This window comes from Vibrio salinus (assembly GCF_021272385.1).
In the GTDB taxonomy this organism is placed as follows: Bacteria; Pseudomonadota; Gammaproteobacteria; order Enterobacterales; family Vibrionaceae; genus Vibrio; species Vibrio salinus.
Genome location: NZ_JAJSDZ010000007.1, coordinates 1 through 57671 on the forward strand (window position 1 = coordinate 1; position 57671 = coordinate 57671).

General features: G+C 43.2%; 48 protein-coding genes, 10 tRNA genes, 5 rRNA genes and 1 pseudogene (1 of these 64 running past the window's edge). 15 read left to right on the forward strand and 49 right to left on the reverse strand.

All coding sequences use genetic code 11. The features are described from left to right. The 15 genes from LRQ06_RS05720 to dusA all read right to left on the reverse strand — a co-directional run. Window positions 1-1057: ribosomal RNA gene (locus tag LRQ06_RS05720) — 23S ribosomal RNA — on the reverse strand; the annotation flags it as partial. Between the two features lie 341 nt (window positions 1058-1398). Further along, window positions 1399-1473 (reverse strand) — tRNA-Val (locus tag LRQ06_RS05725). A gap of 28 nt (window positions 1474-1501) precedes the next feature. Then, a tRNA-Lys gene (locus LRQ06_RS05730) sits at window positions 1502-1576 on the reverse strand. Between the two features lie 2 nt (window positions 1577-1578). Then, a tRNA-Glu gene (locus LRQ06_RS05735) sits at window positions 1579-1654 on the reverse strand. Between the two features lie 67 nt (window positions 1655-1721). After that, window positions 1722-3263, reverse strand: a 16S ribosomal RNA gene (locus LRQ06_RS05740). A gap of 343 nt (window positions 3264-3606) precedes the next feature. Then, a 5S ribosomal RNA gene (rrf, locus tag LRQ06_RS05745) occupies window positions 3607-3722 on the reverse strand. Between the two features lie 86 nt (window positions 3723-3808). Then, window positions 3809-6698 (reverse strand): 23S ribosomal RNA (locus LRQ06_RS05750). A gap of 277 nt (window positions 6699-6975) precedes the next feature. Then, window positions 6976-7051, reverse strand: a tRNA-Ala gene (locus LRQ06_RS05755). Window positions 7052-7115: 64 nt separating this feature from the next. After that, window positions 7116-8657: ribosomal RNA gene (locus tag LRQ06_RS05760) — 16S ribosomal RNA — on the reverse strand. Between the two features lie 564 nt (window positions 8658-9221). Continuing rightward, window positions 9222-9998, reverse strand: coding sequence for a phosphoadenylyl-sulfate reductase (locus LRQ06_RS05765; RefSeq protein ID WP_232765483.1), 777 nt, complete (start codon window positions 9996-9998; stop codon window positions 9222-9224). Next, on the reverse strand, window positions 9991-11724 hold the full coding sequence (cysI, locus tag LRQ06_RS05770) for an assimilatory sulfite reductase (NADPH) hemoprotein subunit (RefSeq protein ID WP_232765484.1): 1734 nt from the start codon (window positions 11722-11724) through the stop codon (window positions 9991-9993). Before cysI ends, LRQ06_RS05765 begins: the two co-directional genes overlap by 8 nt. After that, complete coding sequence (locus LRQ06_RS05775; protein WP_232765485.1) at window positions 11724-13544, reverse strand: assimilatory sulfite reductase (NADPH) flavoprotein subunit; 1821 nt, start codon at window positions 13542-13544, stop codon at window positions 11724-11726. Before LRQ06_RS05775 ends, cysI begins: the two co-directional genes overlap by 1 nt. 104 nt (window positions 13545-13648) lie before the next feature. Further along, on the reverse strand, window positions 13649-13882 hold the full coding sequence (locus tag LRQ06_RS05780) for a hypothetical protein (protein ID WP_232765486.1): 234 nt from the start codon (window positions 13880-13882) through the stop codon (window positions 13649-13651). Between the two features lie 126 nt (window positions 13883-14008). Further along, the gene (pspG, locus tag LRQ06_RS05785) at window positions 14009-14209 is read right to left on the reverse strand and encodes an envelope stress response protein PspG (protein ID WP_232765487.1); all 201 of its coding nucleotides are present in this window, start codon (window positions 14207-14209) and stop codon (window positions 14009-14011) included. Window positions 14210-14376: 167 nt separating this feature from the next. Then, window positions 14377-15402, reverse strand: coding sequence for a tRNA dihydrouridine(20/20a) synthase DusA (gene dusA, locus LRQ06_RS05790; protein ID WP_232765488.1), 1026 nt, complete (start codon window positions 15400-15402; stop codon window positions 14377-14379). Window positions 15403-15504: 102 nt separating this feature from the next. On the opposite strand from dusA, the gene LRQ06_RS05795 reads away from it, so the two are divergent. The 3 genes from LRQ06_RS05795 to LRQ06_RS05805 all read left to right on the forward strand — a co-directional run bounded on the left by LRQ06_RS05795 (window position 15505) and on the right by LRQ06_RS05805 (window position 16952). Beyond that, window positions 15505-15669, forward strand: coding sequence for a hypothetical protein (locus tag LRQ06_RS05795; protein WP_232765489.1), 165 nt, complete (start codon window positions 15505-15507; stop codon window positions 15667-15669). Between the two features lie 347 nt (window positions 15670-16016). Then, window positions 16017-16475, forward strand: coding sequence for a Fur family transcriptional regulator (locus LRQ06_RS05800; RefSeq protein ID WP_232765848.1), 459 nt, complete (start codon window positions 16017-16019; stop codon window positions 16473-16475). A 15-nt stretch (window positions 16476-16490) separates the two neighbouring features. Next, window positions 16491-16952, forward strand: coding sequence for a chemotaxis protein CheX (locus LRQ06_RS05805; RefSeq protein ID WP_232765490.1), 462 nt, complete (start codon window positions 16491-16493; stop codon window positions 16950-16952). An 83-nt stretch (window positions 16953-17035) separates the two neighbouring features. Here LRQ06_RS05805 and pgi read toward each other — a convergent pair whose 3' ends face one another. Beyond that, window positions 17036-18685 (reverse strand): glucose-6-phosphate isomerase, encoded by a 1650-nt coding sequence (gene pgi / locus LRQ06_RS05810; protein WP_232765491.1) that lies wholly within the window; start codon window positions 18683-18685, stop codon window positions 17036-17038. 251 nt (window positions 18686-18936) lie between these two features. Here pgi and LRQ06_RS05815 point away from each other — a divergent pair, with 251 nt between their 5' ends. Beyond that, a complete protein-coding gene (locus LRQ06_RS05815) occupies window positions 18937-19356 on the forward strand; it encodes a secondary thiamine-phosphate synthase enzyme YjbQ (RefSeq protein ID WP_232765492.1) in 420 nt (139 codons plus the stop codon). Window positions 19357-19392: 36 nt separating this feature from the next. Here LRQ06_RS05815 and LRQ06_RS05820 read toward each other — a convergent pair whose 3' ends face one another. Next, a complete protein-coding gene (locus LRQ06_RS05820) occupies window positions 19393-20799 on the reverse strand; it encodes a replicative DNA helicase (protein WP_232765493.1) in 1407 nt (468 codons plus the stop codon). A 265-nt stretch (window positions 20800-21064) separates the two neighbouring features. Here LRQ06_RS05820 and LRQ06_RS05825 point away from each other — a divergent pair, with 265 nt between their 5' ends. Then, entirely contained in the window at window positions 21065-21823 is a 759-nt protein-coding gene (locus tag LRQ06_RS05825; protein ID WP_232765494.1) for a DUF481 domain-containing protein, read from the forward strand. 67 nt (window positions 21824-21890) lie between these two features. Here the strand turns inward: LRQ06_RS05825 and rplI are convergent, their stop codons facing one another. The 13 genes from rplI to fkpA all read right to left on the reverse strand — a co-directional run bounded on the left by rplI (window position 21891) and on the right by fkpA (window position 30879). After that, on the reverse strand, window positions 21891-22340 hold the full coding sequence (rplI, locus tag LRQ06_RS05830; protein ID WP_232765495.1) for a 50S ribosomal protein L9: 450 nt from the start codon (window positions 22338-22340) through the stop codon (window positions 21891-21893). 33 nt (window positions 22341-22373) lie between these two features. Beyond that, entirely contained in the window at window positions 22374-22601 is a 228-nt protein-coding gene (gene rpsR / locus LRQ06_RS05835) for a 30S ribosomal protein S18 (RefSeq protein WP_000090471.1), read from the reverse strand. 16 nt (window positions 22602-22617) lie between these two features. Beyond that, entirely contained in the window at window positions 22618-22920 is a 303-nt protein-coding gene (gene priB, locus LRQ06_RS05840; protein WP_232765496.1) for a primosomal replication protein N, read from the reverse strand. An 8-nt stretch (window positions 22921-22928) separates the two neighbouring features. Continuing rightward, on the reverse strand, window positions 22929-23291 hold the full coding sequence (rpsF, locus tag LRQ06_RS05845) for a 30S ribosomal protein S6 (protein WP_232765497.1): 363 nt from the start codon (window positions 23289-23291) through the stop codon (window positions 22929-22931). A gap of 245 nt (window positions 23292-23536) precedes the next feature. Next, a complete protein-coding gene (gene tuf, locus LRQ06_RS05850) occupies window positions 23537-24721 on the reverse strand; it encodes an elongation factor Tu (RefSeq protein WP_232765498.1) in 1185 nt (394 codons plus the stop codon). A 123-nt stretch (window positions 24722-24844) separates the two neighbouring features. After that, window positions 24845-26941 carry an elongation factor G gene (fusA, locus tag LRQ06_RS05855; protein WP_232765499.1) on the reverse strand — a complete coding sequence of 699 codons (2097 nt, stop codon included), beginning with the start codon at window positions 26939-26941 and terminating at the stop codon, window positions 24845-24847. Between the two features lie 80 nt (window positions 26942-27021). After that, window positions 27022-27492 carry a 30S ribosomal protein S7 gene (gene rpsG / locus LRQ06_RS05860; protein ID WP_232765500.1) on the reverse strand — a complete coding sequence of 157 codons (471 nt, stop codon included), beginning with the start codon at window positions 27490-27492 and terminating at the stop codon, window positions 27022-27024. 96 nt (window positions 27493-27588) lie between these two features. After that, window positions 27589-27963 carry a 30S ribosomal protein S12 gene (gene rpsL / locus LRQ06_RS05865; RefSeq protein ID WP_124939173.1) on the reverse strand — a complete coding sequence of 125 codons (375 nt, stop codon included), beginning with the start codon at window positions 27961-27963 and terminating at the stop codon, window positions 27589-27591. A gap of 181 nt (window positions 27964-28144) precedes the next feature. Further along, complete coding sequence (gene tusB, locus LRQ06_RS05870) at window positions 28145-28384, reverse strand: sulfurtransferase complex subunit TusB (protein WP_232765501.1); 240 nt, start codon at window positions 28382-28384, stop codon at window positions 28145-28147. Between the two features lie 41 nt (window positions 28385-28425). Beyond that, complete coding sequence (gene tusC, locus LRQ06_RS05875) at window positions 28426-28782, reverse strand: sulfurtransferase complex subunit TusC (protein WP_232765502.1); 357 nt, start codon at window positions 28780-28782, stop codon at window positions 28426-28428. Beyond that, entirely contained in the window at window positions 28779-29171 is a 393-nt protein-coding gene (gene tusD, locus LRQ06_RS05880) for a sulfurtransferase complex subunit TusD (protein ID WP_232765503.1), read from the reverse strand. The genes tusC and tusD overlap by 4 nt, the downstream gene beginning before the upstream one ends. After that, window positions 29171-29896 (reverse strand): helix-turn-helix transcriptional regulator, encoded by a 726-nt coding sequence (locus tag LRQ06_RS05885; protein WP_232765504.1) that lies wholly within the window; start codon window positions 29894-29896, stop codon window positions 29171-29173. The genes tusD and LRQ06_RS05885 overlap by 1 nt, the downstream gene beginning before the upstream one ends. A 179-nt stretch (window positions 29897-30075) precedes the next feature. After that, the gene (gene fkpA / locus LRQ06_RS05890; RefSeq protein WP_232765505.1) at window positions 30076-30879 is read right to left on the reverse strand and encodes an FKBP-type peptidyl-prolyl cis-trans isomerase; all 804 of its coding nucleotides are present in this window, start codon (window positions 30877-30879) and stop codon (window positions 30076-30078) included. A gap of 146 nt (window positions 30880-31025) precedes the next feature. Between fkpA and LRQ06_RS05895 the strand changes: the two genes are divergently transcribed. Then, window positions 31026-32009 (forward strand): WD40 repeat domain-containing protein, encoded by a 984-nt coding sequence (locus LRQ06_RS05895; RefSeq protein ID WP_232765506.1) that lies wholly within the window; start codon window positions 31026-31028, stop codon window positions 32007-32009. A gap of 1 nt (window position 32010) precedes the next feature. Further along, window positions 32011-32235, forward strand: a complete 225-nt coding sequence (locus LRQ06_RS05900; RefSeq protein WP_232765507.1) for a SlyX family protein — start codon at window positions 32011-32013, stop codon at window positions 32233-32235. Window positions 32236-32249: 14 nt separating this feature from the next. On the opposite strand, the gene LRQ06_RS05905 is transcribed toward LRQ06_RS05900, so the two are convergent. The 9 genes from LRQ06_RS05905 to tsaE all read right to left on the reverse strand — a co-directional run bounded on the left by LRQ06_RS05905 (window position 32250) and on the right by tsaE (window position 41619). Next, window positions 32250-32438, reverse strand: a complete 189-nt coding sequence (locus tag LRQ06_RS05905; RefSeq protein WP_232765508.1) for a DUF2065 domain-containing protein — start codon at window positions 32436-32438, stop codon at window positions 32250-32252. Window positions 32439-32537: 99 nt separating this feature from the next. Next, window positions 32538-33515, reverse strand: a complete 978-nt coding sequence (gene hflC / locus LRQ06_RS05910; RefSeq protein ID WP_232765509.1) for a protease modulator HflC — start codon at window positions 33513-33515, stop codon at window positions 32538-32540. Window positions 33516-33517: 2 nt separating this feature from the next. Beyond that, complete coding sequence (gene hflK / locus LRQ06_RS05915) at window positions 33518-34708, reverse strand: FtsH protease activity modulator HflK (protein ID WP_232765510.1); 1191 nt, start codon at window positions 34706-34708, stop codon at window positions 33518-33520. A gap of 45 nt (window positions 34709-34753) precedes the next feature. Next, on the reverse strand, window positions 34754-36043 hold the full coding sequence (gene hflX, locus LRQ06_RS05920) for a ribosome rescue GTPase HflX (RefSeq protein ID WP_232765511.1): 1290 nt from the start codon (window positions 36041-36043) through the stop codon (window positions 34754-34756). 36 nt (window positions 36044-36079) lie between these two features. Further along, a complete protein-coding gene (gene hfq, locus LRQ06_RS05925; RefSeq protein ID WP_232765512.1) occupies window positions 36080-36340 on the reverse strand; it encodes an RNA chaperone Hfq in 261 nt (86 codons plus the stop codon). A gap of 198 nt (window positions 36341-36538) precedes the next feature. Next, the gene (miaA, locus tag LRQ06_RS05930) at window positions 36539-37468 is read right to left on the reverse strand and encodes a tRNA (adenosine(37)-N6)-dimethylallyltransferase MiaA (protein WP_232765513.1); all 930 of its coding nucleotides are present in this window, start codon (window positions 37466-37468) and stop codon (window positions 36539-36541) included. Next, window positions 37465-39399: a DNA mismatch repair endonuclease MutL gene (mutL, locus tag LRQ06_RS05935; protein ID WP_232765514.1), complete on the reverse strand. Its 1935-nt coding sequence runs from the start codon at window positions 39397-39399 to the stop codon at window positions 37465-37467. Before mutL ends, miaA begins: the two co-directional genes overlap by 4 nt. A gap of 7 nt (window positions 39400-39406) precedes the next feature. Beyond that, complete coding sequence (locus LRQ06_RS05940; RefSeq protein ID WP_232765515.1) at window positions 39407-41095, reverse strand: N-acetylmuramoyl-L-alanine amidase; 1689 nt, start codon at window positions 41093-41095, stop codon at window positions 39407-39409. Between the two features lie 65 nt (window positions 41096-41160). Then, on the reverse strand, window positions 41161-41619 hold the full coding sequence (gene tsaE, locus LRQ06_RS05945; RefSeq protein ID WP_238483946.1) for a tRNA (adenosine(37)-N6)-threonylcarbamoyltransferase complex ATPase subunit type 1 TsaE: 459 nt from the start codon (window positions 41617-41619) through the stop codon (window positions 41161-41163). A gap of 212 nt (window positions 41620-41831) precedes the next feature. On the opposite strand from tsaE, the gene queG reads away from it, so the two are divergent. After that, window positions 41832-42944: a tRNA epoxyqueuosine(34) reductase QueG gene (queG, locus tag LRQ06_RS05950; RefSeq protein ID WP_232765516.1), complete on the forward strand. Its 1113-nt coding sequence runs from the start codon at window positions 41832-41834 to the stop codon at window positions 42942-42944. 493 nt (window positions 42945-43437) lie between these two features. Here the strand turns inward: queG and LRQ06_RS05955 are convergent. The 7 genes from LRQ06_RS05955 to orn all read right to left on the reverse strand — a co-directional run bounded on the left by LRQ06_RS05955 (window position 43438) and on the right by orn (window position 44803). Then, window positions 43438-43514 (reverse strand) — tRNA-Met (locus LRQ06_RS05955). 41 nt (window positions 43515-43555) lie between these two features. After that, a tRNA-Gly gene (locus LRQ06_RS05960) sits at window positions 43556-43631 on the reverse strand. 34 nt (window positions 43632-43665) lie between these two features. Beyond that, window positions 43666-43742 (reverse strand) — tRNA-Met (locus tag LRQ06_RS05965). 41 nt (window positions 43743-43783) lie between these two features. Further along, window positions 43784-43859, reverse strand: a tRNA-Gly gene (locus LRQ06_RS05970). A 34-nt stretch (window positions 43860-43893) separates the two neighbouring features. Beyond that, a tRNA-Met gene (locus LRQ06_RS05975) sits at window positions 43894-43970 on the reverse strand. A gap of 41 nt (window positions 43971-44011) precedes the next feature. Next, window positions 44012-44087, reverse strand: a tRNA-Gly gene (locus LRQ06_RS05980). Window positions 44088-44257: 170 nt separating this feature from the next. Beyond that, entirely contained in the window at window positions 44258-44803 is a 546-nt protein-coding gene (gene orn, locus LRQ06_RS05985; protein ID WP_232765517.1) for an oligoribonuclease, read from the reverse strand. Between the two features lie 142 nt (window positions 44804-44945). Here orn and rsgA point away from each other — a divergent pair, with 142 nt between their 5' ends. The 6 genes and pseudogenes from rsgA to LRQ06_RS06015 all read left to right on the forward strand — a co-directional run bounded on the left by rsgA (window position 44946) and on the right by LRQ06_RS06015 (window position 52544). Next, the gene (gene rsgA / locus LRQ06_RS05990; RefSeq protein ID WP_232765518.1) at window positions 44946-46007 is read left to right on the forward strand and encodes a small ribosomal subunit biogenesis GTPase RsgA; all 1062 of its coding nucleotides are present in this window, start codon (window positions 44946-44948) and stop codon (window positions 46005-46007) included. Window positions 46008-46129: 122 nt separating this feature from the next. Then, window positions 46130-46990 carry an archaetidylserine decarboxylase gene (gene asd / locus LRQ06_RS05995; RefSeq protein ID WP_232765519.1) on the forward strand — a complete coding sequence of 287 codons (861 nt, stop codon included), beginning with the start codon at window positions 46130-46132 and terminating at the stop codon, window positions 46988-46990. 181 nt (window positions 46991-47171) lie between these two features. Further along, the gene (locus LRQ06_RS06000; protein ID WP_232765520.1) at window positions 47172-48587 is read left to right on the forward strand and encodes an SLC13 family permease; all 1416 of its coding nucleotides are present in this window, start codon (window positions 47172-47174) and stop codon (window positions 48585-48587) included. A gap of 78 nt (window positions 48588-48665) precedes the next feature. Further along, complete coding sequence (locus LRQ06_RS06005; protein WP_232765521.1) at window positions 48666-49550, forward strand: DMT family transporter; 885 nt, start codon at window positions 48666-48668, stop codon at window positions 49548-49550. 152 nt (window positions 49551-49702) lie between these two features. After that, on the forward strand, window positions 49703-51232 hold the full coding sequence (gpmM, locus tag LRQ06_RS06010; protein WP_232765522.1) for a 2,3-bisphosphoglycerate-independent phosphoglycerate mutase: 1530 nt from the start codon (window positions 49703-49705) through the stop codon (window positions 51230-51232). Between the two features lie 189 nt (window positions 51233-51421). Continuing rightward, window positions 51422-52544 (forward strand): annotated as a pseudogene (locus LRQ06_RS06015) (murein hydrolase activator EnvC family protein). A gap of 43 nt (window positions 52545-52587) precedes the next feature. Here LRQ06_RS06015 and hemE read toward each other — a convergent pair. Next, window positions 52588-53655 (reverse strand): uroporphyrinogen decarboxylase, encoded by a 1068-nt coding sequence (hemE, locus tag LRQ06_RS06020; protein ID WP_232765523.1) that lies wholly within the window; start codon window positions 53653-53655, stop codon window positions 52588-52590. A gap of 40 nt (window positions 53656-53695) precedes the next feature. Continuing rightward, on the reverse strand, window positions 53696-54493 hold the full coding sequence (gene nudC, locus LRQ06_RS06025) for an NAD(+) diphosphatase (protein WP_232765524.1): 798 nt from the start codon (window positions 54491-54493) through the stop codon (window positions 53696-53698). A 169-nt stretch (window positions 54494-54662) separates the two neighbouring features. On the opposite strand from nudC, the gene rsd reads away from it, so the two are divergent. Beyond that, window positions 54663-55145, forward strand: coding sequence for a sigma D regulator (gene rsd, locus LRQ06_RS06030; RefSeq protein WP_232765525.1), 483 nt, complete (start codon window positions 54663-54665; stop codon window positions 55143-55145). 78 nt (window positions 55146-55223) lie between these two features. Here the strand turns inward: rsd and rpoC are convergent, their stop codons facing one another. Next, on the reverse strand, window positions 55224-57671 hold the 3' portion of the coding sequence (gene rpoC / locus LRQ06_RS06035; protein ID WP_232765526.1) for a DNA-directed RNA polymerase subunit beta'. The gene runs 1755 nt beyond the window's last position; 2448 of the gene's 4203 nt are visible here — the last part of the coding sequence; the start codon falls outside the window, past its right edge; the stop codon is at window positions 55224-55226.

Sequence of the window (57671 nt, forward strand, 5' to 3'; positions counted from 1 at the left end):
AAGCCAACATCCTAGCTGTCTGAGCCTTCCCACATCGTTTCCCACTTAGCTGTAATTTGGGACATTAGCTGGCGGTTATGGCCTGGGGTTGTTTCCCTCTCCACGACGGACGTTAGCCACCCGCCGTGTGTCTCCCGGATAGTACTTACTGGTATTCGGAGTTTGCAAAGGGTGGTAAGTCGGGATGACCCCCTAGCCTTAACAGTGCTCTACCCAGTAGTATTCGTCCGAGGCGCTACCTAAATAGCTTTCGGGGAGAACCAGCTATCTCCGAGTTTGATTGGCCTTTCACCCCTAGCCACAGGTCATCCGCTAATTTTTCAACATTAGTCGGTTCGGTCCTCCAGTTGATGTTACTCAACCTTCAACCTGCCCATGGCTAGATCACTCGGTTTCGGGTCTATATCCAGAGACTAAACGCGCAGTTAACACTCGCTTTCGCTACGGCTCCCCTAATCGGTTAACCTTGCCACTGAATATAAGTCGCTGACCCATTATACAAAAGGTACGCAGTCACCTAACTAGTAGGCTCCTACTGCTTGTACGTACACGGTTTCAGGTTCTGTTTCACTCCCCTCACAGGGGTTCTTTTCGCCTTTCCCTCACGGTACTGGTTCACTATCGGTCAGTCAGGAGTATTTAGCCTTGGAGGATGGTCCCCCCATTTTCAAACAGGATATCACGTGTCCCGCCTTACTCGATTTCACTCATACAATGCCGTCAGTTACGGGGCTGTCACCCTGTATCGCGTGCCTTTCCAGACACTTCACCTGACACTGTATCAGCTTAAGGGCTACTCCGATTTCGCTCGCCGCTACTTTCGGAATCTCGGTTGATTTCTTTTCCTCGGGGTACTTAGATGTTTCAGTTCTCCCGGTTCGCCTCATTAAGCTATGTATTCACTTAATGATACTTACTGCTGTAAGTGGGTTTCCCCATTCGGAAATCTCAGATTCAGGTGGCTCTTACTGCCTCATCTGAGCTTATCGCAAGTTAGTACGTCCTTCATCGCCTCTGACTGCCAAGGCATCCACCATGTACGCTTAGTCACTTAACCATACAACCCGAAAAAGTTTCGGAATGTGGTCTTGTCACCAAGATTTGTCTGCCATTTTTATACATGCGGCAGACTATGATATTGCCGGACTCAATTTCCAAGAACACTTGATTGTGTTGAGTCTTTCTTATACAAGAAAGTATTGAGAACTTTTACAAACAGTTTTGTTAAAAACAAAACTGCTTTGTCCAGCCTTTCCAAATTGTTAAAGAGCAATGCTACTTTCTACCAAAAGAAAGGCACTTTCTAACGACTCTCGGATGGCTATTCAGCCGTCAAAAATTCCAACCACGTACATGCAATGAAGTGGTTGGAATCCATGTCCAAAAATAGTTAGAGAGTGGTGGGCGATACCGGGTTCGAACCAGTGACCCCTGCTTGTAAGGCAGGTGCTCTCCCAACTGAGCTAATCGCCCACAATATTTGTTTTCCTGTGGCAGGAAATGGTGGGTCGTACAGGATTCGAACCTGTGACCAATTGATTAAAAGTCAACTGCTCTACAACTGAGCTAACGACCCAATGGTATCCCGTAGGGGAGTCGAACCCCTGTTACCGCCGTGAAAGGGCGGTGTCCTAGGCCTCTAGACGAACGGGACACTAAGATACTCTTAAACGACATAAACCTTCAATCTGTGTGAACACTCGACAATAACCATCATCGTGTAAGGAGGTGATCCAGCGCCAGGTTCCCCTAGCGCTACCTTGTTACGACTTCACCCCAGTCATGAACCACAAAGTGGCAAGCGTCCTCCCGAAGGTTAAACTACCTGCTTCTTTTGCAGCCCACTCCCATGGTGTGACGGGCGGTGTGTACAAGGCCCGGGAACGTATTCACCGTGGCATTCTGATCCACGATTACTAGCGATTCCGACTTCATGGAGTCGAGTTGCAGACTCCAATCCGGACTACGACGTACTTTTTGGGATTCGCTCACTTTCGCAAGTTGGCCGCCCTCTGTATACGCCATTGTAGCACGTGTGTAGCCCTACTCGTAAGGGCCATGATGACTTGACGTCGTCCCCACCTTCCTCCGGTTTATCACCGGCAGTCTCCCTGGAGTTCCCACCCGAAGTGCTGGCAAACAAGGATAAGGGTTGCGCTCGTTGCGGGACTTAACCCAACATTTCACAACACGAGCTGACGACAGCCATGCAGCACCTGTCTCAGAATTCCCGAAGGCACTCCTCTATCTCTAAAGGATTTTCTGGATGTCAAGAGTAGGTAAGGTTCTTCGCGTTGCATCGAATTAAACCACATGCTCCACCGCTTGTGCGGGCCCCCGTCAATTCATTTGAGTTTTAATCTTGCGACCGTACTCCCCAGGCGGTCTACTTAACGCGTTAGCTCCGAAAGCCACAGCTCAAGGCCGCAACCTCCAAGTAGACATCGTTTACGGCGTGGACTACCAGGGTATCTAATCCTGTTTGCTCCCCACGCTTTCGCATCTCAGTGTCAGTATCTGTCCAGGGGGCCGCCTTCGCCACCGGTATTCCTTCAGATCTCTACGCATTTCACCGCTACACCTGAAATTCTACCCCCCTCTACAGTACTCTAGCCAACCAGTTTCAAATGCGATTCCGAGGTTAAGCCCCGGGCTTTCACATCTGACTTAATCAACCACCTACATGCGCTTTACGCCCAGTAATTCCGATTAACGCTCGCACCCTCCGTATTACCGCGGCTGCTGGCACGGAGTTAGCCGGTGCTTCTTCTGCAGCTAACGTCAAAATAACAGAGTATTAATCTGTCACCCTTCCTCACTGCTGAAAGTACTTTACAACCCGAAGGCCTTCTTCATACACGCGGCATGGCTGCATCAGGGTTTCCCCCATTGTGCAATATTCCCCACTGCTGCCTCCCGTAGGAGTCTGGACCGTGTCTCAGTTCCAGTGTGGCTGATCATCCTCTCAGACCAGCTAGAGATCGTCGCCTTGGTGAGCTCTTACCTCACCAACCAGCTAATCTCACTTAGGCGTATCCGGTAGCGCAAGGTCCGAAGAGCCCCCGCTTTGACCCATAGGTATTATGCGGTATTAGCCATCGTTTCCAATGGTTATCCCCCTCTACCGGGCAACTTCCTAAGCATTACTCACCCGTCCGCCGCTCGTCAGCAAGAAAGCAAGCTTTCTTCTGTTACCGCCCGACTTGCATGTGTTAGGCCTGCCGCCAGCGTTCAATCTGAGCCATGATCAAACTCTTCAATTAAAGTTTTTTGATGCCTTAGCATCGGCTCAATGAATACTGATAACATGCACTACTTTATCAAAAGTAATGTTATGTTGAATTGACTGTGCCAAACATTCATTCTAAAAAGAAATCCTGTTCGTTTTGGTCACTCGTATCATTGATAAAATTTTTTGGATGTTTATCCGACGAGTGCCCACACAGATTGATAGGTTTATATTGTTAAAGAGCTTTGCTTTCAGTGCGTTAGCACTTAAGCAGGACGCGTATAATACGCTACCCACTTTGAAAGTCAACATAAAACTCTAATCTTTTTTAAAGTCTTATGGTGACTTGCTTAAATCAATAAGCAAGCAAAATAAAAGCCTGGCGATGTCCTACTCTCACATGGGGAAACCCCACACTACCATCGGCGCTAATTCGTTTCACTTCTGAGTTCGGCATGGGATCAGGTGGGTCCAAATCGCTATGGCCGCCAGGCAAATTCGTTAATTCAGAAAGCTGTCTTATTCTCAACCCACAACCAAGATTCTCTCTTGAGTCCGCCAAAACCTTTTCGGTGTTGTATGGTTAAGCCTCACGGGCAATTAGTACAGGTTAGCTCAACGCCTCACAACGCTTACACACCCTGCCTATCAACGTTCTGGTCTCGAACAACCCTTCAGGACACTTAAAGTGCCAGGGAAGACTCATCTCAGGGCTCGCTTCCCGCTTAGATGCTTTCAGCGGTTATCGATTCCGAACTTAGCTACCGGGCAATGCGATTGGCATCACAACCCGAACACCAGAGGTTCGTCCACTCCGGTCCTCTCGTACTAGGAGCAGCCCCCTTCAATCTTCCAACGCCCACGGCAGATAGGGACCGAACTGTCTCACGACGTTCTAAACCCAGCTCGCGTACCACTTTAAATGGCGAACAGCCATACCCTTGGGACCGACTTCAGCCCCAGGATGTGATGAGCCGACATCGAGGTGCCAAACACCGCCGTCGATATGAACTCTTGGGCGGTATCAGCCTGTTATCCCCGGAGTACCTTTTATCCGTTGAGCGATGGCCCTTCCATTCAGAGCCACCGGATCACTATGACCTGCTTTCGCACCTGCTCGAGCCGTCACTCTCGCAGTCAAGCGGGCTTATGCCATTACACTAACCTCACGATGTCCAACCGTGATTAGCCCACCTTCGTGCTCCTCCGTTACTCTTTGGGAGGAGACCGCCCCAGTCAAACTACCCACCAGGCACTGTCCTCATCCCCGATTAGGGGACCAAGTTAGAACATCAAACATACAAGGGTGGTATTTCAAGGATGGCTCCACACAATCTGGCGACTGTGTTTCATAGCCTCCCACCTATCCTACACATGTAGGCTCAATGTTCAGTGCCAAGCTGTAGTAAAGGTTCACGGGGTCTTTCCGTCTAGCCGCGGGTACACTGCATCTTCACAGCGATTTCAATTTCACTGAGTCTCGGGTGGAGACAGCGTGGCCATCATTACGCCATTCGTGCAGGTCGGAACTTACCCGACAAGGAATTTCGCTACCTTAGGACCGTTATAGTTACGGCCGCCGTTTACCGGGGCTTCGATCAACCGCTTCGACCAAAGTCTAACAGCATCAATTAACCTTCCGGCACCGGGCAGGCGTCACACCGTATACGTCATCTTACGATTTTGCACAGTGCTGTGTTTTTAATAAACAGTTGCAGCCACCTGGTATCTGCGACTCCCGTCAGCTCCATCCGCAAGGGACTTCACCATCAGGAGCGTACCTTCTCCCGAAGTTACGGTACCATTTTGCCTAGTTCCTTCACCCGAGTTCTCTCAAGCGCCTTGGTATTCTCTACCCGACCACCTGTGTCGGTTTGGGGTACGATTCCTTACTGTCTGAAGCTTAGAGGCTTTTCCTGGAAGCATGGCATCAATGACTTCACCACCTTAGTGGCTCGACATCGTGTCTCAGCCTTAAAAAGAGCCGGATTTACCTGACTCTTAAGCCTACGCACTTGAACCTGGACAACCATCGCCAGGCTCATCTAGCCTTCTCCGTCCCCCCATCGCAACAGTAAGAAGTACGGGAATATTAACCCGTTTCCCATCGACTACGCTTTTCAGCCTCGCCTTAGGGGTCGACTTACCCTGCCCCGATTAACGTTGGACAGGAACCCTTGGTCTTCCGGCGTGGAGGTTTTTCACCCCCATTATCGTTACTCATGTCAGCATTCGCACTTCTGATACCTCCAGCGTGCGTTACCACACACCTTCAGCGGCTTACAGAACGCTCCCCTACCCAATACGATAAATCGCATTGCCGCAGCTTCGGTTTACAACTTAGCCCCGTTACATCTTCCGCGCAGGCCGACTCGACTAGTGAGCTATTACGCTTTCTTTAAATGATGGCTGCTTCTAAGCCAACATCCTAGCTGTCTGAGCCTTCCCACATCGTTTCCCACTTAGCTGTAATTTGGGACCTTAGCTGGCGGTCTGGGTTGTTTCCCTCTCCACGACGGACGTTAGCACCCGCCGTGTGTCTCCCGGATAGTACTTACTGGTATTCGGAGTTTGCAAAGGGTTGGTAAGTCGGGATGACCCCCTAGCCTTAACAGTGCTCTACCCCCAGTAGTATTCGTCCGAGGCGCTACCTAAATAGCTTTCGGGGAGAACCAGCTATCTCCGAGTTTGATTGGCCTTTCACCCCTAGCCACAGGTCATCCGCTAATTTTTCAACATTAGTCGGTTCGGTCCTCCAGTTGATGTTACTCAACCTTCAACCTGCCCATGGCTAGATCACTCGGTTTCGGGTCTATATCCAGAGACTAAACGCGCAGTTAACACTCGCTTTCGCTACGGCTCCCCTAATCGGTTAACCTTGCCACTGAATATAAGTCGCTGACCCATTATACAAAAGGTACGCAGTCACCTAACTAGTAGGCTCCTACTGCTTGTACGTACACGGTTTCAGGTTCTGTTTCACTCCCCTCACAGGGGTTCTTTTCGCCTTTCCCTCACGGTACTGGTTCACTATCGGTCAGTCAGGAGTATTTAGCCTTGGAGGATGGTCCCCCCATTTTCAAACAGGATATCACGTGTCCCGCCTTACTCGATTTCACTTATACAATGCCGTCAGTTACGGGGCTGTCACCCTGTATCGCGTGCCTTTCCAGACACTTCACCTGACACTGTATCAGCTTAAGGGCTACTCCGATTTCGCTCGCCGCTACTTTCGGAATCTCGGTTGATTTCTTTTCCTCGGGGTACTTAGATGTTTCAGTTCTCCCGGTTCGCCTCATTAAGCTATGTATTCACTTAATGATACTTACTGCTGTAAGTGGGTTTCCCCATTCGGAAATCTCAGATTCAGGTGGCTCTTACTGCCTCATCTGAGCTTATCGCAAGTTAGTACGTCCTTCATCGCCTCTGACTGCCAAGGCATCCACCATGTACGCTTAGTCACTTAACCATACAACCCGAAAAAGTTTCGGAATGTGGTCTTGTCACCAAGATTTGTCTGCCATTTTTATACATGCGGCAGACTATGATATTGCCGGACTCAATTTCCAAGAACACTTGATTGTGTTGGTCTTTCTTATACAAGAAAGTATTGAGAACTTTTACAAACAGTTTTGTTTAAAAACAAAACTGCTTTGTCAGCTTTCCAAATTGTTAAAGAGCGTGATTCATAAAGAACCATGTTTAACCATTCTCTTCCCATTCACAAAGAAAAGAACACTTAAAGATGGTGGAGCTATGCGGGATCGAACCGCAGACCTCTTGCCTGCCAGGCAAGCGCTCTCCCAGCTGAGCTATAGCCCCTGAATCTTTCTAAAACATACAAACCATCAATCTGTGTGAACACTCGACAATAACCATCATCGTGTAAGGAGGTGATCCAGCGCCAGGTTCCCCTAGCGCTACCTTGTTACGACTTCACCCCAGTCATGAACCACAAAGTGGCAAGCGTCCTCCCGAAGGTTAAACTACCTGCTTCTTTTGCAGCCCACTCCCATGGTGTGACGGGCGGTGTGTACAAGGCCCGGGAACGTATTCACCGTGACATTCTGATCCACGATTACTAGCGATTCCGACTTCATGGAGTCGAGTTGCAGACTCCAATCCGGACTACGACGTACTTTTTGGGATTCGCTCACTTTCGCAAGTTGGCCGCCCTCTGTATACGCCATTGTAGCACGTGTGTAGCCCTACTCGTAAGGGCCATGATGACTTGACGTCGTCCCCACCTTCCTCCGGTTTATCACCGGCAGTCTCCCTGGAGTTCCCACCCGAAGTGCTGGCAAACAAGGATAAGGGTTGCGCTCGTTGCGGGACTTAACCCAACATTTCACAACACGAGCTGACGACAGCCATGCAGCACCTGTCTCAGAATTCCCGAAGGCACTCCTCTATCTCTAAAGGATTTTCTGGATGTCAAGAGTAGGTAAGGTTCTTCGCGTTGCATCGAATTAAACCACATGCTCCACCGCTTGTGCGGGCCCCCGTCAATTCATTTGAGTTTTAATCTTGCGACCGTACTCCCCAGGCGGTCTACTTAACGCGTTAGCTCCGAAAGCCACAGCTCAAGGCCGCAACCTCCAAGTAGACATCGTTTACGGCGTGGACTACCAGGGTATCTAATCCTGTTTGCTCCCCACGCTTTCGCATCTCAGTGTCAGTATCTGTCCAGGGGGCCGCCTTCGCCACCGGTATTCCTTCAGATCTCTACGCATTTCACCGCTACACCTGAAATTCTACCCCCCTCTACAGTACTCTAGCCAACCAGTTTCAAATGCGATTCCGAGGTTAAGCCCCGGGCTTTCACATCTGACTTAATCAACCACCTACATGCGCTTTACGCCCAGTAATTCCGATTAACGCTCGCACCCTCCGTATTACCGCGGCTGCTGGCACGGAGTTAGCCGGTGCTTCTTCTGCAGCTAACGTCAAAATAACAGAGTATTAATCTGTCACCCTTCCTCACTGCTGAAAGTACTTTACAACCCGAAGGCCTTCTTCATACACGCGGCATGGCTGCATCAGGGTTTCCCCCATTGTGCAATATTCCCCACTGCTGCCTCCCGTAGGAGTCTGGACCGTGTCTCAGTTCCAGTGTGGCTGATCATCCTCTCAGACCAGCTAGAGATCGTCGCCTTGGTGAGCTCTTACCTCACCAACCAGCTAATCTCACTTAGGCGTATCCGGTAGCGCAAGGTCCGAAGAGCCCCCGCTTTGACCCATAGGTATTATGCGGTATTAGCCATCGTTTCCAATGGTTATCCCCCTCTACCGGGCAACTTCCTAAGCATTACTCACCCGTCCGCCGCTCGTCAGCAAGAAAGCAAGCTTTCTCCTGTTACCGCCCGACTTGCATGTGTTAGGCCTGCCGCCAGCGTTCAATCTGAGCCATGATCAAACTCTTCAATTAAAGTTTTGTGTTTCTCTTAAAAAAGAGAAACGGCTCAATGAATACTGATAACATGCACTACTTTATTAAAAGTAATGTTATGTTGAATTGACTGTGCCAAACATTCATTCTAAAAAGAAATCCTGTTCGTTTTGGTCACCCGTATCATTGATAAAATCTTTTGGATGTTTATCCGACGAGTGCCCACACAGATTGATAGGTTTATATTGTTAAAGAGCTTTCTCTTCGTAATTACTTACTGAAGAGGCGGTCATTCTAGCGAGATAATCTTAAGTGTCAAACACTTTTTTATTATTTCGTCTTACCGTCAGACCTTGCTGTCACTAGCTTTCTGTTCTTTTTGAACCGTTGCCGTGTCAGTGGTTGCGCATTATAGAGAGCATTGTCACATTAGCAAGTACTTTTTCGGAAAAAACTAAAAAATAACGTTTAATTGCCGGATGTTCGTTCAACCCTTTATTTATTCAACTTTAGTCACCAAATAGGAACAGGTTACTCACTGAGTTATCCACAATAAAAAGAAGGAGCCTTTAAAAAGCTCCTTCTATTCTTACAGAAAAAGGATCAGATCCCTGAACCATCAAGCTCACCATCATCTTCATGAAGGCCACATTCCCTCTTTAATCCAAAAAACCGGGTCTCTTCTTCTTTCATTCCGGGTTCCCACTTACGGGTTGTATGGATATCACCAACTGATAAATATCCCTCTTCCCAAAGTGGATGGTATGGCAAACCAAATTCTTCCAAATAATAATGAACGTCTTTATTCGACCAATCAACCACTGGCAAAAATTTGAACACGCCATTTTGAACAGCAAGGATTGGCAGATGAGCTCTTGATTCTGATTGCTCTCTACGTAACCCTGAAAACCAGGTTCCTACATTCAAATCATGTAAAGCCCGCTTCATTGGCTCAACTTTATTAATATGGTTGTACTTGGTAATACCTTCGATTCCCTGCTCCCACAGTTTACCAAAACTCGCCTCCTGCCATGCGGGAGTATGGTCAGCCCGGTAGACTTTCAAATTCAAATCAAGTTTATCCGTTAAATACTCAATAAACTGATATGTTTCAGGAAACAAATATCCGGTGTCGGTAAGAACGATCGGAATGTCTTTCTTTATTTGAGTAACTAAATGAAGCATCAACGCGGCCTGAATACCGAAGCTAGACGAAACAGCAAACGTTCCCTGCAAATTTTCTAACGCCCATTCAATCCTTTTTTGAGTAGTCAGAGTCTCCAGATACCCATTCAACTCAGCAAGGCGCAGCGATTGCTGTCCCTTAGTCATTGAAAGTAACTCTGAAAGATCTGGCTTATAAAGCAAACCTTCAGTCATGAAAATCCCTCTTTGAAACAAAGACTTCTTTAATTATTCCAGCTCTGATAACAAAATCACCAAAGCTTTCCCCATCATCCCTTTCTGACGCCCAGCGCTGAACTAATTGATCGATTTCTTTCAGGATCTGTGCCTCGGTTATGTTTTCTTTGAACATTTTGGGCACTCGGGTCCCGGCTTTATTCCCCCCTAAATGAAGGTTATAACGACCCGGAGCTTTACCCACTAACCCTATCTCAGCCAGCATGGCACGGCCACAACCATTTGGACATCCCGTCACCCGGAGGATGATACTTTCTTTTTCATCAATACCGTGTTTACTCAGAATACCTTCCACATTTGTAACGAAATCCGGAAGAAAACGTTCAGCCTCGGCCATGGCTAGAGGACAAGTAGGGAAAGCAACACAAGCCATTGAATTAATGCGTTGCATGGAGACCGAGTCATCCATCAAACCATGCTCACGAGCTATTTTCTCTATAATGTCTTTTTGGTCTGCAGGTACCCCGGCAACGATCAGATTTTGATTTGCCGTCATACGGAAATCACCCTGATGAATTCTGGCAATTTCGGCGACACCTGTCTTCAGAGGTTTTCCCGGATAATCTAACAAACGACCATTCTCAATGAACAAGGCCAGATGAAATTTTCCATCAATTCCCTCAGCCCAGCCAATCCGATCTCCACGGGTAGTAAACTCATAGGGTTTGGTTTCTGAAAATTGAATGCCTGCTCGTTTTTCAACTTCGGCTTTAAACACATCAATACCAACGCGATCCAACGTATATTTTGTTTTCGCATTTTTACGGTTAGATCGATTCCCCCAATCTCTCTGAGTTGTCACAACTGCAGCAGCAATAGCGAGCGTATGTTCTAATGGAATAAAACCAAATTCATCCGCCCGGCGGGGATAAGTAGATTTATCACCATGAGTCATGGCAAGACCACCACCAACCAAAACATTAAAACCAACTAATTTCCCATCTTCAGCAATCGCAACGAAGTTCAGGTCGTTTGCATGAACATCAATATCATTATGAGGTGGTATTACGACGGTTGTTTTAAATTTTCGCGGAAGGTATGTACTACCTAAAATCGGCTCTTCATCTGTGGTTTCAACTTTCTCACCATCTAACCAGATTTCAGCATAAGCACGCGTCTTAGGTAATAAGTGTTCGCTAATTTTTTTCGCCCATTCGTAAGCCTCCTGATGCAGCTCAGACTCTATCGGATTCGAGGTACAAAGCACATTACGGTTAACATCGCCAGCCGTCGCAATGGAATCAATACCAATCTGATTCAACGTTTTATGCATCAGTTTGATATCCGGCTTAAGCACACCATGGAACTGAAAAGTCTGACGGGTTGTCAGGCGAATACTTCCATACATCGTATGTTCTGTCGCAAATTTGTCGATGGCCAGCCACTGTTCTGGTTTAATAATACCACCAGGCATACGGGCACGAAGCATTACATTATGTAGAGGCTCTAATTTTTGTTTGGTCCGTTCAGCACGAATATCCCTGTCATCCTGCTGATACATGCCGTGGAAACGAATTAGCTGAAAGTTATCGGCAGTAAATCCTCCCGTAATCCGATCTTTAAGATCAAATTCGATCGTGCCACGTAAAAAATCACTTTCTCCTTTCAGACGCTCGTTATCCGAAAGTGGCCCAAGCACTTCACCTAAAACTTCCTGAATATTATTTTCAATTTTAGTGCTCATTAGTATACATCCCTCTGATAACGTTTCGCTTTTCTTAACTCGTTGATAAATGTCTCTGCCTGTTCACGAGTCATTGCGCCATTCTGCTCCGCCACGGTCACCAGCGCATCATTCACATCTTTCGCCATTCGGGTTGCATCACCACAGACGTAAATATATGCACCGTCCTGAATCCAGCTCCATACCTGTTCTGCATTTTCAAGAATGCGATGTTGAACATACACTTTCTCATGCTGATCCCGGCTAAAGGCAACATCCAAACGACTCAAAATGCCTGACTTAAGATACTTTTGCCATTCAACCTGATAGAGAAAATCCTGAGTAAATGTCCGGTCTCCAAAGAACAACCAGTTCTTACCCTGAGCCCCCAGATTCTCTCTTTCCTGAATAAAACTTCGGAAAGGTGCTATCCCCGTTCCCGGCCCAATCATAATGACCGGTGCATTATTATCCTGTGGAAGTTTGAAGTTATTATTGTTCTCAATAAAGACTTTTACTGAATCACCTTCTTCCAGACGTTTACCTAAAAAGCCGGATGCACCACCCTGACGGAGTTCCCCATTCTGCTCATATTCAACAACACCAACGGTAAGATGTACTTCCTGATCAACTTCACTCTGACTTGAAGCAATTGAATATAAACGAGGCGTTAAACGGCGAAGCGTTCCCACCAACTGTTCTGCATTTAATGTAACTTCAGCTTGTTTCAACACATCAATAATCTGATGATTTGCAGAGAAATGTCTTAATTCTTCCTTATTACCAACCAAAGCAGCTAATGCTTCAGACTTTGAAAATTCAGCAATTTTGGAAATGAACTGAGGATTAGATAGCGTAATTTCAAACTTTCCGGTTAATGCATCACGCACGGGTAATTTATCCCCATCAATGTCAACTGTTTCATTTCCATCCAGATTAACTGAACTGAGTATATTTTCGACCAATTCTGAACTGTTTTCATACCAGACCCCGAGAGCGTCACCCGGTTGGTAGGTAATATCAGAACCGTCCAGATCAATCTCGATATGACGGACATCTTTACCTGAATCCCGCCCGGTAATTTTCTGACTGGTCAGAAGCGTTGCTTCAAACGGGTTCTGCTTACTATATACAGATTCAGAAGGTACAGAATTCACATTCTCAAACGGAGAAAGTGGTGACGCTTCACTAAGTGACTCTTTTACTAATTCAAGCGCCTGCTTTCTCCATTGAGCCGCATCTTCTTCATAATCAACATCGCAATCCACTCTTTCGATGAAAGCAGTTGCTCCCTGTTTTGCCAAAAACGAGTCAAAATCTTTGCCTGTCTGACAAAAAAATTCATAACTTGAATCGCCCAGCCCTAGCACGCCATATTTCAGGTTAGGCAATTTAGGCACTTTTTTGGATTGCAAAAACTCATGTAAAGCCAATGCGTTATCAGGGGCTTCACCTTCACCATTCGTAGAAGACACAATAATCACATGTGTTTCTTTGGCTAATTCTTTTCCTTTATAATCAGCAGCATCACATAACCGAACAGGAATACTTAGCGCTTTTGCTTCTTTCTCAAGTGTTTCCGCTACCCCTTTTGCATTACCGGTTTGCGATGCATATATAATGGTAAGTTTTCCCGCGCTTTGACTACTATGGCCAGAAGAAGCCAAAGCAGATGTTGTCGCCCCCTGAGACTGGCTTAATCCCCACAGATACCCACTCACCCAAGCAAGTTGAGATGAAGATAATTGCGAAGCAGTCTGCTGTAACTGATTTATCTGAGAATCATTCAAAGGACTGGCTAAGACTGCCAGTTCATTAGGATTATTATTTGCTGAAGACATCGTCACGACTTCCTTTTTCATTGCGTGACGATAGATTAACCACCCCAACTAATAACAAGAAAGAATATATGAGTATGTTTTATAACTTTTAGGAAGAAGAAGGATTATTTGGATGACTCTATCCGGACCTGTTTAAACCCAACTTCCATTGCCGTACGGGAGGCATGATCAATATTGCTGTAATGGCATTCCCCACCATTTGGATCGGTTATCACAACAAAACCACCATGAGCGTGTCTGAATTCCACTATCCACTTACCCTCTTCAGAAAATGGCTCGATAATCGCTTCTACAAGCATATTTCCCTTATATAAACTTTGTAATTCATCGATAGTCATCTTACACACCTCAATTCTAAAGAAGCATAAATCCACTACTGGCACTACTAATAATAGATTACAATTGAAATGTTAACTAAATGTATCAATATTAAATTTATAGAAATGAGAAATAGAAGCCACGATTCAGGCCTTATCTTTCCTGAACCACCAAATCGCAATTACAATGATGATAATCCATGGGGCTATCTTCAACGCAAATGCAAACATCCCGAACAATATCATGATCAGCACAGACACAATAAAAGCGATGCTCATACCAAGGACGGAAAGACCAAATATAAAGAGTGATGACACGAAGATTAAAAAAATAAATAATTCAAACACTATCGTCTCCTGATTAACGCTCTCTGATATCGAGGAAATAGCAAAACTTATACCAATTAACAGGATATATTTAACCAACTGATTAATAAGAAAAAAGAACATCCAAACTATTATAACAAGACTGTTCTTTTCTAAAAATCGTCAAACTAACCAATTTATGGTTAGTTTTAAACACCCAACTCAGTAGGGATTTTGGCTAAGGCCGCTTCCAGAACATCTACGCCCGCTCCTTTCTTATGAGCATTTTCACTGATGTATCTACGCCACTGACGGGCGCCGGGCATATTCTGAAAAAGACCAATCATATGACGGGAAATATGACCTAAATTTGCCCCATTAGCTAATTGGGTCTCAATGTAGGGGTACATATCCCGGACTACGTCGGAACGTTTCCTGACCGGTAAATCCAAACCAAAGATTCGCTGATCAACCTCGGCAAGAAGATAAGGATTCTGATAAACTTCCCGGCCGACCATGACACCATCCAGATACTGCAAATGATCCAGTGATTCCTTCAAAGATTTTATCCCGCCATTCATTGAAATAAAAAGATGAGGGAAATCTTTCTTCAACTGATAAACTCTCGGGTAATCAAGAGGCGGTATTTCCCGGTTTTCTTTCGGGCTTAATCCATTCAGCCAAGCTTTTCTCGCATGGAGAATAAACTGGTTACAGCAACCTTTTTCAGAAACAACACCGATAAAATCGGTTAAAAATTCATAGCTGTCCAAATCATCGATGCCGATCCTCGTTTTAACTGTCACCGGGACATCAGTCACTTCTCTCATTGATGCGACACATTCAGATACCAACGTTGCCTCGGCCATCAGACAAGCACCAAACCGTCCATTCTGAACCCGATCTGAAGGACAACCAACATTCAGATTGATTTCATCATAGCCACGTTCCGATGCCAGCTTTGCACATTGCGCCAGATCTTCAGGATTAGAACCACCAAGCTGCAAAGCAACCGGATGTTCCTTTTCATCATACTTAAGAAAATCGCCCCGGCCATGAATAATCGCTCCGGTGGTGACCATCTCAGTATAAAGCAACGACTGAGTTGTCAGGAGACGATGGAAATAACGGCAATGACGATCTGTCCAATCGAGCATGGGTGCAACGCTGAAACGGCTAGCACTGTAACTGCCTTTAATCCTTTCTATATCATTGGCTTCAATAGAATTTCTCATCAATTTTCATTTCCTAGGGCTTCTTTCAAATACGCTGAATAAACTGTTATAGCCTCCTCTAAGAGATCCCATGACTGAAAGAGGATCCGAAGAGAGGGATTTATGGCATTCTTTAACATTGAGCATCGAACACTCAGCAATGGTGAACCACGCTACAAAGCGACAGTATTTGTTAAATCAGATGAGCGCATAGTACACGGAGAAAACACAACCTTCAAAAAAAGTATCATCACTATCAATAAACGAATTCATTACGAAAGAAACTAATCGACTTGATGCTACTTAGCTTTAATTTCACCATTCATAAAAAGCACATGAATCAACTACAGCAGAAATATCCAAAGGATACTGTCTGCATGGATAAAATAAAAACATCGGCTATTTCAGTAGAAATTCCTTTCATAAATCATCAGATAGCCGAAACTTTTTATGCTTTCTATGCTACTTTTATAATTATCATTACCTAAAAGCTACCGTTTCTCAGCAAGATAAGGTACCTTAGGCATATTATTTTAGAAAACTGAAATAGAATAACGCTATAAACTACACAATAATGGCGCAAAGATAACGGTATTGAACCTAAAATGATATATTATTATTAAAGTCCAATGGCTATGGTGATAAGTTTGGACCCCAAATTAACCAAAAAAATTGAAAATATTTGTGCGACCAGAGGTGTTCGATTAACAGCACAAAGAAAAAGAGTTTTTGAATTGATATGCTCCAGTAAAAAGGCATTCAGTGCATACGAGCTGCTTGAAGAATTGCAAAAAAGCGAACCACAAGCAAAACCGCCAACTGTATACCGGGCACTGGATTTTTTAATGGAACAAGGATTTATTCACAGAGTTGAATCTTCAAATAGCTTTATTTTATGTTGTTCGTGCAATGCACATAAGCATTTTTTTCATTTACTGATATGTGATAAGTGTCATAATGTAATTGAATTGGAAGACGAACAACTGGTAGATTCATTAGAGAGAAATGCGGAGAAACACGAATTTCAAGTAACAAATCATGTCATAGAGTCTCATGGTATTTGTAAAACGTGCGCCTCCAGAGGAAAGAGTTAAAGATAGAAGAATATTATGCGAGCAGAATTTGTAAATCCATTTTTGGCATCGTTGATGAATGTGCTGAAAACAATGGCCTCTCTAGAGCTAAAGCCTCAAAAACCTCGGATCAAAAAAGATGAAATCGCTCGCGGTGATGTCTCTGGTTTGATAGGTATGGTCGGCGATAAAACTCGCGGTTCCATGTCCATTACTTTTGATGAAAGCCTCGCGCTGGAAATCATGCAAAATATGCTTGGTGAAAGACCGAATGGCCTGAATGAAGAAGTAACTGACATGGTTGGTGAAATCACCAATATGGTCACAGGTGGCGCTAAAAGAATTCTGGCTGAAAGTGGATTCGACTTTGATATGGCCACACCTGTTGTCGTATCAGGAAGAGGACACACTATTCGGCATAAATGCGAAGGCTCAATCATTATCATGCCGTTTTCTTCTCAATGGGGAAATGCCTTTATTGAAATATGCTTTGAATGATATTGACTAAGAAGCACCCATCTCAAATTAAAAAGCTTGGCAAATGCCAAGCTTTTTATTATCACTAATTAAAACTGTCTGTTTTATCTCATCGCTTTATAAGCATTGATCAAACCATTTGTAGAGCTATCATGACTTGCCACTTTTTCACAGCTTTCCAGTTCAGGAAGAATTGCACTGGCAAGTTGTTTACCCAGTTCAACACCCCACTGATCAAAAGTGAAAATATTCCAGATAACACCCTGAGTGAAGATCTTATGCTCATACATTGCAATCAGATTACCCAATGAACGAGGAGTGATTTCCTTCATAAGAATAGAGTTTGTTGGTCTGTTACCTTCAAATACTTTGAAAGGAACCAATTCAGTAACATCTTCAGCTTTCTTACCCGCTTTAACGAACTCAGCCTCAACCTGTTCTTTCGTTTTGCCAAACGCCAGTGCCTCCGTTTGAGCAAAGAAATTAGACAATAATTTCGAATGATGATCCGAAGTCGGATTATGTGAAATCGCTGGTGCAATAAAGTCACATGGAATCATTTTGGTTCCCTGATGAATCAGCTGATAAAAAGCGTGCTGACCATTTGTTCCTGGTTCACCCCAGATGATTGGCCCGGTCTGATAATCAACAGGGTTACCGTTACGATCAACATACTTACCATTTGATTCCATATTACCCTGCTGAAAATAAGCAGCAAAACGGTGCATGTATTGATCATACGGTAAAATAGCTTCTGACTCTGCTCCATAAAAGTTGTTATACCAGATACCGATTAACGCCATAATAACCGGAATATTATCTTCAAATGGTGTCTCTGCAAAATATTGATCCACTTCGTGAGCACCACTAAGCAGCTCAGTAAAGTTATCGAAACCGATGCCCAGAATGATAGACAAGCCGATAGCTGACCATAGGGAATAACGTCCACCAACCCAGCTCCAGAATTCGAACATATTCTCTGTATCAATACCAAAGGCAGAAACCGCTTCGGAATTTGTCGATAAGGCTACAAAGTGTTTAGCGACTTCGGATTCTGATTTTGCAGATGATAAGAACCAGTCCCGCGCAGTATGTGCGTTTGTCATTGTTTCCTGAGTGGTAAATGTCTTGGATGCGACTAAAAACATCGTTGTTTCAGGATCAACTTTTTTCAGCACTTCCGCAATATGAGTTCCGTCGACGTTGGAAACAAAATGCAGGTTCAGGTGATTTTTATAAGGTTTCAGAGCTTCCGTTACCATATAAGGACCAAGATCAGAGCCGCCAATACCGATGTTAACAACATCCGTAATCGATTTGCCGGTATAACCTTTCCAGTTTCCGGAGATCACTTTTTCAGAAAATACTTTCATTTTTTCCAGCACAGCATTAACAGCTGGCATGACATCTTCACCATCGGAATAAATGGGAGTATTGCTGCGATTACGCAAAGCTACATGAAGCACTGAGCGATCTTCTGTTTTATTAATTTTTTCGCCGCTAAACATAGCCTGAATTGCTGATTTCAGATCCGTTTGTTCAGCAAGATCCAACAAAAGTTTTAACGTTTCTTTTGTTACCAGGTTTTTTGAATAATCGACAAGGATGTCATCACCAAAACGTTTTGAGAATTGTTCAAAACGATTCGAATCCTTTGAAAATAAGTCTTTTAATGTGGTTTGTTTTGTTTGTTCGAAGTGCTCAGTAAGAGCGGCCCAAGCAGCGGTTTCTGTTGGGTTAATGTTTTTTAACATGATATCTTTCCCGATATTTATGTGCTTAACTCTGTTACTAAAAGATAGTAGTAACAGGCCCCCTATGCATTTGTAAGAATGAGATAAATGCGAAGATTATACTTAATTTTCGAAGCGAAATTATGTTTTAGCTCAAATCCCATTAATCATAATCAAGAATCTACGACTTCTGTTGCTATTGTATTGCAATCTATTCAAACTCACTATAGAGATAACATTGAAATTTGCTATTAAACTGATAGGCGATCGTTATGTGGATACAAAAAACAATAACGTTACAGGCAAGAAAAAGAGGGTTTCATCTCATTACCTCAGAGATACTAGAGCAGTTACCAGAACTGTCTTCGATCTCTGCAGGTATGCTTCATCTGTTCATACAACATACTTCTGCCAGCTTAACAATCAATGAAAACGCCGATCCCACTGTTCGTTCTGATATGGAACAACACTTTAATCACTTTGTTCCCGAACAGGCAACGTACTACCGGCACACCTATGAAGGCAGTGACGATATGCCTGCACACATTAAAGCATCCATCATAGGCCCGGATATACAGATCCCAATTCGGAATGGTCATCTGGCATTAGGAACCTGGCAGGGTATTTATTTTGGCGAACACAGAGATCATGGAGGAAACCGGGTAGTTGTAGCAACAATACAAGGAGAATAAGTACTTATTTTTCAATATAAATAATGAGTAGCAATGCTACTCATCATCAAAAGCAGGCCCGGCATAATTGTCGAAACGGGAAAAGTGGCCCTGAAATGTCAAACGTACAGAACCAATCGGACCATTACGTTGCTTACCAAGAATAATCTCAGCAGTTCCTTTCATAGGGCTGTCAGGGTGATACACTTCATCGCGATAAATAAACATGATTAAATCCGCATCCTGCTCTATGGATCCGGATTCACGTAAATCCGAGTTAACAGGGCGTTTATCTGCCCGTTGCTCCAATGAACGGTTTAACTGAGAAAGGGCAACAACCGGAACGTTCAATTCTTTCGCCAACGCTTTAAGAGAGCGGGAAATTTCCGCAATCTCCAATGTTCGGTTATCTGAGATGGAAGGCACTCTCATTAACTGCAAATAGTCGACCATAATCATGGATAAACCACCATGCTCACGGGCGAGACGACGCGCTCTGGAACGTAATTCAGTTGGTGTCAGACCTGAACTATCATCAATAAACATGTTTTTCTTCTCCATCAGTATTCCCATGGTCGAAGAAATACGGGCCCAATCTTCATCGTCCAACTGACCGGTCCGAATTTTTGTCTGATCGACCCGGGAAAGAGAAGCAAGAATACGCATCATAATCTGCTCTGAAGGCATCTCTAAAGAAAAGATAAGCACAGGCTTATCTTGCTCCATAGCCGCATTTTCGCACAAATTCATTGCAAATGTGGTTTTACCCATGGATGGACGAGCCGCGACAATAATTAAATCGGAAGGCTGCAACCCGGCCGTTTTCTTATTAAGATCTGTAAAGCCGGTATTCACCCCCGTTACACCATCCTGAGGACTCTTATAAAGCAGTTCAATCCTTTCGAGCGTTTTTTCCAGAATAGAATCTACATTCCTGGGTCCCTCATTTTCATTAGTCCGGGCTTCAGCAATAGCAAATACTTTACTTTCAGCCAGATCAAGAAGATCTTCAGAATTACGCCCCTGAGGGTCATACCCCGCATCAGCAATTTCATTTGCCACACCAATAAGATTACGAACTAATGCCCGTTCCGCCACAATATCTGCATAAGCATTAATATTGGCAGCACTCGGAGTATTTTTTGCCAGATCGGCCAGATAAGCAAAACCGCCAATATCATCTAACTGCTCTCTTTGCTCAAGATGCTCAGATAAGGTGATTAAGTCCAGAGGCTTACTTGCTTCCAAGACGCTTTTAATACCATCAAATATAAGGCGATGAGGCCGACTGTAAAAATCGGTACTGACGACCCGCTCAGCGACAGTATCCCAACGCTCGTTATCTAATAAAAGCCCGCCTAAGACAGATTGCTCCGCTTCCAGTGAATGTGGAGGTGTCTTAATTGCTTCGACCTGAGAGTCCTGATTTTTGCGATACCGGTTATCGGGTTTGGGAGCAGCCATAATATTACTCAGTTGAACTATCCTAAGTCGCTAATTATAACGAACCAAAAACATTTGTAATCAGTAATCTTAACTTTGTATTCCACTTATTGACGTCAGCCCGAAAGAAGAGCTCAACTCAGGCAATATCAGTAACGTAATGATTTCATAGGAAGGAAAGTTTGATTATCGGGAATAAAAATATTAACCCGGCACTGACGCATGCGTGGAATCTCAAGGCTAGTATGTCAAATAATGCACATTAATTAATGAATAAGGGTAAAAAGTGACAAAATATTGGTTATCGATATTCTGCTTACTCTTTCCTGCAATAGTACAAGCAAAAGATGATACCAACGACGATCTGGACATTCCCTCCCCATGGAAGCTTCAAGTCGAGTTAGGCTTTCAAAAACTGACAGGAAATACGGACTCCGAGTCTCTTAATGCGTCCTTACACGGTGAATATACCCGGGGAAGATACCGTACACACGGCGATTATAAATACTATCGATACGAAAAAAACAACGTTGAAAAAAAGAACCGCTCAACCTATGGATTACAGAACGATATAAAATTTACACCTAAAGCCTATTTCTATAGCAGTTACAGAGGGCTTGATACAAAGTATACCGCCTACTATAAAGATCACACTGTATCAGCAGGGCTTGGCTACCAGTTTATTTTCACAAAGATATTCACACTGGAAGGCGAACTCGGACCTGGCTACCGCTACCAGAAACCCAATTTAGATGAAATTGGCAGCACAGACATCGTCTTTGAAGACAAAGTAAAAGAACCCATCATCAGGGGAAGTCTGAAAAGTCATTGGGCAATATTTGATAATCTATCCTTTGACAGTAATATCACCACTGTTTCAGGGGAAAGTAATACACTGGTTACAACTGACTTAGGCATTACGACCAATGTAACTCAGGGTATTGCTATCAAAATTAACTATAACCGACAATATCATTCAAGAGTCCCGGATGGTCTAAGCAAAAAAGACTCTGTTGCTGAATTCAACTTAATGTTTTCTTTCTGAAAAGAGAATGCCCAGAGATAAAAAAACACCAGCCAATGGCTGGTGTTTTTTTGATTGAAAACTGAAATTATTCAGCAACAATTTGTACTTTAACTTCAGCAAATACTTCAGAGTGAAGCTGAACTGAAATGTCAAATTCACCAGTAGTACGTAAAGCACCTTCTGGAAGACGAATTTCACTTTTCTTAACTTCAACGCCAGCAGCTGTAACAGCATCAGCGATGTCACGAGTACCGATGGAACCGAACAGTTTACCTTCGTCACCCGCTTTTGAAGTAATAACAACAGCTTCTAGAGCATTTACTTTGTCAGCACGAGCTTGTGCAGCTGACAATTCTTCAGCAACCTTAGCTTCTAATTCAGCACGGCGGCTTTCAAACATTTCAACGTTAGCTTTAGTTGCCATCACTGCTTTACCCTGAGGGATAAGGAAGTTACGAGCATAACCAGATTTAACGTTTACTGAATCGCCAAGACCACCTAGGTGACCGATTTTATCAAGTAGAATAACTTGCATTGCTTAATCCTCTTTCTTAATAAACGGTGCTAATTACTGATGTTTGTCAGTGTATGGCAATAGAGCTAGGTAGCGAGCACGTTTAATAGCACGAGCAAGCTGACGTTGGTACTTAGCACTTGTACCAGTGATACGGCTAGGTACGATTTTACCAGCTTCAGTAATATAGTTTTTAAGAGTTGCTACATCTTTGTAATCAATCTCTTGTACGCCTTCTGCAGTGAAACGACAGAACTTACGACGACGGAAGAAACGAGCCATGGGCTATCTCCTGATCTTAAATTTGAGTAATGTTGTCAGCATGCAATACCAATTTTCCTACACCATTCCGGCCTTTCTGGTAAGTGACAAAACCACTCACCTTGATATTACTGCCTTGAACTAAGTCTTGAGTTAATTTCTTTGACTTTTGCCCACTAACCACTACTGGCATCCGACAAAAAACTTGTCTGGGCAAATCAGCTTCCATGACAACTGAACGATGCTCTAACCAAAAACGGCAATGTTCAATACCAGAGGGACTCTGACTACGAATGGGAGGTTTTGCGATAGTACCACTCAACTCCATTCGATTAGTCATTGATGCAATTACTCAGCGTCTGCTTTCACTTCTTCACGCTTAGAACGTTCTTCTTTCGCTTTAAGCATAACAGAAGGTTCAGTGATAGCAGCCTTAGTGCGCATGATCATGTTACGTAGAACTGCGTCGTTATAACGGAATGCAGTTTCTAACTCATCGATAACAGACTGGTCCGCTTCAACATTCATCAGAACGTAGTGAGCTTTATGTAGCTTGTTGATTGGATAAGCCAGTTGACGGCGACCCCAATCTTCCAGACGGTGAATAGTACCGCCAGCTTCAGTGATAGAACCAGTGTAACGCTCGATCATGCCAGCAACTTGCTCGCTTTGATCTGGGTGCACCATGAATACGATTTCGTAATGACGCATGTTTGCTCCTTACGGATTATTTCAGCTTCCACACTTGGCCCGGTCATCCAGAGGAAGCAAGGAACGATAGAATTTGACCGAGAAATTAAGGAAACGAATAGTACAGAAATGGAACAGCTTTCGCAAGTGAAATATGATGGAAGCACTAAAACAGCAAACGGTAATGGCTAATTTTAGTTTTTATCTAAAATGAAAAAAGGAGGCATAAGCCTCCTCTTTTTAGGTTTTGTCTATAACCTTTGCAATTAAGCGAAGATTTTAGCAACAACACCAGCACCAACTGTACGACCACCTTCACGGATCGCGAAACGTAGACCTTCGTCCATCGCGATTGGGTGAATTAGTTCAACAGTCATTTTAACGTTGTCACCAGGCATTACCATTTCTACACCTTCTGGAAGCTCGATGTTACCAGTGATGTCAGTTGTACGGAAGTAGAACTGTGGACGGTAGCCTTTGAAGAATGGAGTATGACGGCCACCTTCATCTTTAGACAATACGTATACTTCTGATTCGAACTTGCTGTGTGGAGTGATTGAACCCGGTGCAGCCAGTACCTGACCACGTTCAACTTCATCACGTTTAGTACCACGTAGTAGTGCACCAACGTTTTCACCCGCACGGCCTTCGTCCAGAAGTTTACGGAACATTTCAACACCAGTACAAGTTGTTGCTGTAGTGTCGTGAATACCCACGATTTCTACTTCATCACCAACTTTCAGAATACCACGCTCAATACGGCCAGTTACTACTGTACCACGACCCTGGATTGAGAATACGTCTTCGATAGGCATCAGGAATGGCTGATCGATTGCACGCTCTGGCTCTGGGATGTACTCATCAAGCGCTTTTGCCAACTCAAGGATTTTTTCTTCCCACTGTGCTTCACCGTTTAGTGCGCCTAGTGCAGAACCCTGGATTACTGGTAGGTCATCTCCTGGGAAATCGTATTCAGACAGAAGTTCACGAACTTCCATTTCTACCAATTCAAGTAGCTCTTCATCATCTACCATGTCACATTTGTTCATGAATACGATGATGTATGGGATACCAACCTGACGACCTAGAAGGATGTGCTCACGAGTTTGTGGCATTGGGCCATCAGTCGCAGCTACTACCAGGATACCACCGTCCATCTGCGCAGCACCAGTGATCATGTTTTTAACATAGTCAGCGTGTCCTGGGCAGTCTACGTGTGCGTAGTGACGAGTTTCAGTATCATACTCTACGTGTGAAGTCGCGATTGTGATACCACGTTCACGTTCTTCCGGTGCGTTATCGATTGACGCAAAGTCACGAGCTTCACCGTCACCATGTTTTGCAAGTACAGTACAGATAGCTGCTGTTAGAGTTGTTTTACCGTGGTCAACGTGGCCGATAGTACCAACGTTTACGTGCGGTTTCGTACGTTCAAATTTTTCTTTAGACACGATCGTGTTCCTTCCTAGTTATGATTCGCCCTGAGCTACGTAATACCCAAGGCGCGCCAGAAATTGCTATTTTATGCGTCAACTTTCGTCAACGCAATAGATTCGTTACTAATCCAGTAAGATCTAACCACGTTCTGCGATTATTGAGTCAGCAATATTCTTCGGAATTTCAGCATACTCTGAAAATTCCATAGAATATGATGCACGACCCTGAGTTGCAGAACGTAAATCAGTTGCATAACCAAACATTTCAGCCAGTGGGACTTTTGAATGAACAATTTTCAGACCGGCAGGGCCTTCGTCCATTCCTTCGATGAGACCCCGGCGACGATTTAAGTCACCGACCACATCTCCCATCCAGTCTTCAGGAGTGGTTACTTCTACTTTCATAAGTGGCTCAAGAATAACAGGTTGAGCTTCAAGCGCACCTTTCTTGAATGCCATTGAGCCAGCGATTTTAAACGCCATCTCACTAGAGTCAACATCATGGTATGAACCATCGAAAAGTGTCGCTTTGACATCCAATACAGGATATCCAGCCAACACACCGTTGTTCATTTGCTCTTCGATACCTTTAGATACCGAACTGATGTATTCCTTAGGAACTACACCACCCACGATTTCGTCAACGAAAACAAAGCCTTCACCAGGCTCAGCCGGTTCAATTTTCAGCCATACATGACCGTATTGTCCACGACCACCAGACTGACGAATGAACTTGCCTTCAACTTCCGCCTTACCACGAATGGTTTCACGGTAAGCAACCTGAGGTTTACCCACGTTGCAATCTACGCTGAACTCACGTTTCATGCGATCAACGATAATATCGAGGTGAAGCTCACCCATACCAGAAATTAATGTCTGGCCTGTTTCATCATCCGTTTCAACACGGAATGATGGGTCTTCAGCCGCAAGCTTACCTAAAGCAATGCCCATTTTTTCCTGGTCTGCTTTTGAGCGAGGTTCAACTGCAATCTGAATAACCGGATCCGGGAACTCCATACGTTCAAGAACCACTTTATGGTTTTGATCACATAAAGTATCCCCTGTGGTGACATCTTTCAAACCAATCAAAGCGGCAATGTCACCAGCGAGAACTTCTTTAATTTCTTCACGCTTGTTTGAGTGCATCTGAACAATACGTCCAACGCGCTCTTTTTTCTGCTTAACGGAGTTGTATACCGCATCACCGGAATTCAATACGCCGGAATAAACACGAACAAATGTCAGTGTGCCAACAAATGGGTCAGTTGCAATTTTAAAGGCTAATGCTGAGAACGGCTCTTTGTCGTCTGCATGACGTTCAACTTCTTTTTCGCTCTCATCAATGCCTTTAATGGCCGGTACTTCACTTGGCGCGGGCAAGAAATCAATGACCGCATCGAGAACAACCTGAACCCCTTTATTTTTAAAGGCGCTACCGCATGTTGCGACAACAATTTCGTTATTTAGAGTCCGGGTACGTAAACCGAATTTTATCTCTTCTTCGGTTAACTCACCTTCTTCTAAGTATTTATCCATCAACTCTTCATTTGCTTCAGCAGCCGCTTCCACCATGTGGGTACGCCACTCTTCAGCAAGTTCAAGCATGTCTGCCGGAATGTCTTCATGGGTATAAGTCATCCCTTGATCGGCATCATTCCAGTTGATGGTTTTCATCTTGATAAGGTCAATCACACCTTTAAACTCTTCTTCTGCACCAATATTCAACTGAATAGGTACCGGAGTTGCACCAAGACGATGTTTAATTTGATCTACTACGCGTAAGAAATCAGCACCAGCACGGTCCATTTTATTAACGAACACCATACGAGGTACATGATACTTATCTGCCTGACGCCACACAGTCTCTGACTGAGGCTCAACACCTGAGGCTCCACAGAAAACAACAACAGCACCATCAAGTACGCGCAGAGAACGCTCTACTTCAATGGTAAAATCAACGTGTCCGGGAGTGTCAATAATGTTGATACGGTGAGGTTCAAACTGAGCGTCCATACCACGCCAGAAGGTTGTAGTCGCAGCGGATGTGATAGTAATACCACGTTCCTGCTCCTGCTCCATCCAGTCCATGGTTGCGGCACCATCGTGAACTTCGCCAATTTTATGAGAAAGGCCTGTGTAGAACAGAATACGCTCGGTAGTAGTAGTTTTTCCTGCATCTACGTGAGCACAGATACCGATATTACGGTAGCGCTCAATAGGAGTTTTACGAGCCACGATTGTATCCTCTTACTAAGGTTAACCTTAGAAAAAAATAGCAATGTGCTGCGAGCTTCACACCCGCAGCACGAAAGGTATTACCAGCGGTAATGTGCAAACGCTTTGTTCGCATCTGCCATACGGTGAACGTCTTCACGTTTCTTAACAGCAGAACCTTTGTTTTCAGCTGCGTCTAGCATTTCAGCAGCTAGGCGGGCAGCCATAGATTTTTCACCACGCTTACGCGCAGCTTCAACAATCCAACGCATAGCAAGTGCGTTACGGCGAACCGGACGTACTTCTACAGGTACCTGGTATGTTGAACCACCCACACGACGAGATTTAACCTCTACCGCTGGGCGAACATTTTCAAGAGCTTCTTCAAAAACAGCTAAGTGATCTTTATTCGATTTCTCAGCCATAGTGTCTAGTGCAGTATAAACAATTTTTTCTGCAGTAGATTTTTTTCCGTCAACCATAAGGATGTTAACGAATTTTGCCAGCAGTTCAGATTTGAACTTAGGATCTGGAAGGATCTTACGCTGACCAATAACGCGACGACGTGGCATGGATATTCTCCGTTGTCTTCTTCAGGTTATCCAAAACTTTTCAGTTTTTTCAAAAATTAATAAAATTAGTGTTTGGCCTTACTTAACGGAAATCCATTAAGACTTAGGACGTTTCACACCGTACTTAGAACGACCTTGTTTACGGTCATTAACGCCTGCACAGTCAAGTGCACCACGAACAGTGTGGTAACGAACACCCGGAAGGTCTTTAACACGGCCACCGCGGATAAGAACAACACTGTGCTCCTGAAGGTTATGACCTTCACCGCCGATGTATGAAGTCACTTCAAAACCGTTTGTCAAACGAACACGGCAGACTTTACGAAGTGCTGAGTTAGGTTTTTTAGGTGTAGTAGTATATACACGAGTACATACACCACGTTTTTGTGGGCACGCTTCTAGTGCAGGCACGTTGCTTTTTTCAACTTGCTTAACACGAGGTTTACGTACCAACTGGTTAATAGTTGCCATTAACTAGCTCCTGATTTACTTAAAGTAAGCTTTTGTGAAAAATCTATCCTTAGATGCTGTGAGACAAATAAGGACGCAAAATTTTATGCACCAAAGATATTGGTGTCAAGAAATATACAGATCTTTTTTGCTGATTTAGTAAACATTCTCAAATAGTACTAAGCGGAATGTATATAAATAATCAGCTCCAGGTTATCGATGGAGGATGTTGAGCGGTCAGTTTTACAAATTCCCGATAATTCACCATTTGAATATTATCACCGGTAAACAGAGCTAATCCTCTCGCCTCAATATCTTCAGAAAGGCAATAAACAGAGTGGCTCTTAAGCAGCTTAAAGTATTTGTGTTGAGGGTTGGCACAATACACTGCATCTTCTATCAGTAAAATAATATCGTCATTATGGCTGTAATGACTTGCCATAATAAGTGAATCTTGTGATTTAACGATATGTAACATAGCCTTTAAAATTGTATTACTTTATGACTGTTTCTAAGCATGCCGGTGATTTCTCCGGGTTCCCGTAATTTTACCTCGATACAAAGTTCAGCTGAAGATAATCCCATGTCATCCAGTGACTGTCGGCAAGCATAAACCTCATCGATATCATACAACTCAAAGAGTTTCAGCATAGGTGCGTAATTTTTAGTCCCAATTCCCGTTGTATCCTGCCCATTAAGAAGATGAGCAACACCCTGATTAACAAAAATAACCTGTATGCCGTCACATAAAGCTGATGTTGCTAACACAGCATCAATGCCTTCCCGGCCACGAGCAGTAAAATGCGGCGCAGAAGTAAAAACAAAAGTAAGAGGCTTCAAAACTGTACCACCCTATCTTCCTCTATTAATGCCGATCCAAAACTGCCTAAACCAGACTGTTCATACCCCGCAGCTAAATTATCACTATCAATGCCATGTAGCTCTGCTTCTGTTTCACTTACCACTCCCCGCCTTAAAGAAGCCGCAATGCAAGTTTCCAGAGTCACATTGTTCTCTTTCGCCAAAACCTGCCAGGCAAGAGATAAATTCAGTTCATCATTTGCCGGCACAACCAAACGGTTACCGTTAAGTACCCCATCCTGATAAAAAAAGACTTTTTTTAATATATGGCCTTCTTCTATCAATGCTTTCGCAAAATTAAGGGCACTGAACGATGACTGTGAACCATAAACAGAGCCATTTACCAACAGGGTGTAGGAAAGTGGCATTACTTTTCTTCGTCCTCAGTTTTACGCTGACGAATATAAAGATAAACGGTATGTTTCGAAATATTTAGTCTGTCGGCAACACTGTTGATCGCATCTTTAATATCAAAAATACCTTTATCAAACAGCGCCATCACTATCTGCCGGTTTTTTGTATTATTTGATACTGTTTTATCCGCATTAATTTCTTCGATTGTTCTTTCTACCGTTTTATCGACCAATTCCTCAACATCGCTTGCAAAATTAACAGAAGAAGCAGCATCGTTCGCTTCCTGAGTTGGTAAAAAGGACTGCAATACCTGAGAAAATGGCGCATCGAGATTAACATTAATACACAGAAGCCCGATTACCCTGTTTTCACCATTACGAATTGCTACCGTAATGGACTTCATTAATACTCCACCTTTTGCACGGGTAAAGTAAGAACGGGAAAAATTCCTTTCAGACCCTTCAATATCTCTCAACATTTTCAACGCAAGATCAGTAATCGGAGATCCAACTTGTCGCCCGGTATTCTCCCCATTGGCTATCTTGATTGCTGATGTATTGAGATCCTCTAATGAATGAAGGACGATCTCACAAAAAGGTCCTATCAGACTCGCGATCCCATCTACAACCGCCTCATAAGACTTCAATATGACCTGATCTTGCTCAGTAAATGGCTTCACGTGCACGGATTCCATTTCAAGCAACATTTCTTCTGCATTGAATGCGTCTGCTGTTGTCATAGTTATCCAACCTTAAAATCAAATAATTGATGTAAGTTTATCAGAAAATTTTAATCAAAGAGCACGCTATCTTATTATCTAGTGATTTAGAACAAATAAACTTCTCTTAGACGTCAAAAAGGCCTGGGATATCCTCAGACCTTTTTTCGGTAACACAAATCAACCATCAGAGCGGTTAATTATTTCTTCGCTTTTTTCTCTTCTTTTTTAGGCGCTTTTGCATCATGAACTTTTAAAAGCTCAACCTGAAAAACCAGAGTAGAATTAGCAGGAATCGTTGGAGTATCCTGATCGCCATACGCCAGTTCTGGTGGAATAACAAACTCGTATTTTGCGCCTTCTTTCATTAACTGAACACCTTCAGTCCAGCCAGGGATGACCCTGTTCAAAGGAAAAGTAGCCGGTTTTCCACGATCATAAGAACTATCAAATTTCGTTCCGTCAGTTAAAGTCCCTTTATATTGAACTTCAACGGTATCGGTCGCTTTAGGAGATTTCCCTTTTCCTGGAGTCAATACTTTATAAAGCAAGCCAGACTTGGTTTTCTTAACGCCTTCCTGTTTTTCGAAATTCGCCCGGAATTCATCACCGGCTTTTTTATTCGCCTCAGCTTTTGCTTTTGCTTTTGCCTGTGCTAATGCAGTCAGACGTTTATCAAATCCTTCAAGCGCTTTGTGTGCTTCTTCGTCTGTCAGTTCCTGCTTGTTGGCAAATGCATGTTCAATTCCTTTTAAAACCATCTTTTTATCGAGGTCAATACCCAACTCTTTTGGTTTTTCTAAACTGGAATTTAAATAATTAGCAAATGAAACACCAATTGCATAAGCCACTTTTTCATCGTCTGATTTAAACTCGATGGTTTTTGCAACCTGAGTTGCCGCAGGTGCGTCCGTTTTAGCTGTTTCTGCGGCTTTATCTTTCTGACAACCAGCAGCCAGCATGACTGTTGCAGCTAGTAAAGACACTTTAAACAATGATTTCATTAATTACTCCAATATATTAGGCAAACTTTCTCGTTTCACACACGTGGTATAATTTTAAACATAACGTTCAATGTGTAAAACATTGTTAACCCCGAATGTGTTATAAACTAAGAGTGTCAGATCACTCTAAATGGATATCACTACAGATGCGACCATTTTCTCTTTATATCGTGATTTTTTTTGTCAGCTTGTTGTTAAATGGATGTTTTTTATCCTCAAAACCAGCAAAAAAATGGCTTATCGAACCCAATGGCGCCACAGCATTTGGTCTGAGCCGGGATGCCCGCTTTGCTCTTACTTTCTCAGAAGAAAACCAACTGGTTTTGTGGGACCTCAAAGAGAATAAGCTGCTTGCTCACTTAGGCTCTTTAGATAAACAAAAATCTACCGTATCACTGATAAAAATTTCAGACAATGACCGGTACGCCATTACAGCAAGCCAGACAAACTTTGCAGTCTGGGATCTTGCCTGGTCTCAATCCAAAGGTCTTTGGTCAATCGCTGACGGCATTATCAGAGATATTGACATCTCAAATGACGGAGAACAGGTCCTGTTAGGTTTATCAAACCGAAAAGCAATATACCTTGACTTAGTCACTGGAAGACGACTTGAGTTCCTTGCTCACAGAGAAAAAGTCAATTCCGTTGCTTTATCTCCAAATGGTCGCTTTGCTCTGACTGGTGGAAATGATTACAACGCCTACTTATGGAATACAAAAACCGGACAAATCATCCGAAAATTTTCTCATGAACAAAGAATAGTCAAAGTCGCCTTACAAAGAGATGGTAAATTCGCTTTTACTTCAGATGGTGGTAATTCCGGAACAATATGGGACTTGAAAACTGGACATGAAATTTCTCACCTTCATAGTTTTGTCCGTCAACTGATTTTTTCTGCTGCACGATTTTCTGATGATGGATCCAGACTGGCGACAGGCACACCATCAAGTAAATTGATTATATGGAACTCTCTTTCCGGTGATAAGCTGGCTTCTTTCGAAGTTCAGCCCAAAAAAGACACTCGACCTCCAAGAGCGGTCGTGTATGATGCTGCTTTTGATGGCAAAAGCCGGGTAATTTCGGCATCATCATCAGGTATTGCCGAGGCATGGAATTTAAAAGGGGAATAGTGTGAAGACATTAATCGAAAAACTGGAATCTAAAGTTGACGACCTTGAATATAAAATCACCTATCAGGAGCAAACAATCGGGGCATTAAACGACGCTTTAGCACAGCAACAGCTTCAATTAAGCCGGATGCAAGAACAAATGAAATTTATGACCAGCAAACTAAAATCGATGACAAGCTCCAACCTTGCCGATCCCTCTGAAGAAACACCACCACCACACTACTAATGATCGATAGCGAATCAACGAAGATAGAAATAACTAATAATGATACCGGCAACGACTAAACAACCACCAATTCGTCTTAATTGATTATTTGGCTGCCCCGCAAGCTGAGCCACAGTTTGTCGCCATTTATCAGGCGCAACAAAAGGGCCGAAACCTTCAACAATAAGTAACAAGCCAAACGCCAGCCAAATTGAATGTGCCATGCATTTCCTCCTAAAATAATTTACCTGAGTTCTATATACGAACTTACGAACACAAAAAAGGCTCCTTACCGGAGCCTTACATAATAAACAGATATTGAGTTATTTCCCAGTAGCGCCTTTCATTCCTTTCATATACTGGAAGAATTCGCTATTTGGATCCAACACCAAAACATCACCCTGACCATTAAATGATTTCTCATACGCTTTGAGTGAGCGTAAGAATGAGAAAAATTCAGGATCTTTGTTATATGCTTTTGAATAGATCTTTGCCGCTTTAGCGTCAGCTGTACCACGTGTAACCCTGGCAGTTTTATCCGCTTCAGCCAGAATCGTTGCCACTTCCAGCTCTGCCTGAGCTTTAATGACTTCCGCTTTTTCACGCCCCTGAGAACGGTGTTTACGGGCAACAGAATCACGTTCAGCTCTCATACGGCGATAGATAGATTCACTAATCTCATCAGGAAGGTTTATTTTCTTCATTCTGAAATCAACAACATACACACCTAAGTCTTTCATCGCACTTTTTCTGGTATTCAGCAAAACATTTTCCATAATCTGATCACGCTGACCATCTATCTTCAAGGCTTCTTTTGCTGCTTCAGTCGTGACAACGTCTGAATCCGTACTATCAGGTAACACATCATCATTTCTTGGTCCGGAAACAATCTGTTTAATTTCCCTTGAACCAATTTCAGATCTCAGTACATCCGTTACTTTTCGTTCCAAAAGCGCCTGAGCAGTCAGTGAATTACCGCCACCAGTCGCAAGATAATACTTATCAAAGTCCTTAATACGCCATTTGACATAAGAGTCAATAATAACGTCTTTTTTCTCTGAAGTAACGAAACGGTCAGAACGTCCGTCCATTGTCAGAATTCTGGCTTCTAACGTTTTTACACGATCAAAAATTGGCATTTTAAAATGCAAACCAGGCTCATAAATTTTCGCAACCTGACCATCTTTAAGGATTCGGCCAAAACGGACAACAATACCACGCTCACCTTCAGGGATAACAAACATTGACATCAGTATAACGATCAATCCCAGGACAATAACAGGGATAATTAATTTACGCATTATTAGTATCTCCCTTGACGTGATGTTGATGAATCTGTTGAGCGAGAGTCAGAGCTCCCTTTCGTTTTCTTATCAGATTCCAGGGTGATATGATCATAAAGCGGTGATGATTTTAAATCCTGTTTTGTCGGTTGTTTTCCTTCTTTAACCAATTTATCAATTGGCAAATAAAGAAGATTACCACTGGATTTAGAATCAATCAGAACTTTCGGTGTACTTGCATAAACCTGTTCCATTGCATCAATGTACAAACGCTCACGGGTAACTTTCGGCGCCGCTTTATACTCTGGTAGCAATTTATCGAACTGAGCAACCTGACCAAGAGCTTCGTTGATAGTTCTTTCACTATACCCCTGAGCTTCTTTTTTCAACCGTTCGGCACGACCTGTCGCTTTGGGCAAAATTTCATTTTTATAAGCTTCCGCTTCCCGGATGAAGCGTTCTTCATCCTCCCGGGCTGCAATAGCATCATCAAATGCATCCTTAACCTGTTCCGGCGGACGAGCTGACTGGAAGTTAACATCAACAACCATCAATCCCATATCGTACTTATCAATAATAGAATTTAGTGTTTCCTGAGTACTTTGACGAATTTGCTGACGGCCACTGGTAAGAATACTGTCCATCAGAGAATCACCAATCACAGCACGCAAAGCAGAATCTGTTGCCTGACGAAGACTGTCATCTGCATTGGTTACCCGATAAAGATATTTATAAGGGTCAGCAACCCGATACTGAACATCCATTGCCACAGTGACGACATTCTCATCCTTCGTCAACATCAGACCGGTCGCTCTCAACGAACGAATGGCCTGAACGTTAACCGCGGTGACATCATCGATAAATCTGGCTCGCCAGTTCAAACCGGGATCGACAATACGGTCATATTTTCCTAAACGTAATACAACGCCACGTTCAGCTTCACCAATGGTATAGAAACCGGAGAAAAACCATATGACTATTGCAACGACAATTATGACACCAAAGCCAATAGAACTCCCTCCAGAAAAAGAAGGGATTTTCCCGCCTTTTTTGCCAAATTTCCCCCCCAGCTTCTGACTCAGCTTATTAAAAACTTCGTCTAAATCTGGTGGTCCCTGATCTTGGCCTCCACGCTTACCGTTGCCCCATGGGTCGTTATCGCGGCCATTGTTATCATTGTTACCATTATTACCAGGCTCATTCCACGCCATCAGTAATCTCCATCATTTGATATGACGATATACTGTAGCAGTCCTTTAAGTAACTATAAAGTCACGTAAATCTGCTACGACTCTTTTTTCAAGTCTAGACCAATCCGCATGTTGCATACGAACATTTATTAATAAATTGCCTTGTTGATCATACTCTTCCCGTTGAATTACGCGCATTTCATAAAATAAACTGCGTAATTTTCCCTGAAATTCAGGTGGTAAGCTTAACGTGTACTCAACAATATTACTTGCTAAACGCTCAGTTAATGCCTGAAAAAGCAGGTCTAAACCCACTCCTTTCATCGCAGAAATCCAGACTCGTTGAGGAACTCCTTCATCATCTCTTTCAATGGCAGGAGCTCTGCCCTCCATGTTATCAATCTTATTCATGACGACTAATGAAGGGACTTCATTTGCCTCAATTTCGATTAAAACATCCTGAACAGCATCAATGTTCTCACGAAAACGCTCATCACTGGCATCAACAACATGTAACAAAATGTCAGCATCTTGTGTTTCTTGTAACGTTGCTTTAAATGCAGCAACAAGATCATGAGGTAAATGACGAATAAAACCTACCGTATCGGCCAGGATAGCCGATCCAACTTCATCAAGATCAATTTTTCTTAATGTTGGATCCAAGGTTGCAAACAACTGATCGGCCGCATAAACCTCTGCTTCAGTAATTCGATTAAATAGCGTCGATTTACCTGCGTTTGTATAGCCGACTAAAGACACTGTTGGTATTTCGGCCCGATGTCTTGCTCTTCGTCCCTGCTCACGTTGTTTTGATACTTTTTCCAAACGCCGTAAAATCGTTTTTATTCTTTCACGCAATAACCGTCGGTCGGTTTCAAGCTGAGTTTCCCCAGGCCCCCGAAGACCAATCCCACCTTTTTGTCGCTCCAGGTGCGTCCATCCACGAACAAGACGGGTAGACAAATGACGCAATTGCGCCAGCTCTACCTGTAATTTACCTTCGTGAGTTCTTGCTCGCTGAGCAAAAATATCTAAGATCAATCCGGTCCGATCAATCACTCGACATTGACACAACATTTCTAGGTTGCGTTCCTGGGCAGGAGAAAGGGCATGATTAAAGATCACAACATCGGCCTCTTCACAGTGAACAGCCTGAGCAATCTCCTGAGCTTTACCCTCACCGACATAATACTTAGGATGAGGAGACTGGCGACTGCCAGTGATCACCTGAAGAGTTTCGACACCGGCAGAAGAAACCAGCATCTCACACTCCCGGAGATCTTCCCACTCACCCTCTTGCGTAAAGTTGATATGAACAAGTACGGCTCGCTCGCCGGCTTCGTAACGGTCAAACAAGCAATCAACTCCTTACTTATTGTTATTAATACAGAATTATTCTTCTTTATCTGAAGGACGTTCTGATGCAGGTCTTTCAGCATTGTGATGGCTTACTGCTCTTGCAGGAACCACTGTTGAAATTGCATGCTTGTAAACCATTTGGTTAACTGTATTTTTTAATAGGATCACAAACTGATCAAATGATTCAATCTGGCCTTGTAACTTAATTCCGTTAACAAGATAAATAGATACAGGGATACGCTCGCGACGTAGTGCATTTAAGAATGGATCTTGTAGAGATTGCCCCTTAGCCATTTTTATTTTCCTTATTTTGTATTTGTATAATTATTTAGCTATCGGTGCACTAAGCATGTGCGGCTTTTGCATCTGAGCTAAATTGAGAAAATATACCCGATTAAATCTGTTATGAAGGTTAGCTAACCAAAATTCAAATAACAGATCCATTACAGAGTATTTCACGCAAAAGCGATCACATTATACACAGCGAATGAGTTAAGATGCTATGGTATTTGCAATTATCTCAAACGCTTGATCAATGTTCTCGCTATCCAGCCAAGTCAAATCACTCCAACTTCTTAACCAAGTGATTTGTCTCTTGGCCAATTGACGGGTAGCACACACTCCACGGAAAACCGCTTCATCGAGTGTCCCATTCCCATCTAAATAATCCCACATCTGCCGATACCCGACACAGCGTATTGATGGTAAATCCTGATGGAGATCTCCCCTTGCATACAACTGCCTTACCTCATCTTCAAATCCGGCATCCATCATTTTTGAAAATCTGAGTTCAATACGACGATGTAGTTCTGCCCTATCCTTGGGGGCTATAGCAAACTGCTTCACATTAAATGGAATACGTTCGCCTTTTGTTTCAGTTAACTCTGTTAAAGTTTTACCTGAAATTCGATAAATTTCCAATGCCCTGGACAATCTTTGTGGATCATTAGGGTGAATTCTCTCTGCCGAAACAGGATCAATCTCTTTTAATTGATCGTGCAAAACTTTCCACCCAAGAGTCAATGCTTCTTGCTCAATTTGTTGCCTTATTTTGGGATCTGCCGCTGGTAATGGAGAAAGACCTTCCAATAATGCTTTAAAATACAGCATTGTTCCACCCACAAGCAGTGGTATTTTGCCTTCTTTAGTAATTGCCTTCATTTGATCCAGCGCATCCTGTCTGAAATCGGCCGCGGAGTAAGACTCCTCCGGATCCAAAATATCAATCAAACGGTGAGGAGCAAGAGACAATTCGTCTGCCGTTGGCTTAGCCGTTCCAATATCCATACCCCGGTAAATCAGAGCGGAATCCACACTAATAATTTCAACAGGGAAAGCCTGCCTTAACCGTATGGCTAAATCTGTTTTGCCCGAAGCTGTCGGTCCCATTAAAAATAAGGCTAAAGGGAGTTCTGTTTTCATGAATGCAAAGCTTTAATTGTTAGAGAAAAATCAACCGGCTGAACCAGACTTCTACTATCTAATGGCAACTGATTCTGCCATAAATGTTCCAGTTCAGAAATAAGCTGAATGGCTTCTGATAAAGTATAGCCGGATTTACTATCCGATCGCTGGATATATCCAGCCAGCCAATCAACAACGGTAATCAGGCTTTCCGGATTATCAGGCTCCAGGTACCGGGACGCGTAAGATAACAGATCTGATATTAATTTTTGTAAATTTTGTTTCCGCAAAGGCTGAGGAACACTCATCACAACAAGGTTTTCCTGTTTTCGAACTGAAACCTGAATCCCCAATTCAGCCAAAACAGAAATCCATTGATTTATATCGGAAGACCAATTTTTTTCAAGCTTAATACTTAACGGAACCAACAATGGCTGGGTTTTCAAGCCAACACGCGTTGGGTCCAGTTGTTTTTGTAGTTTCAACAAATTAGCCTGCTCCAGTGACAAAAGAAAACAATGGCTGTCTTCTGTCATCAGCAAATATTGATCCTTAATCACGGCGATTGCTTTACCCAACTTTGTCGGAGCAATAACATCAACACAATTCTCTTTGTCAGGAACCTCTGCCTGGTTATCAGACATAAGTGACGGTTTAACCGGGGTTTCCATTAGTTGTGAATAAGCCGCAACTTCTTTTTTTGACGGAGAAGACGTACCATATTTTCCGGAAGTATTTCTGATCAAATCGTTTGAATGAGAAATAACCGTCTTTTTCTCCTGGCTCTTCTCTCGGGTATGTTCGGAATCATAATCCACACATCCCGGATAAGATGGAATATTATTAAACGATTTCTCTGATTTATTGAGCATGTCAGATAAAACATTCGTTGAATCTGATTGATTTTCATAGTGAAAAGCAGACTCACTAAGCATTGGAGCATCCACATACTGACTCTCAGCCAGTGCGCCGGCAACCGCCTGATAAATGAAATCATGAACCAGCCTTGCCTGATGAAATCGTACTTCATGTTTTGCCGGATGAACGTTCACGTCAACCTGATGAGGATCGATCCCAATAAATAATACAAATGCCGCATATTGCTCAGGAGACAAACTCGCTTCGTAACTTTGTCGGATCGCATGATTGATCAATTTATCTTTCATCATACGGCCATTCACATAACAATACTGAAGATCACTTTGGGATCGGGCTCCTTCCGGTGTCGTTATCCAGCCAGAAATCATTAACCCATTATGTTCCAGCTCGATATGCAGCATGTGCTTTACAAAACTGCTACCACATACTGCGGCTAAACGTTTTTCTTTTTGTGCAACCGATTGTCCGGACCGGTACTGACGAACTATTTTTCCGTTGTGCTTTAAGGTAATCGAAACATCAAACCGGCTTAATGCAATACGCTTCAGTAGCTCATCAATATGGGTAAATTCTGTTTTTTCCGTACGTAAAAATTTCCTGCGGGCCGGGGTATTAAAAAATAAGTCAAGAACTTCTACTGTCGTTCCGACCGGATGAGCCGCCGGTTGCAGTTTTACCGCCATATCCCGCCCTTCACTATATGCCAGCCAGGCTTCTTCCTGAACTGCGGGACGAGAAGTCAAAGATAACCGGGATACCGAACTGATACTGGCCAGAGCTTCTCCGCGAAACCCAAGGCTAACAATGGCTTCTAAATCATCCAGAGTATGGATTTTGGATGTCGCATGACGGCTCAGAGCCAGAGTTAAGTCATCTTTAGGGATACCTTGTCCATTATCTCTGACCCGGATTAACTTTGCGCCTCCTTTCTCTATATCAACATCAATTCGGGTTGCTCCGGAATCAAGACTATTCTCCACTAATTCCTTCACGACAGATGCAGGCCTTTCAACCACCTCACCAGCGGCTATCTGGTTTGCTAACCGTGCCGGAAGTATTTCTATTGCCATCTGAGGCCTACCTATTTGGAATTATTAAAATTTGTCCAACCCGGAGAGAATCCGATTTCAATTGGTTTACGCGGCGCAAGTTATCGATACTCACCCGGTAATAACTGGCGATTTTACCCAGGTATTCTCCACGGTGAACTTTATGCTTTCTCACTGGTTTGTCTTTAAGCGTTACGGTTATTTTTAATCTCTGCCCAACCCTTAAGGTATTTGAAGACAAATGATTTTCCCGTTTAATAGCTGCAACAGATACTTTGTATTTATCCGCAATCCGCCCTAAATACTCACCTCTGGCAACCTTGTGAGTAATGGTCCTGGTTTCAACCGGATTCTGACTTTTTACAGCGGACAAACTAACCGCAGCATTATTACCAGGTATAACCAAAATCTGTCCCACTCGTAAGCTGGTCGATTTCAAATGATTAGCAACCATTAACTGTTTGACGGAAACACCATATTTTTTAGCTATCAGAGAAAGAAATTCTCCGGAATGAACCTTATGTTTCTTCGCCTTTTTCCGACTCGCAAACAATGTTCCTTCCGGAGGATTGTCATTAAAATATTCTACAATGGCTTTGGATAAGGCTTGTGCAATTTTATCCTGATGAGTCCGCTGAAATAATAACTTTTCTTCCGTCGGGTTAGAAATAAACCCGGTTTCCACAAGCACCGATGGAATATCTGGTGACTTCAATACCGCCAGACTGGCATTAACCGGCTTACTACGATGCATGTGAACCACCCGCCGCAGCTGGTGAATAATATCGGTTGCGAGCGTATACCCTTCTTTTTGCGAATGGCTAAATTGTAAATCCAGCAATGTCTGACTGACATTTTTATCATTGCTGTTTTTTGCCAACACCTGACCGGCACCACCAAGCAATTCTGACTGCCGTTCATGATCTTCAACCCACTTTGCAATTTCAGTATTCGCCCGGCGGGTATTCAGAACAAAAACAGAAGCCCCTCTTGGTTGAGGGGTTCTAAATGCATCCGCGTGAATCGAAATCAGTAAGTGGGCCTTATTTTTACGGGCAATTTCTGATCGTCTGTTCAAATTCACAAAATAATCACCACGACGGGTAAGCACGGCTTTCATCCCTGGAATTGCATCAATCAAAGCTTTCACTTTTTTGGCAATACTTATGGTGACATTTTTCTCATAATGCCCACCGGGCCCGATTGAACCGGGATCTTCCCCCCCATGTCCCGCGTCAATAGCAACAACGATATCCTTTGTACCGTAAAACTGAGAGACATCTCTTGCGATTGTTTTCGGTGGTATTAAATGATTTTTACTGGTATTTGCGGAAGAGGCTTTTTGCTTATGTACGGTACTCCCATGAGGTAGGTCAACAACCAAACGATGTCCGTACTCTCCTTTTGGTGTCGGAGCCAGCGTAAACAACTCCGGTGAAATCTTCTTCTTTAATTCAAAAACTAACCGGTACGTGCCTTTTTCCGGAGCCGAACTCCTTCTTATTTTTTTCAACACAGGACTTTTACGAACGAACACCGGCAGCTTAGTCCGGATTGTTGTATCTTTTAAGTCAACCACCAGACGAGCCGGATTCGAAAGGGTAAAATAGGTAAAATGAGCTTCCGAAGAGAGATCCATTACCACTCGGGTTTCATCCGGTGACGGCCATACTCTAAAACTCTTTAATGCATTTGCGTATACGGCAGAACTCACCATAAGCCCTGTCAATAACACCCAACAACATACAACCTGGCATTTTATTCCAAAGCATTTAAAGAAATTCATAACTCTAACTGACTCAATAATTGGTTCCCATATTCAGAATTTCCGGACAACTCGGCAATTCGTTGTTCCCCATCGTAACGGATATCAACGCTAAGGTCACACACTGGTAACAAATCTCGCCCTTTTTCCGGCCATTCAACCAAACAAATCGCGTCAGGAGTAAAATAATCCCGAATTCCCATGAATTCTAATTCTTCAGGATCAGCCAGCCGGTATAAATCAAAATGATAAACGTGCCAATCTTTCAGATCATATGGTTCAACTAAGGTATATGTCGGACTTTTTACATTTCCATCGTGACCTAAAGAACGAATGAATCCTCTGCTGAAGGTTGTCTTTCCGGCGCCTAAATCACCATGAAGATAAATCGTTGTCTGCCTGAAACAAAGTCCAGCAATAATCTGACCTAATTTGATGGTTTCAGTTTCATTTTTTAAACGGAAAGATTTTTTCATAATGAACAATTTCTCTGACAAATAACGACATACACAAATTCAAAAATCAAATAGTAAACTGGGATCGATTTAAGACACAAGCACATAAGCTTATAACCCCCAAATTGTACCATTCGGATCAACATACAAAGGATCATTTTACCTTTTTCATCCTAGATCCTACACTTAAGATCCGTTAAAATCGCGCCCCTGTATACTACCTAAGATCCCTTATGGATTATCAAGAACTCGCAAACAAAATCAAAATTTGGGCAAAAGAGCTCGGTTTCGATAAAGTCGGAATCACCGATGTGGATCTTAGTAAACATGAAAAAGAACTCCAGAGATGGCTGGATGCCGGGTACCATGGTGATATGGACTGGATGGCCCGGCATGGCATGATGAGAGCACGCCCAGACGAACTGCTACCGGGAACAATCCGGGTAATTAGTGCCCGTATGCATTATTTGCCGGTGAATGCCGAATTTGCCTCAACACTAAATAACCCGGAACTTGGTTATATCAGTCGCTATGCTGTAGGAAGGGATTACCATAAAGTTGTCAGAAACCAGCTTAAAAAATTAGGAAATAAAATCCTGGCTGAAGTTAATGAACTTCAATTCAGACCTTTTGTTGACTCAGCGCCGATTCTGGAGCGCCCTCTTGCTGAGAAAGCAGGACTGGGCTGGAGGGGAAAACACTCCCTTCTTCTCGACAAAGATGTAGGCTCCTGGTTTTTTCTGGGGGAACTGCTTGTGGATATACCACTACCTACTGATTCTCCCGGAACCGAACAGTGCGGAAGTTGTAAAGCCTGTATTACCTCATGCCCCACTAATGCCATCCTTTCAGAAGGCATTATAGATTCAAGAAAATGCATCTCCTACCTTACTATCGAATACTCAGGGGTCATACCGGAAGAATACAGAAAAGCAATGGGGAATCGGATTTACGGATGTGATGACTGCCAACTGGTTTGTCCGTGGAATCGAAATGCACCATTAACCCGGCAAAATGACTTTGAACGCCGCCCGGTTTTTAATTATCCCGAATTAATTACCTTATTTTCCTGGGATGAACATACGTTCCTGAAAAATCTGGAGGGATCACCGATAAGAAGAATTGGTTATGAACAATGGTTGAGAAACATTAGTATTGCAATGGGAAATGCACCATTTTCAACTAAGATAGTTAAAGCACTGAAAGCAAAAAAAGGATTTTCTTCCCTTCTCGATGTCCATATTGACTGGGCTTTAAAACAGCATGAAGGAAAAAATCATACTCAGTCAAGGCAACATGCCCGACTGATCAGAATTATTGAAAAAGGAATCCCCAGAGATGCTTAATTATGGGATTTTAGTTTGCAATTTGATTTTTTACTTAAAATAATTGATGTGTGGAAAAGCTTTCAGCATATGACATATTCATGTGAAATAAAGAAAGTTAGTCACATATGATTGCCTTGACTACGATCAATTTATTCATAAGTCAAGATCAAAAAAACGCTCTTTCGATCATCAGCCAAATAAATAAAAAATCAATAAAAACAAAAGGTTAAAATGTAAAAGCATATATCACTATGAACTGCTAATTTTGCAAGATCTTTTACTTTTTTCTTACTCAGATGAGAAAATTACAGATTAACAACAGAGTTATCCACAAAACCAAGTTTGTGGATAACTCTGTGAACTAATTATTTAATATGTGGCTGAAACACAGAAAAAATCACATATCTGGTGTGAATATATGACATCCGGTAAAATAGCAGAGATATTAACTCGAAACCCGTTAATAACAAATGAAATGATGCTTCTCAGCATTACAGAAAGAGCATTGAATTGGTTGCGGGGGCTGGATTTGAACCAACGACCTTCGGGTTATGAGCCCGACGAGCTACCAAGCTGCTCCACCCCGCGTCCATGTAAGTACGGCTAATATAACCTTACTTCTTTTAAACTGGAGCGACACACGAGGTTCGAACTCGTGACCTCAACCTTGGCAAGGTTGCGCTCTACCAACTGAGCTAGTGTCGCATTTGAACGAACATGAATTTTCATGTTGTTAAATTGGTTGCGGGGGCCGGATTTGAACCAACGACCTTCGGGTTATGAGCCCGACGAGCTACCAAGCTGCTCCACCCCGCGTCCATGTAAGTACGGCTAATATAACCTTACTTCTTTTAAACTGGAGCGACACACGAGGTTCGAACTCGTGACCTCAACCTTGGCAAGGTTGCGCTCTACCAACTGAGCTAGTGTCGCATTTGAACGAACATGAATTTTCATGTTGTTAAATTGGTTGCGGGGGCCGGATTTGAACCAACGACCTTCGGGTTATGAGCCCGACGAGCTACCAAGCTGCTCCACCCCGCGTCCATGTAAGTACGGCTAATATAACCTTACTTCTTTTAAACTGGAGCGACACACGAGGTTCGAACTCGTGACCTCAACCTTGGCAAGGTTGCGCTCTACCAACTGAGCTAGTGTCGCATGATACGTTGCATTTGCTTTGTACCGTTTAGGGCTGCGAATTATAAGAGCATTTTTGTGTGATGCAAGTTTTTCTTAAAAAAAAATGCATTTTTTTATTTGTTAGAATAAAAAGTAATCAAAATTAACCATAACGCCCGTAACAGAGAAAAAAGCAGCAATTCTTCTCACTATATTTTAAATATTGTTTTCCGGTAGTAGCGTAATTCAGCGATCGATTCCCGAATATCATCCAGAGCCAAATGGCTTCCCTGTTTAGAAAATCCGGCAAGAATACTCGGATTCCAACGCCGGGTAAGTTCTTTGATAGTACTGACATCCAGATAACGATAGTGAAAATAACTCTCAAGCTCTGGCATATATTTCACCAAAAAACGACGATCCTGACCGATACTATTTCCACAGATAGGTGATTTTCCTTTTGGCACCCAGCGACTTAAAAACGCCAGAGTTTGCTTAACGGCATCATCTTCGTTGATCCGACTTTCCCTGACTCTGGATACCAAACCACTGTTTGTATGAGTAGTTGTACACCATTCATCCATTTTAGTAAGTTCTTCTTCTGGCTGAGAAACGGCTAATACCGGTCCCTCGGCAAGAATGTTTAATTCACTATCTGTGACTATTGTTGCTATCTCAATGATTTTATGAATTTCCGGGTCTAATCCCGTCATTTCTAAATCGATCCAGATAAGATTTTGATCGTTAGAAGACATGAGCTTACCTATACTTTAAAAATAAACACGGTACTATACCGCAAATTTCTATAAACAAGATACCTCTGGTACACTGGCGCATCAAATACACAACAGTGATGTATCGTTTATTTTCGATAATTCATTTTAAAAGATTTTTATAGTGGCAAAGAGAAAAAAACTGACAAAAGGTCAGGCCCGCCGAGTCAGGCATAATCAGAGTAAACGGTTGAAGCAGGATCAGACTCCCGAATGGGACGATGAAATGCTGGGTAATACTCAAACCGGATTAGTCATAACCCGGTTCGGACAACACGCAGATATAGAAGACACCGCGACGGGAACTGTCCACCGTTGTAATTTAAGACGGAGCATTGAAACCCTCGTCTCCGGTGATAAAGTCGTCTGGCGCGCCGGTATTGAAGCAATGGCTGGTATTTCAGGTGTTGTCGAAGCGGTGGAACCACGACGTTCTGTTTTAACCCGCCCGGATTACTATGATGGTCTAAAGCCTGTTGCTGCGAATGTTGATCAAATGCTCATCGTATCCTCAGTTATTCCAGAATTATCACTTAATATTATTGACCGATATTTGATTGTTTCTGAGCTGTTGGACATCAAACCCCTACTTGTGCTTAATAAAATCGATCTACTTGATAGAACAGAAAGAGAACAATTTCAGAAATGGTTTGATATCTATACAAAACTTGGTTACCAAATACTTTTTATCAGCAGAGAAACCAAAGAGGGTATTGAAGAGCTGGAATCGCTTCTGAAAGATAAGGTCAATGTTTTTGTCGGACAATCAGGCGTTGGGAAATCCAGTCTGGTCAATGCCATATTGCCTGATTCAGAGGAAGAAATAGAAGAAGGTGAAATATCTAAAACATCCGGACTTGGTCAACATACAACGACAGCGGCGAAGTTGTATCACCTACCGACCGGTGGGGATCTGATTGATTCGCCGGGGGTTCGGGAATTTGGGCTCTGGCATTTAACACCAGAAGAAATTACCCGTTCATTTATTGAATTCAGACCTTACTTAAACGGATGTAAATTCAGAGACTGCAAACATCTGGATGATCCGGGCTGTATCATCCGGGAAGCCGTCGAAAAAGGGGAAATTAATGAAATTCGTTTTGAAAATTATCATCGCATACTGGACAGTATGACCGAAAACAAAGCGAATAGGCAATACTCCAAAAATAAGAAGCAGGATTTGTAATTTGTACCTTAAACAAGTAAATTCTGCCAAACTTTTGAGTTGATAATCCTACGGGAAGACGAGTCTTTCAATCAAACAAGATTCCGGGTAACAACATTAATGGTAATTTGGACTTAATGACTATGGATAAATTAAAAATTGGCTTGCAATACTGGCTTCCAAAGCATGCTCTGACCCGTTTTGTCGGAAAATTAGCCGCAGCAAAAGCAGGTAAACTGACAACGGCTATTATTAAAATGTTTATTAAACAGTATAAAGTTGATATGCATGAAGCCAGTAATCCGAACCCCGCATCCTATTCGACCTTCAATGATTTTTTCACCCGTGAACTGAAAAATAATGCCAGACCAATAACACAGGGGGAAGACATACTGGTTCATCCGGCTGATGGTGCAGTCAGTCAGTTTGGCCCCATCATCGATGGTTCTCTAATACAGGCTAAAGGGCATACCTACACCGCGCTTGAATTGCTGGGCGGCGACGAAAAACTTGCCTGCTGCTTTAATGATGGCGGATTCGCAACCATTTATCTGTCCCCAAGAGACTATCACCGGGTTCACATGCCCTGCGATGGTACCCTCAGGGAAATGATTTATGTTCCGGGTGATCTGTTTTCCGTTAACCCGCTGACGGCAAAAAACGTACCTAACTTATTTGCCCGAAATGAACGTGTTGTCTGTATCTTTGATACACCATTTGGACCAATGGCTCAGATCCTTGTCGGTGCAACTATTGTTGGCAGTATTGAAGTCACCTGGGCAGGGACAATAACACCACCGACCGGAAACGTCATTCATCGCTGGCACTACCCTCGGGAAGGCCACAAAGCAGTTCATCTTAAAAAAGGGGAAGAAATGGGGCGCTTTAAGTTAGGTTCAACCGTAATTAATTTATTTGCCAAAGAACAAATTCGTTTCGATGACACGATGAATATTGAAAGACCAACAATAATGGGGACACCTTACGCCCATAAAATCTCATAATCGGCCTTTTGGTGGCCTTACTGATTCAAAGGCCACTTTTATTCATCATTCCAATTAGCCAGGAAAATACATAATAAATAAAAATAATCACCGAACTCTCAAAAATAAACGGTACCCCAATACAAATACCAATACTCACGTTAGATTTACATATAATAATTTCAGAATGAGAGTGTAGGTAATGCCAAAAATATCAGCACAACAGCTTATCAAGCTTATCCTTTGTTTTCTCCCTCCCCTCATCCTTTTATCAATGCCGATGGATAGTATTCCTATCCCTGAACTAACATTAATACAACATCGGTTACTGGCTATTTTTTTGTTAGCTGCATTACTTTGGGTGTTAGAACCGGTACCGGTATTTGCTACATCGATACTGATCATCGCCTTAGAATTGATCATGATATCTAACAAGGGGCTCCATTGGTTCCGAAGTCTTCCGGAAGGACACCGGTTTGGGGAGCTCATTAACTACAAGGACATTTTAGGGGCGTTCTCATCTCCCATTATTATTTTGTTTATGGGTGGGTTTGCTCTCGCGATTGCCGCCACCAAATACGAATTGGATAACAACCTGGCCCGGGTTCTTCTCAAACCATTCGGTCATCAGCCTAAATTTATTATGCTTGGTTTGATGGTAATTACCGCCTGCTTCTCTATGTTTATGTCCAACACCGCAACAACGGTGATGATGCTGGCTTTATTGGGCCCTATTATTGCCTCCACCAGCAGGGAAGATAAAGGCATTAAAGCGTTGGTACTATGCATTCCTATCGCAGCAAATACCGGGGGGATTGCCACACCAATTGGTACACCGCCAAATGCTATTGCACTTCAATATCTTACCGGAGAAAACAGCATTAGTTTCTTAAGCTGGATGATGATGGGATTACCTTTCGTGCTCATTCAGCTCACTATTGCCTGGTTCCTGCTTCAGAAACTGTTTCCATCACAAGAGAAAAGCATCACCTTAAATTTATCCGGGGGGTTCCGTAAAAGCTGGCGAGCAATGACGGTTTACGTTACTTTTGCCCTGACCATCATTCTCTGGATGACAACATCTCTGCATGGTATGAATACTTATGTTGTTTCTATTATTCCACTTGCTATTTTCACCTTAACCGGAATTATGGGAAAAGAAGAACTCAAACAAATTAACTGGGATGTGCTATGGCTGGTTGCTGGTGGTATCGCGATTGGTATCGGGCTGGAAAAAACCGGACTGGCATCCGCCATGGCGAATGCGATTCACTACGAAAGTCTGGCACCAATGCTTGTTGTTATCACGTTATCCATTGTTTGCTGGCTCATGGCGAATTTTATGTCCAATACCGCAACAGCAAACCTGCTCATGCCCATCGCTGCAGCGATTGGGACTTCAATGACCAGCCTCCACAGTGTCGGTGGATTACAGGGACTGCTCGTTGTTGTCGCCTTTTCCGCTTCTCTGGGTATGATTTTACCAGTATCTACACCACCCAATTCACTGGCTTATTCAACCGGGCTGATTGATAGTAAAGACATGGCTAAAATGGGAATTATCATGGGTGTTGTCGGGTTGCTAATTGTTTACTCAGCATCCTGGATAATTTTTTAAGAATAAATTCCTTTGTTTTATCCGCCCTTTAGTGCATAGTTTTCTTCACAAAATAGAAATTTACAGAAGGAACTGTGCGTGGGTTATGAATGGTTGGCTTTGGCGGCTGCCTTTTTATGGGCAGTAGGTAGTATATTATCTGTCGAACCAGCCAAATATTTAGGTACCTTTTCTTATAGCCGATGGCGAATGGGATGCACTTCCATAACACTGACATTCATCGCCTGGATTAGCGGAGGATGGAGCACCATCTCCGGCGAGAATATTTTCCCGATGATGCTCTCCGGCTTCATCGGTATTTTCATCGGAGATACCGCTCTGTTTGCCTGCTTTAACCGCATGGGACCCAGACAGGCAGGACTGTTATTTTCCTGCCATGCCGTTTTTTCTGCCGTTATCGGATACTTTCTCTTTAACGAAACGATGACCAGCAAGGAGCTATTGGGGGCTGTCCTTGTTTTTTCCGGTGTCGTAACCGCCATATTCTTTCGCAAAAAAGGCGCTGAACACAAACTGGATGCTCTATCTGGTAGCCTATGGCTGGGGGTTATCCTCGGGCTGGTTGCGGCATTATGCCAGGCTTTAGGCGGGATCATAGCCAAGCCCGTCATGATCACCAGTGTCGATCCCATCGCGGCTTCGGCACTCAGGATGATCGCGGCTTTTTCTGCTCACATGCTCCTTTTTCTGAGCCGATCCCGAATAGCAAGAGGCCACCGCTCAATCACATTAAGAGTATTCTCTATTACCTTTTTAAATGCATTTCTGGCCATGGTCCTGGGTATGACTCTGATTCTTTATGCCCTGAAAGATGGGAATGTCGGGATGGTTGCTTTACTCTCATCAACCACACCTATCATGCTGTTACCTATACTGTGGTTTTACAGTGGACAGACACCCAACCGATATGCCTGGGCCGGAGCCATTGTGGCCGTCATCGGAACAGGTACTTTGGTATACTAACAACAATACTCTGACCAAAAATGATGATAGGTTTTACTTATTCTTATTGATAGGAATAATCATTGATCTTAATCTTCTAGATACAATATAAAGTGTAGTAAAATTACTCTAGTTTCATTTTTCAGTTACTTAAAATTTGACGAGGTCTAACTATGTCAGCGAAGAAGCCAATGGCTTTAGTGATCCTGGACGGGTGGGGTCACCGTAAGGATAACAATAACAACGCAATCAATAATGCAAATACTCCGGTACTGGACGGCTTAGTAGCGAATAACCCAAACACACTGATTTCCGCTTCAGGACTTGATGTTGGTTTACCTGATGGTCAAATGGGTAACTCAGAAGTAGGTCATACAAACATTGGCGCAGGCCGGGTGGTATATCAGGATTTAACTCGTATAACCAAAGCAATTGAAGACGGTGAATTCCAGAAAAATTCAGCGATTGCAAATGCAATGGATAAAGCGATTTCTGCCGGAAAAGCCATCCATATTATGGGGCTGATGTCTCCGGGTGGTGTGCACTCTCATGAAGATCATATCTATGCAGCAGTCGAAATGGCAGCAGCCCGAGGTGCTGAGAAAATCTTCTTACACTGTTTTCTTGATGGCCGTGATACACCACCACGCAGTGCAGAAGGCTCACTAAAACGTTTTGATGAGCTGTTTGCCAAGTTGGGTAAAGGTCGCATTGCATCTCTGGTCGGTCGTTATTACGCAATGGACCGTGATAACAACTGGGAGCGTGTTCAGGAAGCCTATGATCTCATCACACAGGCAAAAGGGTCACACACGTTTGACTCAGCCGTTGCCGGTCTTGAAGCCGCTTACGGCCGTGATGAAAATGATGAATTTGTGAAAGCCACCATCATTCAGCCTGAGGGTCAGGACTCTTCTGCCATGGAAGATGGCGATGCATTGATTTTCATGAACTACCGAGCGGACCGTGCCAGAGAAATCACCAGAACATTCGTTCCGGCATTCGATGGATTTACACGTGCTAAATTCCCGGCTATTGATTTTGTTATGCTGACCCAATATGCTGCTGACATCCCTCTGCAATGTGCATTTCCACCAGCTTCTCTGGACAATACCTATGGTGAATGGCTGGCAAAAGCAGGAAAAACTCAGCTACGAATTTCCGAGACCGAAAAATACGCCCACGTCACTTTCTTCTTTAACGGTGGTGTAGAAACTGAGTTTGAAGGAGAAGACCGTCAGATAGTAGCCTCTCCAAAAGTTGCCACTTACGATCTGCAACCTGAAATGAGCTCAGGTGAACTAACCGATAAACTGGTGGCTGCAATCGAATCAGGTAAATACGATGCGATTATCTGTAACTATCCAAACGGTGATATGGTTGGTCACACGGGTGTTTATGAAGCTGCAGTAAAAGCCTGTGAAGCGGTAGATTCATGTGTTGGCAGAATCGTTGAAGCCATTAAAAAAGTCGATGGACAATTGCTTATCACAGCCGACCACGGGAATGCAGAAATGATGGTAAATCCCGAAACGGGTGGCACTCATACCGCGCATACCAACCTGCCGGTACCATTGATCTACGTTGGTAATAAAGACATCAAACTGAAAGAGAACGGAAAACTTTCAGACTTAGCACCAACTATGCTGGCTCTTACCGATATGGAAATCCCAGATGAAATGTCTGGCGAGGTTCTTTTCTAAAAAGCCAGCAATTATCTGATATCATGTAATTAAGATAAAAAGCTCCGTCATTCGGAGCTTTTTATTGTTTTATGTAAGAACATCGCGATTTTTTCTGTTTCCATATCGTTGTTGAGATCGCTTTCTGTATACTGATGGTCAAATTAAATTTTAGGCAAGACTGAAATCCATAGACATAAGCCTCTAATAATGAAAAATAAATTATCTTTATCATTAATTCTTTCTGTTTCCATTATTCTCAGCTGCACAGCAATTCCTTCAGCATACGCGGCCAGTAAACAAGAATTAAAAGGCGTTTCAAATGAAATTTCCCGCCAGAAAAGCACATTGAAACGACAAAATAATAAACTGGATAAATTGCAGAGTGAGTTAAAAAAACAAGAACTAAATATTACGTCACTGGAAAAAGAGATTAAGCAAACCAAACGAAAACTGGCAACATCAACGGCTAATATAAAAAGATTAGAATCAAAAATTTCCGAATTAGAACAACAAAAGAACCAACAATCAAACAAACTTAAACAACTTATCCATACCTACTATGTTACTCAGCACAGCCATTCTGCAGAAAACTTACTGAGAGATAACAGCGATGAAGATAGGATCAGTCAATATTTTCAGCATCTAGCAAAAGCAAGAGCAGATGTCATCGAGCAACTGGAAAAGACATCACAGCAACTGAAAAGCAATGAAGAAAAGCTGACCCGGGAAAAAAAAACAAATTCAGTCCCTGCTTAATGAACAGACATATAAACGAGACAATCTGAACAAAGTTCAGACACGACGTAAAACGACAGTGAAAAAAATTCGCTCGAATATTTCCAGTGACAAAGTCTATCTTGCTGAATTACAAAGAAACGAATCGCGCCTCAAGGCCGAAATAGCAAAGGCCGTAAAACGAAATTCTGTTTTAATGAATGGCATAGCCAAACAAAGGGGAAAACTTCCCTGGCCATTAAAGGGGAAAATTTTACATAGCTTCGGTAGTCATCAAACAGGACAGATAAACTGGAAAGGCATTGTTATTGCTGCGAATTACGGCCAACCCGTAAAAGCCGTGTACGCCGGAAGAGTTGTTTTCTCTGAGTATCTTCGAGGCTATGGACTGGTGATATTATTGGATCACGGCAAAGGAGATATGACACTCTATGGATTTAATCAGTCTTTACTGAAAAAAGAAGGCGACAAAGTTCTGGCAGGAGAAACCATTGCTCTTGCCGGCGATACCGGTGGCCAATCTCAGCCTTCTTTATATTTTGAAGTCAGACGTAACAGCCGTGCACAGAATCCTTTACGCTGGCTGACCAGATAATGAAGACAAAGGGCTGAAAATCATCAGCCCTTATTAACATCTGTTATTGGTGATATACACGGGATAAATCGTGAACAGCATCAATGAAACTTCCGGCATTTTCCGGTGGCACATCAAGATGAATACCGTGGCCTAAATTAAATACATGACCAGACTTGTCATAGCCAAATCCGGACAATATTCTGGCAACTTCGTCACGGATACGTTCAGGAGATGAATAAAGTATTGAAGGGTCCATATTCCCTTGCAAAGCCACTTTATCTCCAACCCGGGATTTGGCATCTTCAATATCGATGGTCCAGTCAAGCCCGATTGCATCACACCCAGTTGCAGCAATACTTTCAAGCCACATTCCACCATTTTTAGTAAACAATGTCACTGGCACAGTTCTGCTGTCATGCTCTCTAATCAGACCATCCACAATTTTATGCATATAGTGAAGCGAAAAATCTTTATAATCCCTTGGCGTGAGCACTCCTCCCCAGGTATCAAAAATCATGACAGACTGCGCACCGGCCATAATCTGCCCATTTAAATAGTCAATAACACTGTCGGCAAGCTTATCCAATAATGTATGCAACAAAGCCGGTTCCGAGTACATCATCTTTTTAATTACCGTAAATGCCTTTGAACTGCCACCCTCAACCATATAAGTAGCCAGAGTCCATGGACTCCCGGAAAAACCAATCAAAGGAACCTCACCATTCAGATCTTTACGAATCTGACGTACAGCATCCATCACATAGCGAAGCTCCCCCTCAGGATCAGGGATGGGTATTCTTTTTATATCTGCAGGCGTACGTACAGGATGAGAAAACTTAGGCCCTTCCCCCGCCTCAAAATAAAGCCCTAAGCCCATCGCATCCGGAACAGTCAAGATATCAGAAAAGAGTATGGCAGCATCCAGTTTAAATCGCTTCAATGGCTGAAGAGTCACCTCTGATGCTAACTCCGGATTACGGCATAAAGACATAAAATCTCCGGCCTGAGAGCGAGTTTTACGATATTCAGGCAAATAACGTCCAGCCTGACGCATCATCCATACCGGCGTATAATCAACAGGCTCTCTTAATAACGCTCTTAAATAATTATCATTTTTTAAACTACTCATAATTCTTCCAATAGGGCTGACTTACTGCTATTTATTATTTTTATGATTCTAACATTGATAATTGAGATTCGCGCTGTATATCCGATACCGTTTGCTCTATTAATGCCCGGGCAATGGTACCGACGGGAGCCAGATTGGGTAATTCACCCGGATTAAACCATTTGGCATCACTTAATTCCGTATAATCCGGGCGTATTTCTCCTGATTCATAATCGGCCATGAATCCGACCATCATACTGCTTGGAAATGCCCAGGGCTGACTCGAAAAATACCGGATATTAGTGACTTTTATTCCTGTCTCTTCGTATATCTCCCGGCACACACAATCCTCTAATGTTTCCCCGACCTCAACGAATCCGGCAATAACGGTATACAGATCAGAGGAATGCCGGGAATGATTAGCCAGTAAAATTTGATTATCACGACGGATGGCAACAATAATACAAGGAAAAATTCTCGGATAATGTATTGACCGGCAGTCATTACACTGCATCGCCAGTTCTCTGTGATTCAAATGATTACGGCCGCCACATTGAGGACAAAAGCGCTGCGTTTGTGTCATATGACCATACTGAATCGCTTTACTAACCGCGAGAAACAAAGGTTCTTCAATATACAGAAGGTCTCTCAGCGAAGTAAGCTCATATGTTTGCTCTAATTCAGATTCATTGAGCCAGTAGACCGGATAACCTTTATATCTGGCAACCTCTATAGCATCTTCAGAAGATAAAGAATACTGCTGAGCCGAACCAAAAGGTATTTCACCTTCAACAGTCCATAGTTCACTTCCTGAAACAACGCACCAATAAGCGTCATTTGTGTCACTATTTCTTAACATAACTCCCCCATTCTCTTGCAGTCCAGCTATTTTACTGGCAATCTAGTTTCATACCAGAGTTAAATGTAACCAATTAAAAAATGACGAACTCCGGGTAACTTTTAGGGATGTATCATATCTCAGTTCAGTTTGATCTCTTATTTTAAGATCTGCTCATGGGGGCATAACCATGCTAAATAAATTAAAAAACATACAAGAACAATGGGGTGGCTCAAGTGAGGTTATCGATCAATGGCTAGATGATCGTCAACGTCTGCTGGTAGCATACTGTAAACTGGCAATAAATCAGCCAAATAACAAAAACATCACCAAACTTCCTTCCGAAAATGAAATTGAAGATTTCTGCCAGAATCTGGTGGAATACATCTCGACCGGCCATTTTAAAATTTACGATATGGTAAAAGCACAATGGGAATCGACCGGTTTTAAAGCCACTGACGAAATTAACGACACGTATTTCAAAATCGTATCAACAACCGATCCTCTTTTGAATTTTGCAGATAAATATCTGGATATAAAAGAAGGTGATGATCTGGAACATTTCGATCTTGAGCTATCCCGTTTGGGAGAGATATTAGAAGAGCGTTTTGAAGTAGAAGACTGCCTCATTCAACTTATTGCTGACAGCTTGTCCGTTCCACCAGGAGCATAGACCAGACTAGTCGCAGAAATTATTTACGGCAAAGAAAAAGGCGCCAACGGCGCCTTTTTTATGATTTCGAATCAGAAACTAGTCATCTGAGGAGAAACCAGCATTCAGCAACGCAGCCAGATTATCTGTTGCCTGTTCTGCTGATGGTCCTTCTTTTTCCGCTTCACGCTGAGCCTGACGCTCCTGATGATAAGCGAAACCGGTACCTGCAGGAATCAAACGACCAACAATCACGTTTTCTTTCAGACCACGTAACTCATCACGTTTACCGGAAACTGCCGCTTCAGTAAGGACTCGGGTTGTTTCCTGGAACGATGCTGCTGAAATGAAAGATTCAGTAGCCAGTGACGCTTTGGTGATACCCAGAAGATCACGTTCAAAACGAGCTGGTTCTTTACCTTCAGATTCTAACTGACGGTTAACCACTTTAACATGTGAGTATTCAACCTGCTCACCAGGTAACAAGTCAGAGTCACCAGCGAAAGTGATAGTACATTTACGCAGCATCTGACGAACGATAGTTTCAATATGCTTATCGTTAATCTTAACACCCTGTAAACGGTACACTTCCTGAACTTCGTTTGCGATGTACTGAGTAACAGCATGAATACCACGTAAACGCAGAATATCATGTGGAGATTCTGGTCCGTCAGCAATCACATCACCACGTTCCACTTTCTCACCTTCAAACACGTTCAGCTGACGATGTTTAGGGATCATCTCTTCGTAAGCATCACCGCCTTCACGAGTGATAACTAAACGACGTTTACCTTTTGTCTCTTTACCGAATGAAACGGTACCTGTGTGCTCAGCAAGAATTGCCGGCTCTTTAGGCTTACGCGCTTCAAACAGATCAGCAACGCGAGGAAGACCACCCGTGATATCTTTGTTACCACCAGATTTCTGAGGAATACGTGCTAACGTATCACCCACACCGACTTCGGCACCATCATCAAGGTTAACGATCGCTTTACCCGGTAAGAAGTACTGAGCTGGCATATCAGTGCCAGGAATCATGACGTCATTACCTTTCTCATCAACAAGTTTGACTGCCGGACGCATATCTTTACCAGCCGAAGGACGGGCCGCAGGCTCGGTCACTTCACTAGAAGACAAACCAGTTAAATCATCAGTCTGACGAGAAACAGTTACACCATCAATCATATCCACAAACTGAACACGACCAGCCACTTCGGTAATGATTGGCATTGTGTGTGCTTCCCAGTTTGCAACTAACTCACCGGAATCAACCGCATCACTGTCCGCTTTGCTCAAAATCGAACCGTAAGGCAGTTTGTGTTTCTCCTTCGTACGACCAAATTCGTCAATAATCGTTAATTCGGTAGCACGGGAAGTAATCACTAACTTACCGTCTTTATTGGTTACAAATTTCGCGTTATGAAGCTTAACAGAACCTTTGTTCTTAGCCTGAATGCTGTTTTCCGCAGCCGCTGTCGATGCCGCACCACCAATGTGGAACGTACGCATAGTTAGCTGTGTACCCGGTTCACCGATTGACTGTGCAGCAATAACACCCACAGATTCACCCTGGTTAACCAAATGACCACGAGCCAGGTCACGACCATAACATTGCGAACAACAACCGAAGTCTGAATCACAGGTAACCACAGAACGCACTTTGATCTGGTCGACCGAGTTCTCATCGATGATCTGACACCATTTCTCATCAATCAGCGTATTACGCGGGATAAGAATTTCTTCGGTACCAGGTTTCATGACGTCTTCAGCAATCACACGACCTAACGCTAATTCGGTCAGTGCAACTTTAACATCACCACCTTCGATGTGAGGAGTCATCAGAACCCCTTCGTGCGTACCACAGTCGTGTTCAGTAACAACCACGTCCTGAGCCACATCAACCAGACGACGAGTCAGATAACCTGAGTTTGCTGTCTTCAATGCTGTATCCGCAAGACCCTTACGAGCACCGTGGGTTGAGATAAAGTACTGAAGTACGTTCAAGCCTTCTTTAAAGTTTGCTGTGATTGGTGTTTCAATGATCGAGCCATCCGGACGAGCCATCAGACCACGCATACCCGCCAGCTGACGAATCTGAGCCGCAGAACCACGAGCGCCCGAGTCAGCCATCATGTAGATGCTGTTGAAAGACTCTTGCTGCTCTTCCTCTCCATCACGGTTAATTACCGTTTCAGAAGAAAGGTTAGCCATCATGGCTTTTGCTACGCGATCATTGGTTGATGCCCAAATATCGATCACTTTGTTGTAACGTTCACCGGCAGTAACAAGACCCGACTGGAACTGTTCCTGAATTTCACGAACTTCTTCTTCCGCAGCAGAGATTTCAGTGTATTTCGCTGGTGGTACAACCATGTCGTCGATACCAACAGAAACACCTGACAAGGCAGCGTAAGCAAAACCGGTATACATAATCTGGTCAGCAAAGATAACAGTATCTTTCAGACCAAGCTTACGGTATGCCACGTTCAGCAGGTTAGAAATTTGTTTCTTACCCAGCTTTTGGTTAATGATTTCAAATGGCAGACC

Bases quoted from the DNA above. Each gene is read 5' to 3' on its own strand.
- priB (WP_232765496.1), bottom strand. From the start codon at position 22,920: ATGACTAATCGAATGGAGTTGAGTGGTACTATCGCAAAACCTCCCATT.
- gpmM (WP_232765522.1), top strand. From the start codon at position 49,703: ATGTCAGCGAAGAAGCCAATGGCTTTAGTGATCCTGGACGGGTGGGGT.
- rplI (WP_232765495.1), bottom strand. From the start codon at position 22,340: ATGCAAGTTATTCTACTTGATAAAATCGGTCACCTAGGTGGTCTTGGC.
- pgi (WP_232765491.1), bottom strand. From the start codon at position 18,685: ATGTTAAAAAACATTAACCCAACAGAAACCGCTGCTTGGGCCGCTCTT.
- rpsF (WP_232765497.1), bottom strand. From the start codon at position 23,291: ATGCGTCATTACGAAATCGTATTCATGGTGCACCCAGATCAAAGCGAG.
- LRQ06_RS05905 (WP_232765508.1), bottom strand. From the start codon at position 32,438: ATGGCACATTCAATTTGGCTGGCGTTTGGCTTGTTACTTATTGTTGAA.
- LRQ06_RS05940 (WP_232765515.1), bottom strand. From the start codon at position 41,095: ATGGTGAGTTCTGCCGTATACGCAAATGCATTAAAGAGTTTTAGAGTA.
- cysI (WP_232765484.1), bottom strand. From the start codon at position 11,724: ATGAGCACTAAAATTGAAAATAATATTCAGGAAGTTTTAGGTGAAGTG.
- LRQ06_RS05820 (WP_232765493.1), bottom strand. From the start codon at position 20,799: ATGGCTGCTCCCAAACCCGATAACCGGTATCGCAAAAATCAGGACTCT.
- rpsR (WP_000090471.1), bottom strand. From the start codon at position 22,601: ATGGCTCGTTTCTTCCGTCGTCGTAAGTTCTGTCGTTTCACTGCAGAA.
- LRQ06_RS05805 (WP_232765490.1), top strand. From the start codon at position 16,491: ATGCGAGCAGAATTTGTAAATCCATTTTTGGCATCGTTGATGAATGTG.
- nudC (WP_232765524.1), bottom strand. From the start codon at position 54,493: ATGTTAAGAAATAGTGACACAAATGACGCTTATTGGTGCGTTGTTTCA.
- LRQ06_RS06000 (WP_232765520.1), top strand. From the start codon at position 47,172: ATGCCAAAAATATCAGCACAACAGCTTATCAAGCTTATCCTTTGTTTT.
- LRQ06_RS05775 (WP_232765485.1), bottom strand. From the start codon at position 13,544: ATGTCTTCAGCAAATAATAATCCTAATGAACTGGCAGTCTTAGCCAGT.
- asd (WP_232765519.1), top strand. From the start codon at position 46,130: ATGGATAAATTAAAAATTGGCTTGCAATACTGGCTTCCAAAGCATGCT.
- LRQ06_RS05780 (WP_232765486.1), bottom strand. From the start codon at position 13,882: ATGACTATCGATGAATTACAAAGTTTATATAAGGGAAATATGCTTGTA.
- LRQ06_RS05800 (WP_232765848.1), top strand. From the start codon at position 16,017: ATGGTGATAAGTTTGGACCCCAAATTAACCAAAAAAATTGAAAATATT.
- rpsL (WP_124939173.1), bottom strand. From the start codon at position 27,963: ATGGCAACTATTAACCAGTTGGTACGTAAACCTCGTGTTAAGCAAGTT.
- LRQ06_RS05885 (WP_232765504.1), bottom strand. From the start codon at position 29,896: ATGACAACAGCAGACGCATTCAATGCAGAAGAAATGTTGCTTGAAATG.
- tusD (WP_232765503.1), bottom strand. From the start codon at position 29,171: ATGCCACTTTCCTACACCCTGTTGGTAAATGGCTCTGTTTATGGTTCA.
- mutL (WP_232765514.1), bottom strand. From the start codon at position 39,399: ATGGCAATAGAAATACTTCCGGCACGGTTAGCAAACCAGATAGCCGCT.
- dusA (WP_232765488.1), bottom strand. From the start codon at position 15,402: ATGAGAAATTCTATTGAAGCCAATGATATAGAAAGGATTAAAGGCAGT.
- queG (WP_232765516.1), top strand. From the start codon at position 41,832: ATGGATTATCAAGAACTCGCAAACAAAATCAAAATTTGGGCAAAAGAG.
- rpsG (WP_232765500.1), bottom strand. From the start codon at position 27,492: ATGCCACGTCGTCGCGTTATTGGTCAGCGTAAGATCCTTCCAGATCCT.
- hflC (WP_232765509.1), bottom strand. From the start codon at position 33,515: ATGCGTAAATTAATTATCCCTGTTATTGTCCTGGGATTGATCGTTATA.
- miaA (WP_232765513.1), bottom strand. From the start codon at position 37,468: ATGAAAACAGAACTCCCTTTAGCCTTATTTTTAATGGGACCGACAGCT.
- hflK (WP_232765510.1), bottom strand. From the start codon at position 34,708: ATGGCGTGGAATGAGCCTGGTAATAATGGTAACAATGATAACAATGGC.
- hemE (WP_232765523.1), bottom strand. From the start codon at position 53,655: ATGAGTAGTTTAAAAAATGATAATTATTTAAGAGCGTTATTAAGAGAG.
- rsd (WP_232765525.1), top strand. From the start codon at position 54,663: ATGCTAAATAAATTAAAAAACATACAAGAACAATGGGGTGGCTCAAGT.
- tusB (WP_232765501.1), bottom strand. From the start codon at position 28,384: ATGGCAAGTCATTACAGCCATAATGACGATATTATTTTACTGATAGAA.
- LRQ06_RS05895 (WP_232765506.1), top strand. From the start codon at position 31,026: ATGCGACCATTTTCTCTTTATATCGTGATTTTTTTTGTCAGCTTGTTG.
- hfq (WP_232765512.1), bottom strand. From the start codon at position 36,340: ATGGCTAAGGGGCAATCTCTACAAGATCCATTCTTAAATGCACTACGT.
- fkpA (WP_232765505.1), bottom strand. From the start codon at position 30,879: ATGAAATCATTGTTTAAAGTGTCTTTACTAGCTGCAACAGTCATGCTG.
- LRQ06_RS05815 (WP_232765492.1), top strand. From the start codon at position 18,937: ATGTGGATACAAAAAACAATAACGTTACAGGCAAGAAAAAGAGGGTTT.
- LRQ06_RS05795 (WP_232765489.1), top strand. From the start codon at position 15,505: ATGGCATTCTTTAACATTGAGCATCGAACACTCAGCAATGGTGAACCA.
- orn (WP_232765517.1), bottom strand. From the start codon at position 44,803: ATGTCTTCTAACGATCAAAATCTTATCTGGATCGATTTAGAAATGACG.
- LRQ06_RS05765 (WP_232765483.1), bottom strand. From the start codon at position 9,998: ATGACTGAAGGTTTGCTTTATAAGCCAGATCTTTCAGAGTTACTTTCA.
- tsaE (WP_238483946.1), bottom strand. From the start codon at position 41,619: ATGAAAAAATCTTTCCGTTTAAAAAATGAAACTGAAACCATCAAATTA.